Here is a 57671-nt window from a genome sequence, read left to right as displayed (position 1 = left end):
GACTATTATGCGCGCCTTCGAATTCAGCCTCTACAAGGCGCAAACCCATGCTAGTACTGGGATTAGAAACCTCTTGCGACGAAACCGGTGTCGCACTTTACGACAGTGAACGCGGGTTGTTGGCCGACGCGTTGTTCAGTCAGATCGATCTGCATCGTGCCTATGGCGGCGTGGTGCCGGAGCTGGCGTCGCGTGATCACGTCAAACGCATGCTGCCGTTGATTCGTCAGGTCTTGGCCGAGGCCGGCTGTGTGCCGACCGAGATCGACGCCATCGCTTATACCGCGGGTCCTGGCCTGGTCGGAGCCTTGCTGGTGGGGGCTTCGTGCGCCCAGGCGCTGGCTTTTGCCTGGGGCATTCCGGCCTTGGGTGTGCACCACATGGAAGGTCACTTGCTGGCGCCGATGCTGGAGTCGCAACCTCCGGAGTTCCCGTTCGTCGCTTTGTTGGTGTCGGGTGGTCATACGCAGCTGGTTCAGGTCGACGGGATCGGTCACTACACGCTCTTGGGCGAGACCCTCGACGATGCTGCCGGCGAAGCATTCGATAAAACCGCGAAGATGATGGGCCTGAATTATCCGGGCGGCCCGGAGATCGCGCGTCTGGCGGAGCAGGGCGTTGCAGGGCGTTTCACTTTTCCGCGCCCAATGTGTGATCGTCCAGGCTTGGCTTTCAGCTTCAGCGGGCTGAAAACCTTTGCGCTGAACACCTGGCAGCAGAGCGTCAGCGCCGGGGACGACAGCGAACAAGCCCGTTGCGACATCTCGCTGGCGTTCCAGCAGGCCGTGGTGGAGACTTTGACCATCAAGTGCAAGCGTGCCCTCAAACAGGCGGGTCTTAAGCGTCTGGTGATCGCAGGGGGCGTCAGCGCCAATAAAGCGCTGCGGGCTTCACTGGAGAAAATGCTCGGCGACATGAAGGGCGATGTATTTTATGCCCGTCCGGAGTTCTGCACCGATAATGGCGCGATGATTGCGTTTGCCGGCTGCCAGCGCTTGCAGGCCGGCCAGCATGAAAGCCTGGCAATCAGCGTGCAGGCGCGCTGGCCGATGGAGCAACTGTCGGCGCTGTGATGAGGGGTGCTCACGTGCGGTATTTAAAAATGCCGTTCGCGCCCGGCAAACAGGTCGCGTAGATTGCCGCGATGACGCCAGACGATCAGGCCCGTGAGTGCGCTCATGGGTAGCAGTGCCGCCGGTTCTTGCCAGGCAAGCAACGGCAGGGTCAGCGGTGTGGCAATCAGGGCTGCGAGTGAGCTGGTGCGGGTCAGGTAGAACGTCAGCGACCAGGCGCAGACCGCCAGCAGCGCGGCAGGCGGGTAGAGCCCCAGCAGCATGCCAGCGGCGGTGGCGACACCCTTGCCACCGCGAAAGCGGAAGTACAGCGGAAACAGGTGGCCGATAACGGCGCAGACGCCGATCCAGGCCTGTTCTTGCAGTGAAAGGCCTATAGCACCCGCGATCAATACGGGCAGCAGGCCTTTGTTCAGGTCGCCGAGCAAGGTCAGGATGGCGAGTTTCTTGCCGGCCAGACGCAACATATTGGTGGCACCGGCATTGCCCGAGCCACTCATTCGCGGATCGGGGTTACCGGTCAGGCGGCTGAGCAAAATGGCGAAGGACAGAGAGCCGAGCAGGTAGGCGAGGATCGCCAGTAACCAAAACATGCTAACTATTCCGGGCGAGGACGCCCTGATTCTAACGGCGCATTGCGCCCTTGTCGTGCAGTGGAGAGAAGTGCTTGGACAGAGTGTTTATCGAGGGCCTGGAAGTCGACACCGTGATTGGTGCCTACGACTGGGAACGAGGCATCCGACAGTGTCTTCGACTTGATCTGAGCTTCGCCTGGGACAATCGTCCGGCCGCCGCCGGTGATGACCTGACCCTGGCGCTCGACTACGCGAGCGTTTCGTCGCGCATTCAGGCGTTCGCCGAACAGGCGCAGTTCCAGCTGGTCGAGACCTTTGCCGAGCGTCTGGCGCAAGTGCTGATGAGCGAATTCAAGATCACCTGGATGCACCTCAAGCTGACCAAGCCAGGTGCCGTCCCGGCGGCCACGGGTGTGGGCGTGGAGATCGAGCGCGGATGTCGCTGACTCAGGTGTACCTCGGGCTCGGTAGCAATATCGAGCGCGAAGCCCATTTGCAAGCTGGCCTGGACGCCCTGGCGGGTTTCCTGGTGGATATGCGCTGCTCGGCGGTATTCGAAAGCCAGCCGGTGGGGATCAAGAGCGGGCCGTTTTTCAATTTTGTGGTTTCGGCTTTCACCGATCTGCCGCTGATGGAGCTGGATCGACGGTTGAAATTCATCGAAGCGGATAACGGCCGTTACGCGCCGGACCGCAAGGGCTTGCCGCTGGATATCGACGTGCTGCTGTTCGGCGACCTGGTGGGCAACTTCGATGGTTTGATCTTGCCGCGGGCAGAGATTCTGAAAAATGCCTTCGTGCTGTGGCCGTTGTCGCTGATTGCGCCGGACCGTGTGCATCCGGGCGTAGGCAAAAGCTTTGCGACTTTGTGGGATGAAGCGCAGATCGATCAGGTGCTGGCGCCAGTGGCGTTTGAATGGCGCGGCCAACAGCTGACCCCTTTGAATTTGTTGTGAGGCGGATGACGCCATCGCGAGCAGGCTCGCTCCCACAGGTTAACGCTAACCCTGTGGGAGCGAGCCTGCTCGCGAAGCTTTTCAAATAGACGCCGCCGCTTTATAAGCCTTCAGCGCCTTGAGCCGCTCGCGCTTGATCGCCTCGCCCAACTCCGGTCCCTTGAATCCCTTCTCCAGCAACGGCTGAACGGCAACACTTCGCGCTGCGGTTGCCGCGCCACGTAAATATTCCGCCTGTGGATAACTTCTCTGCTCCAGGCCTTTACGCCCCCGAGCGTCCATTTCACACGCTGCGATAAACTCCTCAAAGCGCTGAGGTCGACGATAGACGTCGAAACTCTGCAACAACTCCAGCAAGGTCGACGGTTTCAGCTCCAGCGCACGATGGCCATGGGTGTGATACTTGCCCACCAGTAGCGCCAGTTCCTGACAGTCCTTCGGTGCCTTGAAGCGCTCATTGACCGCTTTGATCAGCTTCAGGCCTTTGTGCTCGTGGGCGATGTGGCGGGGCCATTCTTCCTCGGGCGTCAATCCTTTGCCCAGGTCATGCAGCAAGCAGGCCCAGCGGTACGGTCAGCGGTTGTTTATGCAGTGCCGCTTGCTCCAGCACGCTCAGGGTATGCACGCCCGTGTCGATTTCCGGGTGATGGGCTTCGGGTTGCGGTACACCGAACAGCGCGTCGACTTCCGGCATCAGTACCTTGAGCGCGCCGCACTCGCGCAGCACCTCGATGAATACCTGAGGCTGGTCTTCCATCAGCGCGCGGGCGATTTCTTTCCAGCTGCGTTCGGGAGTCAATGCCTCCAATTCACCTGATTCGCTGAGTTGACGCATCAGCTCCAATGTCTCGGGGGCGACGGTAAAGCCCAGTTCCGCATAACGCGCGGCAAAGCGGGCAACGCGCAAAACACGGAGTGGATCTTCGGCGAACGCGGGGGAAACGTGACGAAGCAGACGTGCCTCTAGATCCTGCTGGCCATGGTAGGGGTCGGACAGGTTCTGCTGGTCGTCTTCGGCCATGGCGTTGATCGTCAGGTCGCGACGAATCAGATCTTCTTCGAGGGTGACGTCGGGGCTGGTGTGAAAGATGAAGCCGCCGTAGCCGCGCCCGTTTTTGCGTTCGGTGCGGGCGAGGGCGTATTCCTCACCGCTTTTGGGGTGAAGAAACACCGGGAAGTCCGCGCCCACCGGACGAAAGCCCTTGGCGAGCATTTCTTCGGTGGTGGCGCCTACAACGACCCAGTCGATATCGGTGACAGGCTTGCCCAGCAGGCGATCGCGTACCGCACCGCCGACTTTATAAATCTGCATAAAAAACCTCCGTTAGCCCGACAGAATAACCTTTGCGTCGAACTTCCGGAGGCAGAAAAGAGGATCAAAGATGAATGACTGCCAAGTCCAGCCGGCCGTAATCACCCTCGCCATGCTCGCTTCTGGGCGGAACATGGTGGGTTTTCATCACCTGATCCCCTTGCAGGGTTTCCAGGTGAATGTCGAAGCCCCAGAGGCGGTGCAGGTGCTTGAGTACTTCATCAGTGGAATCGCCCAGCGGTTTGCGGTCGTGTTGCTGGTGACGCAAGGTCAGGGAACGGTCGCCACGCCGGTCAATGCTGTAGATCTGGATGTTGGGTTCGCGATTGCCCAGGTTGTATTGCGCCGCCAGGGTTTCACGAATGGTTCGATAGCCGTCTTCGTCGTGTATCGCCGGAACCAGCAGATCGTCCTTCTGATCGTCATCGAGGATGCTGAACAGCTTGAGGTCGCGGATCACCTTGGGTGACAGGTACTGCAGGATGAAACTCTCGTCCTTGAAGCTGCTCATGGCGAATTTGATGCTGGACAGCCAGTCGGTACCGGCGATTTCCGGGAACCAACGGTAGTCTTCCTCAGTGGGCTGTTCGCATATCCGGCGGATATCGCGATACATGGCAAAACCCAGGGTGTAGGGGTTGATGCCATTGTAGTAGGGGCTGTCGAAGCCGGGCTGAAAGACCACGCTGGTATGTGAAGTCAGGAATTCCATCATGAAGCCATCGGTGACCAGGCCTTCGTCATACAAGTCGTTCATCAAGGTGTAGTGCCAGAACGTGGCCCAGCCTTCGTTCATTACCTGGGTCTGGCGCTGCGGATAAAAATACTGGGCGATCTTGCGCACAATCCGCACGATTTCGCGCTGCCAGGGCTCCAGCAGCGGGGCATGTTTTTCGATGAAATACAGGATGTTTTCCTGAGGTTCGGCGGGGAAGCGTGCGTTGTCCTTGTCGCTGTATTTGTCTGCGCCTTTTGGAATTGTCCGCCACAAATCGTTGATCTGCTTCTGCAAATGCTCTTCCCGATCCTTCTGCCGACGGCGTTCTTCTTCGGCGGAAATCGGATAAGGGCGTTTGTAACGGTCGACGCCGTAATTCATCAGCGCATGGCAGGAATCGAGCAAGTCTTCTACCGCGTCGATGCCGTGGCGTTCTTCGCACTGCATGATGTACTGCTTGGCGAACACCAGATAATCGATGATCGAGCTGGCGTCGGTCCAGGTACGGAACAGGTAGTTGCCTTTGAAGAAACTGTTATGGCCATAGCACGCGTGAGCCACCACCAGAGCCTGCATGCAGATGGTGTTTTCTTCCATCAGATAGGCAATGCAGGGGTCCGAGTTGATCACAATCTCGTAGGCCAGACCCATCTGGCCACGGCTGTAGGATTTTTCGGTGCTGAGGAAGTGTTTCCCATAGGACCAATGGTGATAACCCAAGGGCATGCCGACAGAAGCGTAGGCGTCCATCATCTGCTCGGCGGTGATCACTTCGATCTGGTTGGGGTACGTATCCAGCGCGTAGCGGGCCGCGAGACGACTGATTTCGCGGTCATAGGCCTGGATCAGCTCGAATGTCCATTCGGAGCCGGTGGAAATGGGTTGGCGCTTCTGCTCTTTGGCGGTCATGTCACTAACCTGCGCTGGAAGAGTTCACGGAAGACCGGATAGATATCCCCGGCCGAGACCAGTTGCTGCTGGGCAAAAGTGTCAGAGAAGGCTTCGGCGATGCGTTCGTACTCGAACCACAGGGCTTGGTGTTCGCGCGGGGTAATCTCAACATAAGTGTAGTACTGCACGAACGGCATGATCTGGTTGATCAGGATGTCGCGGCAGATCGGCGAATCGTCGTTCCAGTTGTCGCCGTCGGACGCCTGGGCGGCATAGATGTTCCATTCGTTGCTCGGATAACGCTCGGCCATGATCTCCTGCATCAGTTTCAGGGCACTGGAGACAATCGTGCCGCCGGTTTCCCGGGAGTAGAAAAACTCCTCCTCATCAACTTCACGGGCGCTGGTGTGGTGGCGGATGAACACGACGTCGATTTTGTCGTAGTTCCGCTTGAGGAACAGGTACAGCAGGATGAAGAAGCGTTTGGCGATATCCTTGGTCGCCTGGGTCATGGAGCCAGACACGTCCATCAGGCAGAACATTACTGCTTTGGAGCTGGGGTTCGGCTGCTTGATGAGCAGGTTGTACTTGAGGTCGAAGGTGTCGAGAAATGGCACTCGGTGAATGCGCGCGCTGAGCTTCTCGATTTCTGCTTCGAGCTCCTGGATATCGCCGAAGTTGTCCGGTTCTTCCCGTTTAAGTCGCAGCAGTTCCTCTTTGACTTCGCGCAATTTCGCCCGGCTGCTGCCGGACAAGGCAATGCGTCGGGCATGGGCCGAACGCAACGTGCGGATAATGTTGATCCGTGACGGGTTGCCCTCGTTGCTGATGCCGGCGCGTACGGTCTTGAAGGTGTCGGTGCCGGTCAGGTGGCGTTTGACCAGATTAGGCAGCTCAAGGTCCTCGAACATGAACTCGAGGAATTCCTCCTGGGTGATCTGGAAGACGAACTCGTCCATCCCTTCACCCGTGTTACCGGCCTTGCCGGGGCCTCTGCCGCCGCCACCTCCGGGCGGGCGGGCGATGTGCTCGCCGCTGATGAATTCCTTGTTGCCGGGGTGCACGATGGTTTGCTTGCCGCCACGACCGTGGTGAAGCACCGGCTCGTCGATGTCGCGGCCGGGAATGCTGATCTGCTCGCCGTGTTCCATATCGGTAATGGAGCGCCGGCTGACCGCCTCTTCGACAGCCTTTTTGATGTGATCACGGTAGCGCCGCAGAAACCGCTGGCGGTTTACCGTGCTCTTGTTCTTGCCATTGAGACGTCGGTCGATCACATAGCTCATGACTGCTCCTTAGAAGCTGTCCTGAAAGGGGCGAGCGTTAACGCAGCATAAGGCCAGTGCCGGAGGGTGTACACGCTCCCCCAAGCGCTTTGATGCTGCCTGAACCTCGCTACCGCATTTCGGACACCTCCAGAGGCCTGTGTAACAGAAAAAGCGTAAACAGGCCTCGGGCTAACGACAACCGGTCTGACCGGCAGCGGGTTACTGTGATTTTCTGACCCGCAAGTACCACTCGGACAGCAGTCGTACCTGTTTGTCGGTGTAGCCCCGCTCGACCATCCGTGTGACGAAGTCGTTGTGCTTCTGCTGGTCCTCTTTGCTGGCCTTGGCGTTGAAGCTGATGACCGGCAGCAAGTCCTCGGTGTTGGAGAACATTTTCTTCTCGATGACCACCCGCAGTTTTTCGTAGCTGAGCCAGGTTGGGTTCTTGCCGTTGTTGTTGGCTCGGGCGCGCAGTACGAAGTTGACGATTTCGTTGCGGAAATCCTTCGGATTGCTGATGCCGGCCGGTTTTTCGATTTTCTCCAGTTCTTCGTTCAGGGCTACGCGGTTGAGGATCTCGCCGGTTTCCGGATCGCGATATTCCTGATCCTGTATCCAGAAGTCGGCGTACAGCACGTAGCGATCGAAGATGTTCTGACCGTACTCGCTGTAAGACTCGAGGTAGGCAGTCTGGATCTCCTTGCCGATGAATTCGATATAACGCGGCGCCAGGTACTCTTTCAGGAAGCGCAGATAGCGTTCGCGGGTCTCGGCCTGGAACTGTTCCTGTTCAATCTGTTGTTCCAGCACGTAGAGCAGGTGCACCGGGTTGGCGGCGATTTCGTGCGGATCGAAGTTGAAGACCTTCGATAGAATCTTGAAGGCGAAGCGGGTCGACAGACCGTTCATGCCTTCGTCGACACCCGCTGCGTCGCGGTATTCCTGGATCGACTTGGCCTTCGGATCGGTGTCCTTGAGGTTTTCGCCGTCGTACACGCGCATCTTGGAGTAGATGTTGGAGTTTTCCGGCTCCTTGAGGCGCGAGAGCACGGTGAACTGAGCGAGCATTTTCAGGGTGTCGGGCGCGCAATGGGCCTTGGCCAGCGAGCTGTTGAACAGAAGCTTGTCATAGATCTTCACCTCGTCGCTGACGCGCAGGCAGTACGGCACTTTGACGATATAGATCCGGTCGATGAATGCTTCGTTGTTCTTGTTGTTCCGGAAGGTGTGCCATTCCGATTCGTTGGAGTGGGCCAGCAGGATCCCGGTAAACGGAATCGCCCCCAGGCCTTCGGTACTGTTGTAGTTGCCTTCCTGGGTGGCCGTCAGCAATGGGTGCAGCACCTTGATCGGTGCCTTGAACATTTCGACGAACTCCATCAGGCCCTGGTTGGCCCGGCACAGGGCCCCCGAGTAGCTATAAGCATCGGCGTCGTTCTGCGGGAACTCTTCCAGTTTGCGAATATCGACCTTGCCCACCAGTGCCGAGATGTCCTGGTTGTTTTCATCTCCCGGCTCGGTTTTCGCGACCGCAATCTGGTTGAGGATCGACGGATAGAGTTTCACCACGCGGAACTGGCTGATATCGCCGCCGAATTCGGCCAGGCGCTTGGTAGCCCATGGCGACATGATGGTGTTGAGATAGCGCCGGGGAATACCGAAGTCTTCTTCGAGGATCGCGCCATCTTCGGTGGCGTTGAACAGACCCAGGGGCGACTCGAAAACCGGCGAGCCCTTGATTGCGTAGAAGGGCACTTTCTCGATCAGTTGTTTGAGCTTTTCGGCCAGGGACGATTTACCGCCACCGACAGGGCCAAGCAGGTAGAGGATCTGTTTCTTTTCTTCCAGACCCTGAGCGGCATGGCGGAAATACGACACGATCTGGTCGATGCATTCTTCCATCCCGTGGAAGTCTTCAAAGGCCGGATAGCGGCGGATCACCTTGTTGGAAAAGATTCGCGACAGCCTCGAGTTGGTCGAGGTGTCGAGCAGCTCCGGTTCACCGATGGCCAGCAAAAGTCGCTCTGCTGCGGAAACGTAGGCGCTGCGGTCCTTTTTGCACAGCTCCAGGTACTCTTGCAGAGAGAGTTCTTCCTGGCGCGTGGACTCGAAGCGTTGTTGGAAGTGGCTAAAGATACTCATGACGTCACCTCGCTCGATACGTGGAGCCGACGCCGGATCAGTCAGTCGATGCTGGCAAGCAACTGAATATGCAGTTGCTGTTTACCCCCCAGAACACCTTCAGGGTATCAACCCTGAAAGCTACTCCCGATGACCCGCGCGCCGGTGTACCGGCTCTCCCCTGTTTTGGATGGCCTGCGCTTAAGGATAGTTCGGAATCTTGAAGGTAAAGGCGCAATAAGTAATTAGTTGTGGCAGACCGTTCGTCAGCCAGCGCGCGAGCCCACGGGGGCCGGGCCTTGCGCGCCTTGAAAAAAATTATTCGGAAGTGCCTTGCGCCGTTTCCGAAGGATAGGTCGTACGCCACAGCTCAAAACCGCCATCCATGCTGTAGACGTCGGAGAAGCCCTGACTGATCAGGTAAGCGGCCGCGCCCTGGCTGGAATTGCCGTGATAGCAGACCACTACCGTCGGCGCGTCCAGGTCAGCGCCCTGAATGAAAGCATGCAGAGAATGGTTGTCCAGATGCTTCGAACCGGCAATGTGCAGCGCGGCAAACGTTGCCGGGTCGCGGACATCGACCACCACCGCGCCTTGTTCGCGCAGGGCCTGGGCCTGTTCTGGGGGGATACGTTTGAATTCGCTCATGGCGGGCTCCTGTGGCTCGGCTGAAAGCGCAGTCTAGCGCGGGGCGCTGGCTGACGTTTGTTCGGGAATGGAGGTGGCGACAGCCGGCCCAGTATGGCCGTGGGCGTCGCATTTACATTGCAGGCGCTCGCCGGTGTCGACGTTCATCAGGGTCATGGCGCCACCCCAGACGCAACCGGTGTCGAGCGCAAACAGGCCCGGCTCGTTGCACTGGCCTTCGAGCGCCGCCCAGTGGCCGAAGATGATCTTCAGGCCTTTGGTCTTGCGCTCCTTGTGGGTGAACCACGGCGCATATCCCGGTGGTGCAGTGTCGATGCCTTCCTTGCCCTTGAGATCAAGCTTGCCGTCGCTGGTGCAAAAACGCATCCGGGTGAAATAGTTGGTGATGACTCGCAAGCGCGCCGCGCCTTTGAGGTCGTTGTCCCATTTCACCGGTTCATTGCCGTACATACCGTCAAGGTAAGGCGCGAAGCGGTTGTCGTCGCGCAGGGCTTCTTCGACTTCGGCGGCGCACTTCAAGGCTTTGCGCAGCGACCATTGAGGAGGGATGCCGGCATGGACCAGGGCGATATCGCGCTGTTCGTCGTAATGCATGAGCTTTTGTTGTCGAACCCACTCCAGTAGCTCCCCGCAATCGGGGGCTTCAAGAATCTCGCGCAGCGTGTCGGCCTTCTTCAGGCGTTCGATGTTTTGCCCGACGGCCAGCAAGTGCAGGTCATGGTTGCCGAGCACGCAGATCAGCGATTCGCGGATGTTATAGAGGAAGCGCAAGGTTTCCAGCGACTGTGGGCCACGGTTGATGAGGTCACCCACCAGCCACAGACGGTCCCGGGCAGGGTCGAAGGCGACTTGCTTGAGCAGGCATTGCAGCGGTTCAAGGCAACCTTGCAAGTCGCCGACAGCATACGTCGCCATCAGTGCAGGGCTCCGGGTACTGCCAGACGGAATGGTGCGATGATGGCATCGAAGTGTTTGCCGTCATTGGCGACCATTTCATAAGTGCCCTGCATCGTGCCGACCTTGGAGGTCATGACAGTGCCGCTGCTGTAGGTGTGGCTCTTGCCCACGTCGATCAACGGCTGTTGGCCGACGACGCCTGCACCGCGAACCTCCTCGACATGTCCGTCACCGTCGGTGATCACCCAGTGCCGTGAAAGCAGTTTGGCGGGCACCAGGCCATTGTTCTGCACGGTGATCGTGTAGGCGAAGGCAAAGCGATTTTGCTCGGGTTGCGATTGTTCTGCCAGATAGCGGGTGACGACGCTGACGTCGACCTGATAACGAGGATCGGACATGCAAAAGGCCTTAAAAACGAAGCGGGACGCGGGGCGTAACTGATGGATCTCAGTCTAGGCCAAGTATCGGGTAGTAGACCAGAGTGGCGTCCTACCCGATAGCGCTCATCGCCTGTCAGTCGGTGGCAGGCTTTTGTAGGACTTGTTCGCTGAGCTTGTCGGCCAGGCGCACGAAGGCAGCCAGATCGAGCTGTTCGGGGCGCAGGCTGCCATCGACGCCGGCGGCTTCGATTTCGGCGTTGCTCAGCAGCAGTTTGAGAGTGTTGCGCAATGTTTTGCGGCGCTGGTTGAAGGCTTCGCGCACGACGCGCTCCAGCAGTTTGTGATCTTTGGCTGGATGCGGGAGTACCGCGTGAGGCACCAGACGCACGATGGCCGAATCGACTTTCGGCGGCGGATTGAATGCGCCAGGGCCAACGTTGAACAGATGTTCGACCCGGCAGTGATACTGAACCATGATCGACAGGCGACCCCAGTCACCGCCACCAGGCCCCGCCGCCAGACGCTCGACCACTTCCTTTTGCAGCATGAAGTGCATGTCACGAATCAGGCTGGAGTTGTGCAGCAGATGAAAAATCAGCGGCGTAGAGATGTTGTACGGCAGGTTGCCGACCACTCGCAGGCTGTTCGGCGCGGCGTTCAGGCTGTTGAAGTCGAACTTCAGCGCGTCACCCTGATGCAGGTGGAAATTGCTCTTGCTGGCGAACTGCTGATTGAGGATCGGGATCAGGTCTTTGTCCAGCTCCACCACGTCCAGTTGGGCGCCGCTGTTGAGCAGGCCTTCGGTCAATGCCCCCTGGCCCGGGCCGATTTCCAGCAGACGGTCTTCGGGTTTGGCATGAATGGAACGCAGGATACGGTCGATAACGCCGGCATCGTGCAGGAAGTTCTGGCCGAAGCGCTTGCGCGCCCGGTGTTGGTAATGCTCGGTCATAAACGGGTCTCGGCCATCTGGTAGGCGGTTTCCAGGGCGACTTGCAGGCTGCCGGTGTCGATTTTGCCGCTACCGGCCAGGTCCAGGGCGGTGCCGTGGTCGACCGATGTGCGGATGATCGGCAAGCCGAGGGTCACGTTGACTGCCGCGCCGAAGCCTTTGTATTTCAGCACGGGCAGGCCCTGGTCGTGGTACATCGCCAGCACCGCGTCGCAGTGCTCCAGATATTTGGGGGTAAACAGAGTGTCGGCGGGCAGGGGGCCGCGAAGGTCCATGCCCTCGCCGCGCAGGCGCTCTAATGTAGGTTCGATGATGTCGATTTCTTCATGGCCCAGGTGACCGCCTTCACCGGCGTGCGGGTTAAGCCCGCAAACCAGGATACGTGGCTGGGCGATGCCGAATTTTTCTTGCAGGTCGGCGTACAGGATCCGCGTGACCCGCTCCAGGCGCTCCGGTGTGATTGCATCGGCAATCTCGCGAAGGGGCAGGTGAGTGGTGACCAATGCCACGCGCAAGCCGCGGGTGGCGAGCATCATTACCACTTGCGCGGTATGAGTCAGGTCAGCGAGAAACTCCGTGTGCCCGGAAAAGGCGATTCCGGATTCATTGATCACGCCCTTGTGCACAGGGGCAGTGATCATGCCGGCGAAATGCCCGTCCAGGCAGCCCTGGCCAGCACGCGTCAGGGTTTCCAGAACGAAAGCCGCATTGGCTTTGTCCAGATGCCCGGCGGTGACCTTGGCGTTAAGTGGCGTATCCCACACATACAGGCTGTTGGCCGGGGCCGGAATATCTGGCCAGCTGTCTGGCGTTACCGCCAGCAGATCGACAACCACGCCCAGTTGCGCGGCCCGCTCGATGAGCAGGTCGCGGCTGGTAATGGCAATCAGAGGGTGTGGCTGGGCTTGCGAGGCGAGCAGCAGGCACAGGTCAGGACCTATGCCGGCCGGTTCGCCGGGGGTCAACGCGAAACGCTTGGGTTTCACTGCGTTGCCTGGTCTGCGCCAGGGAGCTTGATTTCTACATACGCTTCGTCACGGATCTGACGCAGCCAGGTTTGCAGCTCTTCATCGTATTTGCGGTTACGCAGTACGGTCATCGCTTGCTGCTCACGGGCCTGGGTGGTGCTGTCGGTGGCGCGGCGGCCAAGGACTTCCAGAACGTGCCAGCCATATTGAGTCTGGAACGGCTTGGACAGCTGACCTTGTGGGGTCTTGGCCATCACTTCGCGGAATTCAGGCACCAGTGCATTCGGGTCGATCCAGTTCAGGTCGCCACCGTTGAGGGCGGAACCCGGGTCTTCCGAGAAGCTTTTCGCCAGCTCACCGAAATCTTCGCCCGCTTCGATACGGGAGTAGAGCGATTGAGCCAGTGCTTTGGTTTTTTCTTCGTCGCGGATCGGGCTTGGTTTGACCAGGATGTGACGCACGTGCACTTCGTCACGCACCTGGGCTTCGCCGCCACGCTTGTCGAGGATCTTCAGGATGATGAAGCCGCCCGGTGTACGCATTGGCTGGGTCACGTCACCCACTGCCATGGTGCCCAGCAGGCGATCGAACGGAGGTGGCAGTTGAGCGGCTTTACGCCAGCCCATGTCGCCGCCTTCCAGCGCGGTTTCGCTGGCGGATTTGGCGATTGCCAACTGACCGAAGTCAGCGCCTTGCTTGAGCTGCTGGTAAACCGCGTCGGCTTGTTTGGCTGCATTCTGAATCGCGTCGGAGTTAGCGCTTTCCGGCGTAGGAATCAGGATGTTGGCCAGACGGAACTCTTCGGACAACTGCATCTTGCCCAGGTCGGACGCCAGGAAGTTCTTGACTTCCTGCTCGGACACCTGGATGCGTTCGGCTACACGGCGCTGACGTACACGGCTGATGACCATTTCGCGGCGGATCTGGTCACGGGCGTCGTCATAAGACAGGCCGTCGCGAGCCAGGGCGGCGCGGAATTGTTCGATCGACATGTTATTGCGCTGGGCAATGGTGCCGACAGCCTGGTTCAGTTCTTCATCGGTAATGCGGATGCCGGAACGCTCGCCGATCTGCAGTTGCAGGTTTTCGACGATCAGACGCTCGAGCACCTGCTGATCCAGCACGCCCGCAGGCGGTACGGCAGCACCGCGTTTGGCGATGGTTTGCTGAACCTCGTGAACACGCTGGTCCAGTTGGCTCTGCATGACCACGTCGTTGTCGACGATGGCCACCACTTTATCGATGGACTGTACCGCAGCGTTGGCCGCGGTACCCAGGAACAGCGCGCCCAGCATCAGCGGGCGCAGACAATCAGAAAGCTTGGTCTTCACGTTCACGATAACCTTGGATGCCTTTGTCGAGGAAGCTCTCTACCTTGGCGCCGGTGAGGCCGCCGAGTCCCTTCAGAACAATTTGGAGGAAGATGCCGTGGTCGCCTTTTTCGTTTTCCGGGGCGTTCTGACTGAACTCGTCATAGCTGACCCAGTAACGGTTGATCAGGCGCAATTTCCAGCAGCAGTTGTCGTATTCGAAACCACCGAAAGCTTCCAGAGTACGGTTGCGGTTGTAGTCATACTGCCAGCGGCTGATAGCGTTCCACTGCGGCACAATCGGCCAGATCACCGAGAAGTCGTGCTGCTCGATCTTGTAGTAGTCTTTCACGTAGCCAGGAGTGCCCGGGGTACCATAGTCACCGCCGCCTACCGACCATTTGCCGGTGTTCTGGTCATAACGAACCTGGTCATTGCGATAGCGATAACCGGCGTTGATGACCTTGTTCGGGTTGTCTTCAGGCTGGTAGTGGAACATCGCGCTGCCCGAGCGTGGGCTGCGGCTGTCCGGGTCCCAGTTGTAGTCAGCGGTGGTGCGCCAATCGCGGTTCCAGCGGTATTCGTATTCCAGTGCATACGGCGAGACGTTGGCTTGAGCATCGTCACGGGTTTTCGCATCGATACCTGGCAGCTGGACTTCGCGGTCCTTGAAGTACAAGGCCTGGCCGACGCTGATGCGTTGACGTTCGAAGCCGTTGTCTTCGATCCAGCGGTTGGTCACGCCCAACGACAGCTTGTTCTCGTCGCCGACACGGTCAGCGCCGGAGAAGCGGTTATCGCGGAACAGCGAGGCGTAGTTGAAGGTGTATTCGCCGGTGTCGAATACCGGAATATCCGCTTGGTCTTCCTCAGGTACATAGAGGTAGAACAGGCGAGGTTCCAGGGTCTGGCGATAATTCTTGCCGAACCATTGCGTGTCGCGATCGAAGTACAGGCCGCTGTCGATGCTCGCAATCGGCACACCACGGTTCTGGTTACGGCTGTAGGTTCCGTTGAGTCGGTTCGCTTCTGCGCTTTGAGCAGCAATCTGGCTCTTGCCGGTACCATCCAGATCCAGATCGTACTGGGTGTATTGGTACTTCAGGGATGGTTTCAAGAAACCATAAGTCCAGTTCAACGGCAGACTGACACCCGGCTTGAGATTCAAACGGTCGCCGGTAGCGCGAGCCAGGCCGGTCACGTTGTTATCAAGTCGCGGTTCGACAGTGCCATCGTCGTTTACGAAGTTGCCATTTTTCAAATCACGATCGAAGCGGACGATTTCAGTTTCATAGTCGAAATCAAGACCGTTCGGGTGATAGGGCAGCGCGCCATTGAACGTGATCTGCGGCAAGCGATCATACGGCGTGATGTTCGAAACGGTCGCTAGCTGATAAGCCTGGGCATTCAAACGAGCGGTATAGCTGTCGCCACGATAGGTGACAACACCTTGCTGATTCACGAAATCGGAACTTTTTATACCAATCTGATCAGTCTGCAGATCCTGGAAGTAATACGGATCACTGATCTTGGTGTAATCGACCTGAGTCATTACGCGCGAGTCCAGACCACCCTTATGCTGCCAGTTGTACATGTAGCGGGTTTTTTCGTAGTCAGTCTGATTGCTACGCTCGGTTTCTTCGTCGTTGAGGTACGCGGCGCCAAACTGACCTTCGCTGGACTTGGTCAGGTAGCGGAATTCGCCTTCCATCAACAGGCCGCGTTTACCCATGTAGCGCGGGTACAACGTGGCATCGTAGTTTGGTGCCAGGTTGAAGTAATACGGGGTGACCAGCAGTAAGCCGGTATCGCTGCCGGTGCCGACGGTCGGCGGCAGGAAGCCGGACTGGCGACGGTCGTCGATCGGGAAATAAATGTACGGCGTGTACAGAACCGGAATGTCCTTGACCCGCAGCGTCACGTTGGTCGCGGTACCGAAACCGGTGGCCGGGTTCAAGGTGATGTTGTTGCCCTTGAGCTGCCAAGCGTTGCTGTTAGGTTCGCACGTGGTGTACGTACCATCCTTGAGACGGATGATCGCGTTCTCGGCACGTTTGGCGTACAGCGCGTTACCGCGGATACGCGATTTGTGCATCACGTATTCGGCGTTGTCGACCTTGGCTTCACCGGTGTCGAGCTGCACGTCGGCGTGGTCGCCGACGATCAGTGCGCCATTGTCGCGAATGCGCACGTTGCCGCTCAGTTCGCCACGGCTTTCGGCCTGGTACAGGTTCGCTTCGTCGGCTTCGGCCTGCATGCTGCCCTGACGCAAGACCACGTCACCGGCCAGGGTAGCGATCTGCTCATCCTGCTTATAGCGAGAGGCTTTGGCGCCAAGAAAGGTCGGAGCGTCACTTTTATTCGTCTTGTCATTCATGCCAGGACGAATCGGTTCGATATAGGAACCAGAGCAGTAAGGACCGGTTTCGGCCAATTGCGCTGCGGTGAGCTTCTCGCGCGGAACCCAGTCGAGGTGGCTGTAGTCTTCACTACGCGACTTCAGGCCGCGGCCCTTGGACTCGGTAACCAGTACGGGTTTGGCGCCGGTGTCTGCGGCGTCGGCCGGAGCTTCGCCAGTGGCGGAAACTGCGCTGCCGTCGTGGACGGGGCGTGGCGGCAATGCAGCAGCCGGTGCCTTTGGCGCACAGTCCCAGGCACCCGAAGCAGAGACTGAGCAGTCATACTGTTCTGCGGCGACCACGAACGAAGTGGCTAGAGGTTGCAGGGCCAGCAGACTGCCGGTGACCAACAACGGAAATTTTTTACGAAACGCGGGGGATTTCAATGCCATCTTATTAGTCCGGGCTTCCTGCGTGCCATCTGCCCGCGGTGTGGGCCGCACGCCTCTCGATGGTCTGAAAAAGATGCTGGATAATAAAGCATGACCCGCTTGACGGCTAGCGCCGTCGGAGACCCTTGCAATGCCTGACCAAGATGTACGCTTGCAACACCTGAAAGTTTGGCTCGATGAACAGTTGGCTATCCTCTTTGCAGAACAAGGTTGGGGCGCGGTGCCCCCGGCCACGTTGACTGCGGCCAGTAGCGACGCGAGTTTTCGGCGCTATTTCCGCTGGGAAGGCGCAGGCAGAAGTTTCGTCGTAATGGACGCGCCGCCGCCCCAGGAAAACTGCAAACCTTTCGTGGATATCGCTTTTCTGCTGGCGAAATCCGGAATAAACGTGCCGAAAATTTATGCCGAAGACCTTGAACGTGGTTTTCTTTTGCTCAATGACCTGGGCAACAAGACTTACCTGGACGTGATCGACAGCGAAAACGCCGACGATTTGTTCAAGGATGCCCTGCAAGCGCTGCTGGCTTTCCAGCAGTTGCCGATGGTGGCGCCGCTGCCAAGTTATGACGTGGCACTGCTGCGTCGTGAGCTGGAACTGTTCCCCGAGTGGTACGTGAAACGCGAACTGGGTATCGAATTCGACTCGACGCAGCAAACGCTTTGGCAGCAGGCCAGTGACTTGCTGATCGACAGCGCTCTGGCTCAGCCCAAAGTCCTGGTGCATCGCGACTACATGCCTCGCAACCTGATGCTCAGCGAGCCGAATCCCGGCGTGCTGGATTTCCAGGACGCGGTATACGGCCCGGTGACTTATGACGTGACCTGCCTGTTCAAGGATGCGTTCCTCAGCTGGCCTGAAGAGCGTGTGCGTGGCTGGCTGGAAGATTACTGGCAGCAAGCCGGTGCGCTCGACATCCCGGTGCAGCCTGACTTCGAAGATTTCCTGCGCGCCAGCGACCTGATGGGCGTGCAACGGCACCTGAAAGTCATCGGCATTTTCGCCCGCATCTGCCATCGCGATGGCAAGCCGCGCTACCTCGGCGATGTGCCGCGCTTCTTTGCTTATATAGATGCGGTCATCGCCCGTCGCCCTGAACTGGCGGAGCTGGGTGAATTGCTGGCCAGTCTGCGTGCTGGAGCGACGGCATGAAGGCAATGATTCTGGCGGCGGGTAAAGGCGAGCGCATGCGTCCGCTGACCCTGACCACGCCAAAACCGCTGGTTCGCGCCGGCGGAGTGCCCCTGATCGAATATCACCTGCGAGCGTTGGCGGCTGCAGGGTTTACCGAGATCGTGATCAACCATGCCTGGCTCGGTCAGCAGATCGAGGATTACCTGGGCGATGGCTCGCGGTATGGCGTGAGCATTCAGTATTCGGCGGAAGGTGAGCCGCTGGAGACCGGTGGCGGTATTTTCCGTGCGTTGCCGTTGTTGGGTGACGAGGCCTTTGTGGTGGTCAACGGTGACATCTGGACCGATTACGACTTCAGTGTGTTGCACCAGCCCATCGCCGGGCTTGCTCATTTGGTGTTGGCGGACAATCCGGTGCATCACCCGAGTGGAGATTTCACCCTGGTCGATGGCCATGTACAGGACGGTCGGCCGGATACTTCAACCCTGACCTACAGCGGCATCGCTGTGCTGCACCCGCAGCTGTTTGACGGTTGCTCGGCCGGTGCCTTCAAGCTTGCGCCGCTGCTGCGCAAAGCGATGGCTGACGGGCAAGTGACCGGCGAACACCTGAACGGGCATTGGGTGGATGTCGGCACCCACGAGCGCCTGGCTGAAGTAGAAACCCTGATAGAAGCGAGACGCTGACATGTTGTGGCCAGGGACTCTGATTGGAGCCGGAGCGGGCTTTGCCATAGCCAGCATTCCGGGGGCCATGCTCGGTGCTTTGTTGGGACAGGCGCTGGACCGGCGCTTGCACCTGCAGAGCTGGGCGCATTTATGGGAAAAATTTGGTGGTCGCTCGGTGCTGCGCAACGATGAGCTGCTGTTCGTGTTGCTGGGCCGATTGGCCAAGAGCGATGGGCGGGTAGTGGATGGGCACATTCAGCAGGCGCGGCAGGAAATGCGTGCTCTGGAGATGACCGAATCGGCGCAACGTCGCGCGATTGCGGCGTTCAATCGTGGTAAGTCGGGACATGACCGGTTGCGCGGTTATCTGCGACGCCTGAGTGCTCAACCCCATGCGGCGGAAGGTGTGTTACGTGCCTGTTGGCGGATGGTCTGGGCCGATGGCCGCGCCGGTAGCAGTGAGCGCGAGCTGATTGCCCAGTGGGGCAAATGGCTGGGCTGGACGCGGCAACAGGTGCAGGCCTTGGCGACTGACTATGAGCCGCAGAAACGCCCATCGGTCAGCAGCGCTGTAACTTACCAAGATGCCTTGCGGCTATTGGGCGTGTCGGCGACCAGTGAGCCGGCGCAAATCAAGCGCGCCTATCGACGCCTGCTCAGTCGTCATCACCCCGACAAGATTGCTGGCAGCGGTGCAACGGCTTTGCAGGTTCGCGAGGCTACGGACAAGACTCGTGAATTGCATACTGCCTACACGTTGATTCGTGAGCGGCGGGATTTTCGTTAGCAGGGCAGAGTTGTGTTGACAGTGCTATCGCCTTCGCGAGCAAGCCCGCTCCCACATTTGATCGGCGTTGCCTGCCTGAACGCGATCTAATGTGGGAGCGGGCTTGCTCGCGAAGGGCGCGCCGCCGATCTATCAGTCTGCCGCGTTCTGCGGATTCAACCAACCCCGCACCCGCCGAACCAACTGCTCTTGCTCGGCCTTGGCATTCCCCGGCAGCGCCTTGAGCGAAACCTGACTGAACCCCGACGTTTTCAAGCGCTTGCTGGCCTGCAAACGTTCCAGCGCCGCGTTACGATCCCCCGGCTTATCCATATAGAAGATATCTGCGGTAGGCAGCTTCAAGGTAGGTGTGAGCTCAGCCAGCCCCGGCATCGCTGTAACAGGCGTCTGAGCGGCGACCATCACCAACTTCTCGACTTGCGATGGCTGCTTCTCGCTCAGATAACGCGCGGCCCAGTAAGCGCCGGTACCATGGCCCAACACGACGATGCTGCGAGCGCTTTGCTGTTCGGCGTAGGCGATGGCTGCATCGATACGGGCGAAGATTCGCTCCGCGTCTGCTTTGGCCTGTTCTTCGGTGGTTTCGACGATAGCCTTGTCGGCCACATCCGCTTCGCCGCCGGCCGCCTGTTCGATGGGCGCCGGGGTCGTGGCTTCTTTGCTGCCGGCATCAGGCGCTTTGGGTGTTGGCGCCACTTCGACGATACGTGGCGCAATGGCATCGCTTTGCAGGTCCGGCAAGGTGATACTCAGGCTGCTCCACTCGACGTCCGGCAACTTGCGCCGCAATGGGCTGATCGCTTGCGGCCAGTCAACGGTTTCGCCGGCGCCCGGGATGATAATCACCGCGCCTTTGGGTTCGGTGGTATTGGCCGGTTTCCACAAGGCGAGAAAGTTGTCGGTGCCGGCTTGCAGTTGTTGCTGTTCCTGCGCAGGGATTTTTCGCTCAAGTGCTGCCGCTTCTTCCTGACTACGCTCAAGCAGAGGCTGACGTTCGACCGGTTTTTCTTCTGCGGGTTTTTCCGCAGCGGCAGGTGCCGGGTCGGCCGCCTCGACGGAAAACGCGCAAGGCAGGATCAACGACAGGCACAATGCTGGCAGTGCCAGGCGGTAGACAGGGGGCATCGGATATTCCAGGCCAGAAGTTAATCCGGCAGCCTAATGGGTTGGTCAGTATTTGTCAGTGTGTGAGACTTCGATGATGCATTTTCGCTGCCTGTGGGTTATCGGCTGTTTGTGGCTTCCCTTGATGGGCTGGGCGGCGCCCGCGCCACCAGCGCACGTCGTGCACCTGTCGCCAGCGCAACAGCAATGGCTGGCGCAGCATGGCGAGTTGCGGGTCGGGGTGGTGTTGCAAACACCTTATGCCCAATACGATCGCCGCTTGCAGCGCCTGTCCGGGGTTAATGTCGAGCTGATGAAGTGGCTGGCCAAAGCGCTCAAGATCGAGTTGAGCTGGCGCAATTATCCTGATCTTGCACAACTGGAAGCCGCGGCGCGTGAAGGCGACATCGATATCGCACCGGGGCTGACGCAAACCCCCGCAGGTTTGCGGTTCTGGCAATTTTCCGACCCTTACATGCGGGTGCCGCAACTGGTGGTCAGCGACCAGAAGAGCACCGGTGCAGTAGAGCTGGAAAAGCTCGACAGTCAGACCCGCGTCGCCGTGCGCATGCCCAGCGCCACCGCCGATTATTTGCGCAGTAACTATCCCCATCTGAACCTGCAAGGCGTGCCCCTGGAGCGCCAGGCGCTGCAATTGTTGTTGAGTCAGCAGGCCGGTTACGCGGTGGTCGATGAAGCGCAGTTCGGACGTCTGTCTGTCGAGCCTGAGTTCTCCGGGCTGGTCGTGGTGGGCGATATAGGCTTCCCGCAACTGCTGCGAGTGGCCACGCGTCGGGACTGGCCGGAGTTGGCCGGTATCGTCGAAAACGCGCTGCGGGCGATTCCGGCCAAGGACCTGGAGCAACTGCACAATCAATGGCTGCAACCCAAGTATCCGCGGCTGTCCGAGTCGCCGGGTTTCTGGCAAAACCTCAGCCTGCTCTTGGTGATGTTGTTGCTGAGCAGCATGGCCATTGTGTTTTGGCAACGTCGTCAGCAACACAGTCTGGAGCAACGCTTGCTGGCGGCGCGCGAAGACATTGCCCTGCGCGAGGCCAGCGAAGAGGCCTTGCGCCTCACGCAGTTTTCCATCGATCAGAGCACTGTCGGCATCCTCTGGGTCAACTGGGACAGCCATGTGCGTTACGCCAACCGGGCGGCCGAAACCATGCTCGGCTATCCGGCGGGCGGGATCATTGATCGGCCCTTGATCGACTTCGAACCCGGTTTGCACATGGACCGCTGGCTGAACCTGTGGAAACGCGCTCGGGCCAGTGAAGAAGGGCCGCAAAGTTTCGAAACTAATTGCGTGCGAGCGGATGGCAGTATTTTGCCGGCGGATGTTTCGTTGAGCTTCTTGCGTTTTCGCGAAGGCGAATACCTGGTGGTTTACCTCAATGATGTCACCGAGCGTCGTCGCGCCCTGGCTGCATTGCAGGAAAGCGAGGCGCGGCTGCAAGGGATCGCCGCCAACGTCCCCGGCCTGGTCTTTCGTCTGGAGCGCGCGCCGGTGACAGGGCAGATCGACTTTGCCTACATCAGCGAAGGCAGCGAGAGCCTGGTGGGGTATTCGCCGGCCACGTTGGCCCATCGGGACAAAGGCCTGCGCAGCCTGGTGCATCCGGATGACAAGGCCAGTTATCACCAGACTCAGGACCATGCACTGGACACCGACAGCGACTGGTCGTGGCAGGGACGGATTCTGACCCGTCAGGGCGAGCAGCGCTGGGCCGAGATCAAAGCCATCACTCGCCGCCTCGAAGACGGCGCCTATGTCTGGGACGGGATCGTCTGGGACATCACCGAGAGCAAGCGCATCGAACTGGAACTGGCCAGCTCTCGCGAGCAATTGCGTGAGTTGTCCGCCCACCTGGAGAGCGTGCGGGAAGAGGAAAAGGCCCGCATCGCCCGGGAAGTTCACGACGAGCTGGGTCAGATGTTGACCGTGCTGAAGCTGGAAACGTCCATGTGCGAATTGGCCTACGCCCAGCTTGATCCGGGCCTGCACGAGCGCTTGAACAGCATGAAGCGTTTGATCGCTCAGCTGTTTCAACTGGTGCGCGATGTGGCCACGGCGCTACGGCCGCCGATTCTGGATGCCGGGATTGCCTCGGCTATCGAATGGCAGGCGCGGCGGTTCGAAGCGCGCACGCAGATTCCGTGCCTGGTGCAGGTGCCGGATAACTTGCCGATGCTCAGCGATGCCAAGGCCATCGGGCTGTTCCGGATCCTTCAGGAAGCGTTGACCAATGTCATGCGCCACGCCCAGGCGCATACTGTTGAACTGACGCTGACCCTTGAGGGCAATGAACTCTGTCTGACTGTCAGCGATGATGGCGTAGGATTTGTCGCCGTCACTGGCAGGCCGACATCCTTCGGTGTGGTCGGCATGCGTGAGCGGGTGTTGATCATGGGCGGGCAGTTATCGCTTGAGAGTGAGCCGGGGGAGGGCACGACCCTGAGTGTGCGAGTGCCGCTGGATGAAGCCTGATGGTTTTAAGTTGTTTGGACTGGCGCCTTCGCGAGCAAGCCCGCTCCCACAGGGGAGAACGCATTCCAAATGTGGGAGCGGGCTTGCTCGCGAATGATCTTGGCTCTGACATAAGAAGAATGGAGAAGAACGTGATCCGTGTACTGGTAGCCGAAGACCACACCATCGTTCGCGAAGGCATCAAGCAATTGATCGGCCTGGCCAAGGACTTGCTGGTGGTAGGGGAGGCGAGCAATGGCGAGCAGTTGCTCGAGACCTTGCGCCATGTTCCCTGCGAAGTGGTGTTGCTGGATATCTCCATGCCAGGCGTCAACGGCCTGGAAGCGATCCCGCGGATTCGCGCGCTGAACAATCCCCCGGCGATTCTGGTGTTGTCGATGCACGACGAAGCGCAAATGGCCGCACGAGCGTTAAAGGTTGGCGCCGCAGGCTATGCGACCAAGGACAGCGATCCGGCATTGCTGCTGACGGCAATCCGCAAAGTCGCGGCGGGCGGGCGATACATCGACCCGGACCTGGCCGACCGGATGGTCTTCGAAGTCGGCCTGACGGATTCGCGCCCGTTGCACTCGTTGCTGTCGGAGCGTGAGTTCTCGGTATTCGAACGCCTGGCCCAAGGCGCCAACGTCAACGACATCGCCCAACAACTGGCCCTGAGCAGCAAAACCATCAGCACCCACAAGGCGCGGCTGATGCAGAAACTCAACATCACCTCCCTGGCCGAACTGGTGAAGTACGCGATGGAACACAAACTCCTCTGACACACCCAATCCCACTGATTCACTGCAATCCAATGTGGGAGCGGGCTTGCTCGCGAAGGCGGGCTACCTGTCGATACATGCGTTGAATGACACACCGCCTTCGCGAGCAAGCCCGCTCCCACAGGGAATCTCCTTTGAACATCCAATCGTGGGCATATCCAATAACGACACCCTTTACGCATAGCTTTTTGCCTGTTTTTGTGGCTTACAGCTCACCGCCTGTCGCGATCCCGAATCGACATATCCATCCCCGCCATCCTTGTAGGGCAATCCCTACCCCCAATCTTCCAACCGGCTGAGGCGATTCTCTCCTGCGCCCCGATTTGCGCCGCTCCCAGCGTCCACTAGGCTTAGTCCACAGCAGTCATCAATAACAAAGGTGTGGGTATGAGCCAGGTTGATTCAAGCGCAGGGGCCAGCGATATTCTGGTCAGCTTTCGTGGAGTGCAAAAGAGCTACGACGGCGAGAACCTGATCGTCAAAGACCTCAACCTGGATATTCGCAAAGGCGAATTCCTCACCTTGCTCGGGCCGTCCGGCTCCGGCAAGACCACCAGTCTGATGATGCTCGCCGGTTTCGAAACGCCGACCGCCGGCGAAATCCAACTGGCCGGGCGTTCCATCAACAACGTGCCGCCGCATAAACGCGACATTGGCATGGTGTTCCAGAACTACGCGTTGTTCCCGCACATGACGGTTGCCGAGAATCTGGCGTTCCCGCTGACCGTGCGCGGCTTGAACAAGAGCGATGTCAGTGACCGGGTCAAGCGTGTGTTGAGCATGGTTCAGCTCGACACCTTCGCCCAGCGGTATCCGGCGCAACTGTCCGGTGGCCAGCAGCAGCGTGTGGCCTTGGCCCGTGCGTTGGTGTTCGAACCGCAACTGGTGCTGATGGACGAACCTCTCGGCGCGCTGGACAAACAACTGCGTGAACACATGCAGATGGAAATCAAACACCTGCACCAGCGCCTCGGTGTGACCGTGGTCTACGTGACCCACGACCAGGGCGAAGCCCTGACCATGTCCGACCGGGTGGCGGTTTTCCATCAAGGTGAAATCCAGCAGATCGCGCCACCGCGCTCCCTCTATGAAGAGCCGAAAAACACCTTCGTCGCCAACTTCATCGGCGAGAACAACCGCCTCAACGGCCGCTTGCACAGCCATACCGGCGATCGTTGTGTGGTCGAGCTCGGTCGCGGCGAAAAAGTCGAAGCGCTCGCAGTCAATGTCGGCAAGACCGGCGAACCCGTCACGCTGTCGATTCGCCCGGAGCGCGTGAGCCTCAATGGTTCGAGCGAGTCCTGCGTCAACCGCTTCTCAGGGAGGGTGGCGGAATTCATCTATCTGGGCGACCACGTCCGGGTTCGCCTGGAAGTCTGCGGCAAGACCGACTTTTTTGTGAAACAACCGATTGCCGAGCTCGATCCCGCGCTCGCCGTCGGCGATGTGGTACCGCTTGGCTGGCAGGTCGAACACGTTCGCGCGCTCGACCCACTTTTAGAGGCGCATTGATCGCCCCCTGCTTCACCAACACCAACCCTGCACGTGGAGAGAACAATAAATGTTGAGATCCCTGAAATTCACCGCCCTGGTCGTAGGCATGATGGGTGCGGCACACGCGATGGCGGCGGGCCCGGACCTGACTGTGGTGTCCTTTGGCGGGGCGAACAAGGCGGCGCAGGCCAAAGCCTTTTACGCACCGTGGGAAGCGGCGGGCAACGGCAAGATCGTTGCTGGCGAATACAACGGTGAGATGGCCAAGGTCAAAGCCATGGTCGACACCAAGAGCGTGTCCTGGGACCTGGTGGAAGTTGAATCGCCAGAACTGTCCCGTGGTTGCGACGAAGACATGTTCGAGCAACTCGATCCTGCGCTGTTCGGCAAGACCGAAGACTACGTCAAAGGCGCTATCCAGCCGTGCGGCGTGGGCTTCTTCGTGTGGTCGACCGTGCTGGCCTACAACGCCGACAAACTGAAAACCGCTCCGACCAGCTGGGTGGATTTCTGGGACACCAAGAAATTCCCGGGCAAACGCGGCCTGCGTAAAGGCGCCAAGTACACCCTGGAATTCGCCTTGATGGCCGATGGTGTTGCACCGAAAGACGTCTACAAAGTGTTGGCCGGCAAAGATGGTCAGGACCGTGCGTTCAAGAAACTTGATGAGCTCAAGCCAAGCATTCAGTGGTGGGAAGCCGGCGCGCAACCGCCGCAATACCTCGCCTCCGGTGACGTGGTCATGAGCTCGGCCTACAACGGCCGGATCGCGGCGGTACAGAAAGAAAGCAACCTGAAAGTGGTGTGGAACGGCGGTATCTACGACTTCGACGCATGGGCGATTCCAAAAGGCCTGGATAAAACCCGTGCCGAAGCGGCGAAGAAATTCATCGCGTTCTCGGTGCAACCGCAGCAACAGAAGACCTATTCGGAAAACATCGCTTACGGCCCGGCCAACACCCAAGCCGTGCCATTGCTGTCCAAGGATGTTCTGAAGGATATGCCGACCACCCCGGAAAACATCGCCAACCAGGTGCAGATCGACGTCAGCTTCTGGGCTGACAACGGCGAGCAACTGGAGCAGCGCTTCAATTCCTGGGCTGCCAAGTAACCACGCTACACGGGACGACGGTTGACCGGATGATCGTTCCCACGCTCTGCGTGGGAATGCCGCCCGGGACGCTCCGCGTCCCTGTGACGCAGAGCGTCACTGGATGCGTTCCCACGCAGAGTGTGGGAACGATCAGCACCAAAAGTTCGAGGCGGCGTTTGCCACCTTTGCAATGATCAAAGATTTCCGGAGTACGCCATGGCTATCGCCGTTCCCGTGAACGCGGGCACTGACCCCACCTTGAAGCAGCGGCTCAAGCACGCCGAGCGGATCAACCGCTGGAAAGCACAAGCCTTGATCGCGCCGTTGGTGCTGTTTCTGTTGTTGGTGTTTTTGGTGCCGATCGTGGCGCTGCTCTACAAAAGCGTCGGTAACCCGGAAGTGGTCGGCGCCATGCCGCGCACCGTGGCTGCCATCGCCAGTTGGGATGGCCGAGGCCTGCCGGCAGAGCCTGTGTACAAGGCCGCCAGCGAAGACCTCGCCGAAGCCCGCAAGAATCAGACCTTGGGTGACTTGTCCAAGCGCTTGAACATGGAGTTGGCCGGCTACCGCAGCCTGCTGACCAAAACCGCACGCGCCTTGCCGTTCGCCACGGAGCCGGCTTCTTATAAAGAAGCGCTGGAAGCGCTGGACGAGCGTTGGGGCGACCCGGCCTATTGGCAGGTCGTGCGTCGCAACACCAGTAACATCACGCCTTATTACCTGCTGGCCGCCGTCGACCACCGTATCGACGACCTCGGCGAAGTGGCCCCGGCCACCCCCGATCAGGCGATCTACCTCGATATCTTTGCCCGGACCTTCTGGATGGGCCTGATCATCACCGTGATTTGCCTGGTGCTGGCCTATCCGCTGGCCTACTTGCTGGCGAACCTGCCATCGCGGCAAAGCAACCTGTTGATGATTCTGGTGCTGTTGCCGTTCTGGACCTCGATTCTGGTGAGAGTCGCCGCGTGGATCGTGTTGCTGCAATCGGGCGGCTTGATCAACAGCGGTCTGATGGCCATGGGCATCATCGATAAACCGCTGGAGCTGGTATTCAACCGCACCGGGGTTTACATCTCGATGGTGCACATCCTGCTGCCGTTCATGATTCTGCCGATCTACAGCGTGATGAAAGGCATCTCGCCGACTTACATGCGCGCAGCGATTTCCCTCGGCTGCCATCCGTTCGCCAGTTTCTGGCGGGTGTATTTCCCGCAGACCTATGCCGGTGTCGGCGCCGGTTGCCTGTTGGTGTTTATCCTCGCCATCGGCTACTACATCACCCCGGCGTTGCTGGGCAGCCCGAACGATCAGATGGTCAGTTATTTCGTCGCCTTCTACACCAACACCAGCATCAACTGGGGCATGGCGACCGCTCTCGGTGGGCTATTGCTGCTGGCGACTGTGGTGCTTTATCTGATTTACAGCTGGCTGGTGGGCGCCAGTCGCCTGCGCCTGAGCTAAGGGGAGAATGAAATGCTGAGTCCTTATATGTCGCCCATCGAACGGGTGTGGTTCTACAGCTTGCGCATTCTCTGCGGGCTGATCCTGTTGTTCCTGATCCTGCCGGTGCTGGTGATCATTCCGCTGTCGTTCAACTCGGGGAGTTTTCTGGTCTATCCGCTGCAAGGCTTCTCGCTGCACTGGTACCAGGACTTCTTTGCCTCGGCGGAATGGATGCGTTCGTTGAAGAACAGCATGATCGTGGCCCCGGCCGCGACGGTGCTGGCGATGATCTTCGGCACGCTGGCGGCAATCGGCCTGACCCGGGGTGATTTCCCGGGCAAACCGCTGGTGATGGCGCTGGTGATTTCGCCGATGGTGGTGCCGGTAGTGATCATTGGTGTGGCCAGTTACCTGACTTTTGCCCCGCTGGGGTTTGGCAATAGCTACATCTCGCTGATCGTCGTGCACGCCGTATTGGGTGTGCCGTTTGTGATCATCACGGTGTCGGCGACCTTGCAGGGGTTTAACCAGAACCTGGTACGGGCCGCTGCAAGTCTGGGGGCTTCGCCGTTGACCGCGTTTCGTCGAGTGACATTGCCGTTGATTGCGCCGGGCGTGATTTCCGGTGCGCTGTTTGCCTTCGCCACCTCGTTCGACGAAGTGGTGGTGACGCTGTTCCTTGCCGGTCCGGAACAAGCGACCTTGCCTCGGCAGATGTTCAGCGGCATCCGTGAAAACCTCAGCCCGACGATCGCCGCTGCCGCGACGCTGCTGATTGCGTTCTCGGTGATCCTGTTGCTGACGCTGGAGTGGCTGCGCGGGCGCAGCGAAAAACTGCGCACCGCGCAGGTCTGAAATTACACACAGCTCAAAATGTGGGAGCGGGCTTGCTCGCGAAGGCGGCGGAACATTCGACATACACGTCGGCTGACACTCCGCTTTCGCGAGCAAGCCCGCTCCCACATTTGATTTGTATCGATCCCGCCATGCATGTTCGGTCATTTATGATCTGAATAGCAGACAAACCCCAATCCCCAGCTACTATTGTGCCCAGCTCCCCTATCTATAAGAGGCTGCGCACATGAGTCTTTCCTCTTTCAAAATCGCTCACAAACTGATCACCGGCGCAGGTGCCATCGAGCAACTGGCGGCTGAGCTCACACGCCTGGATGTCGACAACCCGCTGATCGTTACCGACGCCGCTCTGGTCAAGTCCGGCACGGTAGAGCTGGCGCTGGCGCAGCTGGGCGAGCGCAGTTACGAGATTTTCGACCGGGTGTTGCCGGACCCGGAAATCGCCATCGTCGAAGATTGCATGCGGGTTTACCGTGAAGGCGGGCATGACGGACTGATCGGCCTCGGTGGCGGCAGTGCCATCGACATCGCCAAGAGTGTTGCAGCCTATGCCGGTTACCACGGCGCCCTGGAGGATTTGTTCGGCGTCGATCAGGTGCCGCGCAAAGGCCCGCCGCTGATTGCCATCCCGACCACTGCCGGCACCGGTTCGGAAGTGACCAACGTGGCCATCCTCTCCGACAAGGTCGCGCAGCTGAAGAAGGGCATAGTCAGCGATTACCTGTTGCCGGATGTGGCGCTGGTCAGCCCGCAAATGACCCTGACCTGCCCGCGCAGTGTCACCGCTGCCAGTGGCGTCGATGCGCTGGTGCATGCCATCGAGTCCTACCTGTCGCTTAATGCCTCGCCAATCACCGATGCCCTGGCCATTGGCGCGATCAAGCTGATTACCAAGGCGCTGCCCAAGGCCTACGCCAATCCATCTCATCTGCAGGCCCGCGAAGACATGGCCACCGCCAGCCTGATGGCCGGCATGGCGTTCGGCAATGCCGGGGTCGGCGCGGTGCATGCGTTGGCGTATCCGTTGGGTGGGCGTTTCAACATCGCCCATGGCGTCAGCAATGCCTTGCTGCTGCCGTATGTCATGACCTGGAACAAGATGGCTTGCGTGGAGCGTATGCAGGATATTGCCGAGGCCATGGGGGTGAAGACTGCTCATCTGAGCGCGAACGAAGCGGCGGACAAAGCCGTGGAGGCGATGACCGAGCTGTGTGCCGCGGTGGAAATCCCGTTGGGCCTGCGCAGTTTCGGGGTGCCCGAGGACGCGATCCCGGCCATGGCCGCGGAAGCCGCCGGCATCGAGCGCCTGATGCGCAACAATCCGCGCAAGCTGAGTGCTGTCGATATCGAGAAGATCTACCGAGCGGCCTATTAGTACCCAATCATCGCAGCACGGTGCGCGCGTCAAAGCATGAGGTATACAATGCGCGCCATCGTGATTCTGCTCAAAAAAGGTGCGTCATGCAGCCCTTCGTCATTGCTCCGTCGATTCTCTCCGCCGACTTCGCCCGCCTGGGCGAGGAAGTGGACAACGTCCTGGCCGCCGGCGCCGACTTCGTGCACTTCGATGTCATGGACAATCACTACGTGCCAAACCTGACCATCGGCCCGATGGTCTGCGCCGCGCTGCGCAAGTACGGCGTGACCGCGCCGATCGACGCGCACCTGATGGTCAGCCCGGTGGACCGCATCGTCGGTGACTTCATCGAAGCCGGTGCGACCTACATTACCTTCCACCCGGAAGCCACGCAGCACGTCGACCGTTCCCTGCAATTGATCCGCGAAGGCGGCTGCAAGGCGGGCCTGGTGTTCAACCCGGCGACCCCGCTGGATGTGCTCAAGTACGTGATGGACAAGGTCGACATGGTCCTCCTGATGAGCGTCAACCCGGGTTTCGGCGGGCAGAAGTTCATTCCCGGCACTCTCGACAAGTTGCGTGAAGCGCGGGCGCTGATTGATGCCTCCGGTCGTGATATCCGCCTGGAGATCGACGGAGGGGTCAACGTGAACAACATTCGCGAAATCGCTGCGGCTGGCGCCGACACCTTCGTCGCCGGTTCGGCGATCTTCAATGCGCCGAACTACCAGGAAGTGATTGAGAAAATGCGCTCCGAACTGGCGCTGGCTCGCCCATGAGTGGTTTTGAGCAGCTGTTCCCCGGGCGTCTGCCGCGGCTGGTGATGTTCGATCTGGATGGCACGCTGGTCGATTCGGTCCCTGATCTCGCGGCGGCCGTGGATAACATGCTGCTCAAACTCGGGCGTCAACCTGCCGGTATCGAACCGGTGCGGGAGTGGGTTGGCAACGGGGTGCACATGCTGGTGCGCCGGGCCTTGGCTAATCACATCGACGCCGAGGGCGTCGATGAGGTCGAGGCCGAGCATGCCCTGGAATTGTTCAACGGCTTTTATGAGGACGGTCACGATTTGACGGTGGTTTACCCCGGCGTGCGTGACACCCTCAAGTGGCTGAATAAACAAGGCATCGAAATGGCGCTGATCACCAACAAGCCGGAGCGCTTTGTCGCGCCGCTGCTGGATCAGATGAAGATCGGCCGTTACTTCAAATGGATCATCGGTGGCGACACCCTGCCGAATAAGAAACCTGACCCGGCCGCGCTGTTTTTCGTGATGAAAATGGCCAACATTCCGGCGTCGCAATCGTTGTTCGTCGGCGACTCGCGCAGCGATGTGCTGGCGGCGAAAGCGGCGGGGGTCAAGTGCGTGGCCCTCAGTTACGGCTATAACCATGGTCGACCGATTGCCGAAGAATTGCCGGCGCTGGTGATCGATGATCTGCGCAAACTAATTCCCGGTTGCCTGGATCCGGCCGCTGAGATAACGTTGCCCGACGCTGTTCAATCCCCTCCTGGAAACGCCATCGTGGTGGTCACTCGCAAACTCTGGATGAAAGTCATCAAGGCCCTGGCCCGCTGGCGTTGGCGCGCCTGACTTGTTCCTGGCCGGCATACCGGCGCGTTTGCACACCTGACCGTTAGACCCTCAAGCCACGAGGCACCTCATGATCCGCGAAGAATTCCTGCGTTTGGCCGCTGCCGGCTACAACCGCATCCCGCTTGCCTGCGAAACCCTGGCCGACTTCGACACGCCATTGTCGATCTACCTGAAACTGGCCGACGAGCCGAACTCCTACCTGCTGGAGTCGGTGCAGGGCGGCGAAAAATGGGGCCGTTATTCGATCATTGGCCTGCCGTGCCGCACCGTGCTGCGGGTTCACGATCACCACGTCAGCGTGACCCACGACGGCGTCGAGATCGAAAGCCACGACGTTGAAGACCCCTTGGCCTTCGTCGAAGCTTTCAAGGCGCGCTACAACGTGCCGACCATCGCCGGTCTGCCGCGCTTCAATGGCGGTCTGGTGGGCTACTTCGGTTATGACTGCGTGCGCTACGTGGAGAAGCGTCTGGGCAAATGCCCGAACCCGGATCCACTGGGTGTACCGGACATTCTGCTGATGGTCTCCGATGCAGTGGTGGTGTTCGACAACCTCGCGGGCAAAATGCACGCGATCGTCCTGGCCGACCCGTCGCAGGAAGATGCCTTCGAGCAAGGTCAGGCGCGTCTGCAAACGCTGCTGGAACAACTCCGTCAGCCAATCACTCCGCGCCGTGGCCTGGACTTCAGCAAACAACAATCGGCTGATCCGGTGTTCCGCTCGAGCTTCACCCAGGACGATTACGAAAAAGCCGTCGACACCATCAAGGAATACATCCTGGCCGGTGACTGCATGCAGGTTGTGCCGTCCCAGCGTATGTCGATCGACTTCAAGGCTGCGCCTATCGACCTGTACCGGGCGTTGCGCTGCTTCAACCCGACGCCTTACATGTACTTCTTCAACTTCGGCGACTTCCACGTCGTTGGCAGTTCGCCGGAAGTACTGGTGCGGGTCGAAGACAACCTGATCACCGTGCGCCCGATTGCCGGCACCCGTCCGCGAGGCGCCAACGAAGAGGCTGATCTGGCGCTGGAAAAAGACCTGCTGTCGGACGACAAGGAAATCGCCGAGCACTTGATGCTGATCGATCTGGGCCGCAACGACACCGGTCGCGTTTCGGAGATCGGTTCGGTGAAACTCACCGAGAAGATGGTGATCGAGCGTTATTCCAACGTGATGCACATCGTGTCCAACGTTACCGGCCAATTGAAGGCCGGGCTGACGGCGATGGACGCACTGCGGGCGATCCTGCCGGCGGGCACCTTGTCTGGTGCGCCGAAGATTCGCGCGATGGAAATCATCGACGAGCTGGAACCGGTCAAGCGTGGCGTCTACGGCGGCGCGGTCGGTTACTTCGCCTGGAACGGCAACATGGACACCGCGATTGCGATCCGCACCGCGGTGATCAAGAACGGCGAACTGCACGTACAGGCGGGTGGCGGCATCGTTGCTGACTCGGTGCCGGCGCTGGAATGGGAAGAAACCCTGAACAAGCGCCGCGCCATGTTCCGCGCCGTGGCCCTGGCCGAGCAGACGCCAGACACCTGAGTTCATGCAATACCTGTGGGAGCGAGCCTGCTCGCGATGGGGCCAGCACAGCTGACATTGATGTTGCCTGACTCATCGCTATCGCGAGCAGGCTCGCTCCCACATGGATCTCACCACCTGAAAAAACGCGGCGCCTATGAGGGCGCCGCGTTTTTTTATTGCCTGCGGTTTAGAAATCCAACGTCACCCCAACGTTGATGCCCTGCTGGGTAAAGTCATCATCCTTGCGGAAAGAGTAACCACCACGCAATGCCAGGTCGGCGGTCAACTTGTGGCTGACCCCCAGGCTCACACGGTTCAAGTGGCTCTGCGGCGTATAACCTTCGAGCGTGAAGTCATTTACCGGCAGGCTGTTGAGGGCGATGTTTACCTTCTGAACGTCATCTTCGTACTCGCGCTCGTGGGCATATTCGCCAAATACTTGGGTCTGACGGGTGAAGTTGTATTTGCCCTGCAAGCCGACACCCAGGCGTTTTGAGTCTCGGGTCTGATCATCAAAAGTCAGTGCCGTGGAGCGGTTGCTGTTTTCCGAGTAGCCGTCGACTTCCACTTTGGCGTAATCGGCGCTGATGAACGGTGACAGGTGCCATTCGCTGCCCGCTTGGGCAATGTCGTAGCCAAGGCGAGTGCTGAACGCCCAGAGATAGCCATCGGTATCACCCTTTTCCGCGCCTTCGCTGACACCCAGGTCGAATTTGCGTTCGAGATTGTCGTAATCCAGCTTGCCACCGGTCAATGCGGCATCGGCCCACCAGCGATTCTGCTGGAACTGGGCGAAGGCGGTCGCCAGATAGCTATTGAGTTTGTAGTCCGAATCGTTGCTGCCTGCTTCCAGGTTCTGGCGATAGAAGCCTGCTGCCACACCGACGCGCCAAGCTTCATTAAGGCGATAGCTGCCGCCGATATTCAGGTTGTAGCCGCTGCCGTCGGCGCTGGCTCCGCTGCTTTGGCTATCGACATCCAGATGCTGACCACCGCCGGCAACAATCGCGCGCCATTGGCCGACGGCTTGCCAGTTTTCCCAGTCGGATTGCCACTGACTACGCAGTTCGTCCTGGTGCGCGCGCAAGGTGGCGTGGGCCATTTCCGGCAGTAATGTCAGCTCCCACGGCGCAGCCAGTAGGGAGTAGGCGTAGTCGGAAATCAGTTTTTGCCCGGCTTCAGTCGGATGGACCCCATCGTTGTAAATCAGCTTGCTGGGATCCGGCGTGGCACTGTTGATCCCATACGTAGGGTTTTCGGTGCAGCTGTTGCCGCTGAAACAGGTCGCCGTCAGGTTCTGGCCTGTAGCAAAACCGAATCGCGCCGGGTCGGCGAAGGTTTCCTGCAGCAGCAACGGAATGTTCAGCGGGATGATTTCGGCTTCGATCCCCGCGAGACGGGTGACCAGTTGCCGGTTGAAGGCAGAGCTCAGTAGTGAGGTGGGTGTCTGCTGGGGCGTGCCATTGATGGCGGGCGTCAAACCCAGGTCGGGCAGCAGCCATACCACGATGTACCGGGCGCCGGCGGCCTGCAAAACCTGGACGCTGTTTGCCAGTCGATCCGCAGCGGCATTCGCCTGAGCACCACTTTGTACACGTCCCTGAAGAAAATCGTTACCACCCCCGGAAATGTAATACAGCGCATTCGGATCGGCGCTGAAGTTGTTTGTCGGCAGATAGCCCGAACGCGTGCGTTCACCCGTAGCGGATACGCTGGTGATCGAGGTGAGGATCTGGTCGGTGCGGTAACCTCCAACGGCCCAGTTATTGCCATCCGGCAGGCCCTGGGCCGCACGCGCCGCCGAAGTTGAAGCGGCCGTCTGGTCCGGTGAAAACCCGAGCCTTTCACCCAGCAGTTGGGTCGAGTTGGCGGAATAGATTTCGCCGCTGCCGTTCTGGTAAACCGGTCCGGTCCGGTTGGTGAAGCGCAGGGTCGAACCGGGAGGGCCGCCCGTGTCGGTAAACTGCCCGGCATCGTTGAGGCTATCGCCGAAGACGATGAAATTCGAATAAGGGTTGGGCGCCGCGATCGCCTGGGTGCAGGCCATAGCGAGCAAGCAGCCGGCAAGCGGTACAGCCAACGTCTGTCTGATCATGAGCAAGTCCGTTTGTTATTGTTGTAGTGAGCAAAACGATAGTGCCAAAAACTATAGAGCCTGTTGCCGTTCGGCGCGAACCCGTCGATTGTTTCACGCGCTTCGATCGCCCCATATTGCACGCTCTGCCCAGCTAAGTTACTGTGCCAAGACGTATAAATGAGACCTTCCCCGTGTTGATCGTCAGCAAACTTCTGGATCAAGTCATCAAGGCACACGCCCGTTGGCGTTGGCGCGCCTGAATCCTTCTGCCGGCCCGGCCGGATCTTTACCGCTTTGCCTTCTTTACCCGCAAGACAAACCGCTTTGCAGCGCGACTCCAGCGACTGACAAAGTGCAGGACGCTGCGGGTAAATCATTCGAAGGCTGTATTCAAAGTCAGTAAATTCAAGAGGTTCTTAACGCCATGTTGCTGATGATCGATAACTACGACTCTTTTACTTACAACGTTGTGCAATACCTTGGCGAGCTGGGCTCCGAGGTCAAAGTCGTGCGCAACGATGAACTCACCATTGCCGAAATCGAAGCCCTCAAGCCTGAGCGCATTGTCGTGTCGCCCGGTCCTTGCACCCCGACCGAAGCCGGTATTTCCATCGAAGCGATCAAGCACTTCGCCGGCAAGCTGCCGATTCTCGGCGTTTGCCTGGGTCACCAGTCCATCGGCCAAGCCTTTGGTGGCGATGTGGTCCGTGCCCGTCAAGTCATGCACGGTAAGACTAGCCCGGTATTCCACGAGGATAAGGGCGTATTCGAAGGCCTGAATCGCCCGCTGACGGTCACCCGCTATCACTCGCTGATCGTCAAGCGCGAAACCCTGCCCGATTGCCTGGAACTGACCGCCTGGACCCAGCTTGAAGACGGCTCGGTCGACGAGATCATGGGGCTGCGCCACAAGACGCTGAACATCGAAGGTGTGCAATTCCACCCTGAGTCTATCCTCACCGAACAGGGGCACGAGCTGTTCGCCAACTTCCTCAAACAAACCGGCGGCACGCGCTAAGGACTTTCCATGGATATCAAGACAGCCCTGAGCCGTATCGTCGGCCACCTCGACCTCAGTACCGATGAGATGCGCGATGTCATGCGCGAAATCATGACCGGGCAATGCACGGATGCGCAGATCGGCGCGTTCATGATGGCCATGCGCATGAAGAGCGAAAGCATCGATGAGATCGTCGGCGCCGTGACGGCGATGCGCGAGTTGGCGGACAAGGTTGAACTCAATACCCTCGACGGCGTGGTCGATGTGGTCGGCACCGGCGGCGACGGTGCGAACATTTTCAACGTCTCCACGGCTTCCTCGTTCGTGGTCGCCGCAGCCGGTTGCACCGTAGCCAAGCACGGTAACCGTGCGGTGTCGGGCAAAAGCGGCAGTGCCGACTTGCTGGAAGCCGCGGGTATCTACCTGAACCTGACGCCGGTTCAGGTGGCGCGTTGCATCGACCACGTCGGCATCGGTTTCATGTTTGCCCAGACCCACCACAGCGCCATGAAGCACGCCGCCGGCCCCCGCCGCGAGCTGGGCTTGCGCACGCTGTTCAACATGCTCGGCCCGCTTACGAATCCGGCCGGTGTGAAACATCAGGTGGTGGGTGTGTTCAGTCAGGCGTTGTGCCGGCCATTGGCCGAAGTCTTGCAACGTCTGGGCAGCAAGCACGTACTGGTGGTGCACTCGAAGGATGGCCTGGACGAGTTCAGTCTGGCGGCACCGACCTTTGTGGCGGAATTGAAGAACGACCAGATCACCGAGTATTGGGTCGAACCCGAAGACTTGGGGATGAAGAGCCAGAGTCTGCACGGTCTGGCGGTGGAAAGCCCGGCGGCCTCCCTTGAGCTGATTCGCGATGCTCTGGGCAAGCGCAAGACCGAGAACGGTCAGAAAGCCGCAGAGATGATTGTGCTTAATGCCGGCGCCGCGTTGTACGCCGCCGACCATGCCAGCAGTTTGAAAGAAGGCGTTGCCCTGGCGCACGATGCGCTGCACACAGGCCTCGCTCGGGAAAAACTTGAGGAATTGGGTGCATTTACCGCGGTATTCAAAGTGGAGAATGAGGGATGAGTTTACCGACGGTTCTGGAAAATATTCTGGCCCGCAAAGTTCAGGAAGTCGCCGAGCGTCGCGCTCGTGTGAGTCTCGCGGAGCTGGAAAATCTGACCAAGGCGGCCGATGCACCCCGTGGTTTCGCCAAGGCATTGATCGATCAGGCCAAGACGAAACAGCCAGCGGTCATTGCTGAAATCAAGAAGGCTTCGCCAAGTAAAGGCGTGATTCGCGAGAACTTCGTGCCTGCGGACATTGCCAGAAGTTACGAAAAGGGCGGGGCCACTTGCCTGTCGGTGCTCACCGACATCGATTACTTCCAGGGCGCCGATGCGTATCTGCAGCAGGCTCGGGCGGCGTGCAAGTTGCCGGTGATCCGCAAGGACTTCATGATCGATCCTTACCAGATCGTCGAATCCCGGGCTCTGGGCGCTGACTGCGTGCTGTTGATCGTCTCCGCACTGGACGACGTGAAGATGGCCGAGTTGGCTGCCGTGGCCAAAAGCGTCGGTCTTGATGTGCTGGTGGAAGTCCACGATGGCGACGAGCTGGAGCGGGCCTTGAAAACCCTCGACACGCCGCTGGTGGGTGTGAATAACCGCAACCTGCACACCTTCGACGTCAATCTGGAAACCACCCTCGACCTGTTGCCGCGCATCCCGCGTGATCGTCTGGTGATCACCGAGAGTGGCATTCTCAATCGGGCCGATGTCGAGCTGATGGAAATCAGCGATGTGTATGCGTTCCTGGTCGGCGAAGCGTTTATGCGTGCTGAAAGCCCGGGTACGGAATTGCAGCGCCTGTTCTTTCCCGAGCGTGGCATTCCAGTGAGCGGTTCTACGCTCGACTGATTGAAAATCGGGGCGCTCCCTTCGCGAGCAAGCCCGCTCCCACATTAGCCCGCGTTCAGCCAGACAACGCGGTTCAAATGTGGGAGCGGGCTTGCTCGCGAAGGCGGCATAAGATGCACCACAGACTGACCGTCCTATGGAATACCTTATGACCTCACCAACCCCTCTGACCATCGAAGCCGGCCTGCTCGCCGAACAGGATCTGCTGGCCCATGTGTGCACCGGTGAGTCGGAGTTCGGTCTGCTGTTCTGGCAACCCACTGACCGCGCGTTGGTCATGCCCCGTCGCTTGAATCGTTTGCCACTGTTCGACGCCGCGTGCGAAATATCTGCTGCCGCCGGCTGGCCGGTACTGCTGCGTGAAACCGGCGGTGAGCCGGTGCCGCAATCGGCATCGACCATCAACATCGCACTGGTTTATGCCCCACCGCGCAGCGAAGGCGATCTGAACCGCATCGAAACCGGCTACCGGCGTCTGTGCGATCCGATCTGTCAGTTACTGGATGAGCTGGGCGGCACTTCGTCGTTGGGCGAAATCGAGGGCGCGTTCTGCGACGGCCGTTTCAACGTTAACCTCGATGGTCGAAAGATGGTCGGCACCGCCCAGCGTTGGCGCCAGAGCAAGGGCGGTCAGCGTCCGGTCGGTCTGGTGCATGGGGCGATGTTGATCGATGACGAACGAGAGTCGATGGTCGCGGCGGTCAATCGCTTCAATGAAGCCTGTGGCCTGGAACAGCGGGTTCGCGCTGAAAGCCACATTGCCCTGCATGAAAAGTTTGCCGCTCCTGAGGCGCTGGAACGGCTCGATGCGCTGTACCGACAGTTGCTGGTTGAAATGCTCGGGGCTTAAGTTTAGGAACTTAAGTTTTCGAGCTTAAGTTTTCGAGCTTAGCGCGTACCGAAGACCACCATGGTCTTGCCTTTGACGTTGACCAGGTTGCGCTCTTCCAGATCCTTGAGCACACGGCCGACCATCTCACGGGAACAACCGACAATCCGGCCGATTTCCTGACGGGTCACCTTGATTTGCATGCCGTCCGGGTGGGTCATGGCGTCAGGCTGCTTGCACAGTTCCAGCAGGCAGCGCGCAACGCGACCGGTCACGTCGAAGAACGCCAGGTCGCCGACCTTACGCGTGGTATTGCGCAGGCGCTGTGCGATTTGTCCGCTGAGCACGTAAAGAATGTCTGGATCTTGTTGGGACAACTCGCGGAATTTTGCGTAGCTGATTTCCGCGACGTCACATTCGACCTTGGCGCGCACCCAAGCGCTGCGTTCCTGTTCCAGGCCGGCTTGCTCAAACAGACCCAGCTCGCCGAAAAAGTCGCCGGAATTGAGGTAGGCAATGATCATTTCACGGCCGTCGTCATCCTCAATCAGGATGGTTACCGAACCTTTGATGATGAAAAACAGCGTGTCCGAGCGGTCACCTGCACAAATGATGTTGCTCTTGGCGGCATAGCGACGGCGCTGGCAGTGCATCAGCAGTTTGTCGAGGTTCTTGATTTTGGGTGTGGGAGTAATGGCAACCATGGTTGTATCCCGAAAAGACTGCACGGTGTTTGTTTTTTATAGGAGCTGGCGAAGCCTGCGATCCTTTTTATTTGCTACAAAGCTGGCTATTCGCCATTGAATTGGCGTCAGCTTAACAGACGCATTCCTTCAAGATTCGAGAATTTACCTACGACGCAGATGGTTATGTCCTAGGAAGGCGAAGCGCTGCCAATCAAGGGCCCTGTGCTAAGCTGGCGACCCTTTTTTATACAGTGGAGTCTTGGCGATGAAGGCACGCATCCAATGGGCTGGCGAAGCCATGTTCCTCGGCGAATCCGGCAGCGGTCATGTCGTGGTCATGGACGGTCCGCCCGATGCCGGCGGTCGTAACCTGGGTGTCCGGCCGATGGAAATGCTTCTGCTGGGTGTTGGCGGTTGCAGCAATTTTGATGTGGTCAGCATCCTCAAGAAGTCCCGTCAGGCCGTCGAAAGCTGCGAAGCCTTCCTCGAAGCCGAGCGTGCGACCGAAGATCCGAAGGTTTTCACCAAGATCCACATGCACTTCGTGGTCAAGGGCCGCGGGCTGAAAGAAGCCCAGGTCAAGCGCGCCATTGAGCTGTCTGCAGAGAAGTATTGTTCGGCCTCGATCATGCTCGGCGCGGCTGGCGTGGCGATTACCCACGACTACGAAATCATCGAACTCGGTTGAATCGACATTCAACTATCATAAAAGCGGTGCAGACTCTGGCGATCCATCGCTGACGTCTGCACAGGTCGCTTTCCTGAACAGAAAAAACAAAATCGCCATCGCGAAGAGGTGTTAACCGTCCTACGCAGGTGCGTCGTTCGCATCTGACGGGCATGCTTGATCACGCGGCCAGCCCGCAATACATAGAGAGTTTTAACGGTGAAAAGCAAACTCAAGCTCCACGGGTTCAATAACCTGACAAAGACCTTGAGCTTCAATATCTATGACATCTGCTACGCGGAAACCCCGCAAGACCAACAGGCTTACGTCGAGTACATCAATAAAGAGTACAACGCCAAGCGCCTGACGCAGATCCTCACAGAAGTTGTCGATATCATTGGTGCCAACATCCTGAACATCGCCAGTCAGGACTATGAACCCCAGGGCGCCAGCGTCACGATTCTGATCTCTGAAGAGCCGGTGACCCCGACCGACAGTCAGATCGAAGAGTCTCCGGGGCCGTTACCCGAAATCATCCTGGCCCACCTCGACAAGAGCCACATCACGGTGCACACCTACCCGGAAATCCATCCGGTGGACGGTATCGCGACGTTCCGTGTGGACATCGACGTGTCGACCTGTGGCGTCATTTCACCGCTCAAAGCACTCAATTTCCTGATTCACCAGTTCGATTCAGACATCGTGACCGTGGATTACCGCGTGCGCGGCTTCACCCGTGATGTTGAAGGCAAGAAGCACTTCATCGACCACGAGATTAACTCGATCCAGAACTACTTGTCCGAAGACACCCGCGACGCGTACCAGATGACTGATGTGAACGTGTACCAGGAAAACCTGTTCCACACCAAAATGCTGTTGAAGCACTTCGAACTGGATAACTACCTGTTCGGCGACGCCACCAGCAACCTGTCCTCTGAGCAACGTGCCTTGGTGACTGAGCGTGTGAAACACGAAATGCTCGAAATCTTCTACGCGCGCAACATGCCAAACTAAGATCTTCGAGTACAAAAAAAGGCGACTACCTTGCGGTAATCGCCTTTTTTATTGCTGTCTGTCAGACAGACCGTGCTATGGCCTTCGCGAGCAATCCCGCTCCCACATGGAACTGTGTTCACAGAACTACTGTGGGAGCGGGCTTGCTCGCGAAGAGGCCCGATCTGAAGACGCTTCCGTCAGATCCGATAAGTACTCTTCGTCATCACCTTGGCCAACAAACTCATCCCGAACTTCACCGGCGCCGGAAAACGAAATCCACCCGCATCCAGCGCACTTTCAGCATGATGCTCTTCATCGATACGCATCTGCTCCAGGATCGCCCGGGATTTTTCGTCCTCGGCTGGCAGTTGCTCAAGGTGTTCGTTCAGGTGTTTGCAGACCTGATGCTCGGTGGCAGCAACGAAACCCAGGCTGACTTTGTCGCTGATCAACCCGGCAACCGCGCCAATCCCGAACGACATGCCGTAGAACAGCGGATTGAGGATGCTGGTATGGCTACCCAGCTGATGAATGCGTTGTTCGCACCAGACCAGATGGTCGATTTCTTCTTCGGCGGCGTGCTCCATGGCGGCGCGCACTTTCGGCAGTTTGGCGGTCAGGGCCTGACCTTGATACAGCGCCTGGGCGCAGACTTCACCGGTATGGTTGATGCGCATCAAGCCGGCGACGTGTCGGGTGTCCTCGTCGCTCATTTGCGCATCCGGCTGCACGATGGCCGGCGACGGACGGTAGGGCTGACCACTGAAAGGCAACAAAGTCCGCATCGCGGCATCGGCTTGCAGCAGAAGACGGTCAATCGGCGAGTAGTGACGTTGGGTAGTCATGCTGACCTCCGGGAAGAATCTCGGCGGCCAGTTTAACCCAATCGGCCGGGGGAGGGTTTGCGCCGAGTCATTTCCGGTGGGAGCGACACCAATCCTGTAGGAGCGAGGCTTGCCCGCGAAGCTTTTGGCGCACTTGAGGACGCCTTCGCGGGCAAGTCGGATCGCCGCACCGCTCGCTCCTACAGGGGTAGGATGGTGGATCAGCCCGGCGGCCAGTGCATCTGGCGCTGACCCAATACATGCATATGTATGTGATAGACGGTCTGCCCACCTAGTGGATTGCAATTCATGACCAGGCGGAAGCCCTCTTCGCAACCCAGTTCCAAGGCCAGACGCTGGGCAGTGAACAGAATATGCCCAGCCAATGCCTTGTCGTCCTCGGTCAGGTCGTTAAGCGTGCGCACCGCTTTTTTCGGGATCACCAGAAAATGCACCGGTGCCTGTGGCGCGATGTCGTGGAAGGCCAGTACCTGGTCGTCCTCGTAAATGATCTTCGCCGGGATTTCCCGGTTGATGATCTTGGTGAACAGAGTATCCACAGCTGTTTTCTCCGTTGTTTGGGCTGGCCTGAGTGTAACCATGGGTTATCTCAGAGCCCAGCCTTTTGCCTTGAGGATTGATCAGCGCGGGCAATAGGCTTTGTTGACCATGCCCGCGATTGTCCGGGTCAGCCAGCGTGAGCCGAGCCGCGGCAGGAACGCGAACCAGCGATTCAGGCGACCGGGGATAATAATGGCGCGATTTTTCGCCAGCGCGCGCACGGTATAGAGCGCGACTTCTTCTGGAGTCATCAGCAGTTTGCTCTCGACCAGTTTGTCGGTGTCCAGTTGCGCGGTGCGGAAAAACGCCGTGCGGGTCGGGCCGGGGCAGAGCACCGATACCTTGACCGCACATTTCTTCAGTTCGACGCGTAAACCTTCGGAAAAATGCAGTACGTAAGCCTTGCTGGCGTAGTAAGTGCTCATCCAGGGGCCGGGATGGAACGCCGCCATCGAGGCGACGTTCAGAATCTGCCCGCCGCCCTGCAGGGCCATGCTGTTGCCGATGGCATGGCACAAGCGAGTGAGGGCCAGGATGTTCACTTCGATCAAGTCCTGCTCGGTCATCCAGTCCTGGGCCAGGAACGGACCGCAGGTACCGATGCCGGCACAGTTGACCAGCAAATCGATTTGCCGATCGCCTTCCTCCAGCTCCAGCAAAAATCCGGACAGCCTCAGCGGCTCACCCAGATCACAGGCGCGAAACAGCACCTCCACACCAAAACGTTGAGTCAGTTCGATCGCAATGCTTTCCAGCTGATCACGCTGTCGGGCCACCAGAATCAGGCTGCGGCCGCGCCGGGCCAGCGCTTCGGCCATCGCCAGGCCGATGCCGCTGGAAGCGCCAGTGATCAGAGCGTAACGGGTCATGCAGTTCTCCATCGCAACAGCTCCGCGCCGGCGACGCAGGTGTCACGGGCGGGGAGCGCTGTTCATTCTTTCGCAGAGTCTACAGGGGCCTCGGCTGCTTCGGCTGCATCATCGGATGAATTTGGTGCTTGTTCGGCCTCTTCGGCCGGCTCGACTTCAACTTCGTCGGTGATCATCGAGCTGCTTTGATAGGTGCTCTCGGTGGCGCTTTCGTACTCATCGTGGATCGCGGTGAGGCCTCCAGTCAGCCCGCCCACAAACATGAGCGCGATAAACACCAGCCACAGCGAAGCCAGCACCCTGACCGCGTTGCTGTTGGGCGGTGGTGGTGCGCCATATCGGTTGGCCGTGTTGTTACCCGGCACGATCATTATTACAAACGGAAAAACGCTGCCCACGACCGGTACAAGGTTCAGCAGCCAGAGCCAGCCGGACCAGCCAATATCGTGCAGGCGCTGCACACTGAACTGGATGCTGATGAATGCGAGCACCACGACCAGGATAAAGGCCAGCAGACCCGCGAGGACCAAGCCAGCAGTGGAGTCCGTGCTAATGAGCGCGAAGCCGAAAATAGCCAGCACGGCACCAACGCCAAGCGTCACCAGCGTAAGCGCCATCGTCCAGGCCAGAAAGCGCAAGCGACCGATGCGGCCAACGAAACTGAATGCCTTGAGTGCAGAAAACTCCGGCAGTGCTTCGCCGACAGAGGCTCGGGGCGGTGCATAGGGAGAATCGGGATCTGCCGTGACAGGTTGGTTATTGGCAGGGGCGTGTTCGTGAACATCGGACAGGTTCAGCTCGATCGAGGGTTCTGTTTCGATTCGGGCATCGATGCCGGTTTTCGTCAGCGCCTGAAGGTAAGTCTGCGCGTCGGCGTGTGACAGGTCGCGCTTGAGCGCAACTGTCCGGCCACTGAATAGGCGCTCGATAGCCGCGACATCGCTTTTGAACAGCTCGGCGAGATTGAGCTTCGCGGTGGTGGCGTCAACACCTGGCTGCAGAGCGCCATCGAAGACGATCTTGAAACGGTTTTCGCTCATGGCCGAGGCATCCTTGTCGCGAGAGTTTGTTTGTAATAGACGGTGTTGCAAGTATGGAGTGTAGGGCCAGCCGGATTGGGCTGGCCAAGTTTTTCTGTCAGCGCGGCCAGCGCTTGGGCAACGCCGCCGCCAGTTCCAGCGCCTTGCGGTATTCGGCATCGAGACGTGCGACCAGTTGATCGACACCCGGCAGGTCATCGATTTCTCCGACACCCTGGCCTGCGGACCACACGGTTTTCCAGGCTTTGGCTTCGTCGCTCAATGGCTTGAGCTTGGAGCCGAAATTCACCTCGCCCTTGCCTTGTAGGGTTGCCATGTCGAAACCGGCGGCCTCCAGGCTCCGACGCATGAAACTTGCCGGTACTCCCGACACCGCTGGAGTATGGACGATGTCGGCGGCTCTGGAAGTCAGGAGCATCTCCTTATACGCGTCAGGCGCATGACTTTCAGTGGTGCCGATAAATCGCGTACCGAAGTAGGCCAAATCCGCGCCGAGCACTTGCGCGGCAAGAATTTCATGGCCATGGTTCAGGCAACCGGCCAGCAGCAGGGTCTTGTCGAAAAACTGGCGAATCTCGGCGATCAGCGAAAACGGGCTCCAGGTCCCGGCGTGACCACCGGCGCCCGCGGCCACGGCAATCAAACCGTCAACACCTGCTTCAGCGGCTTTTTCCGCGTGGCGACGGGTTGTCACGTCATGAAATACCAGGCCTCCGTAGCCATGCACGGCGTCGACCAATTCTTTCACGGCACCGAGGCTGGTGATCACGATTGGTACTTTGTGCTCGATGCAGATCGCCAGATCCGCCTGCAAACGCGGGTTGCTGTTGTGGACGATCAGGTTCACCGCGTAAGGCGCAGGGTTTTCCAGTATCGCCAGTCCTGCTTCGATTTCTTCCAGCCAGGCCTTGAAACCGCTGCTCTCACGCTGGTTCAGCGCGGGAAAGCTGCCCACCACGCCATTACGGCAGCAGGCGAGCACCAGCTCAGGGTTGGAGATCAGGAACATCGGCGCTGCCACCACGGGCAGACGCAAACGTTGTTCGAGCAAAGCGGGCAGCGACATTGGAAGTACCCCGGGTGAATTATGCTTGTTGGATTAAAACGGCCGAACGACGACCAGAATTACGATAGCCAGCAATATCAGAACCGGCACTTCATTGAACCAGCGATAAAAGACATGGCTGCGGGTGTTTTCGCCACGGGCAAAACGTTTTACCTGTGCACCGCACATGTGGTGATAGCCGATCAGGATTACCACAAGGGTCAATTTGGCATGCATCCATGCACCTTGAGTGAAGTAGGCGCTTGGGTTGAGGCTGATCAGCCAGATGCCGAACACCAGGGTGGCGATCATCGCCGGGCCCATGATGCCCCGGTACAGCTTGCGCTCCATGATACTGAAGCGTTCCTTGCTGACGGTGTCTTCGCTTTGAGCGTGATAGACGAACAGGCGCGGCAGGTAAAACAGGCCGGCAAACCAGCAGACCATGCTGACGATATGAAGCGCTTTGAGCCACAGATAAAGCATTTTTAGTTATTCCCAGGGTTCACGGTAGCCCGAATAGTAGAGGCTTGAGCCGCCACACGTCACCTTGACGGTTGTCGCAGGGCCGCGCGGCCCCTATTATCGACGGCTTTCCACTGGGTTCGTTGAGGGCAGGTTTATGGTCAAGGTCGGTATCGTCGGCGGCACGGGTTACACCGGTGTCGAACTGCTGCGTTTGTTGGCACAGCATCCGCAAGCTGAAGTGGTAGTGATCACTTCCCGATCCGAGGCCGGCCTGGCCGTAGCCGATATGTACCCGAACCTGCGAGGCCATTACGACGGCCTGGCTTTCAGCGTTCCCGACATCAAGACCCTCGGCGCTTGCGACGTGGTGTTCTTTGCCACGCCGCACGGTGTTGCGCATGCGCTGGCCGGTGAGTTGCTGGCTGCCGGGACCAAGGTCATCGACCTGTCGGCAGACTTCCGTCTGCAAGACGCCGATGAGTGGGCCAAATGGTACGGTCAGCCGCACGGCGCGCCGGAACTGTTGGAGGAGGCGGTCTACGGCTTGCCGGAAGTTAACCGCGAGCAAATCAAGCAAGCACGGCTGATTGCTGTGCCGGGTTGCTACCCGACCGCCACGCAATTGGGATTCCTGCCATTGCTTGAGGCCGGTCTGGCAGATACCACTCGTTTGATCGCAGACTGCAAATCCGGCGTCAGCGGTGCCGGTCGTGGCGCTTCTGTAGGTTCGTTGTACTCCGAGACGTCGGAAAGCATGAAGGCTTACGCCGTCAAAGGGCACCGTCATTTGCCGGAAATCCGCCAGGGTCTGCGTCGTGCAGCGGGCAAGGACGTGGGGCTGACCTTCGTTCCGCACCTGACGCCAATGATTCGCGGTATTCACTCGACGCTCTACGCGACTGTCGTGGATCGCTCGGTGGATCTGCAAGCGTTGTTCGAAAAGCGCTATGCCAACGAACCGTTCGTCGATGTAATGCCTGCTGGCAGCCATCCGGAAACCCGTAGCGTGCGCGGCGCCAACGTTTGCCGTATCGCCGTGCATCGTCCGCAGGATGGTGATCTGGTGGTGGTGTTGTCGGTGATCGACAATCTGGTCAAAGGCGCGTCGGGTCAGGCGGTGCAGAACCTGAATATCCTGTTCGGTCTGGACGAGCGTCTGGGCCTGTCCCATGCCGGCATGCTGCCATAAGGCTTTATCCCGCTCAGCAAAAAGGCCCGTCGAACGGGCCTTTTTGCATTTTGGTCTGACAATTGGGTTGATTGATATACCGTAACAATAGTTGACCGATTTTCTGGGAGAAGCGGATAATGCGCGTCATCACGCATTATGGCGGCGTAACGCCGGGAGATAGTCAGCATGAGCGTCGAATCCTTCACCCCCACGGCTTTGCAATTCACCCACGGTGCCGCGCACAAGGTGAAGAGCCTGGTCGATGAAGAGGGGAATGATCGCTTGAAGCTGCGCGTATTCGTTACGGGCGGCGGTTGTTCAGGGTTTCAGTACGGCTTCACCTTCGATGAAGAAGTGGCCGATGACGACACCATCGTCGAGCGCGAAGGCGTCAGCCTGGTGGTCGATCCAATGAGCTTCCAGTACCTGGCAGGTGCCGAAGTGGATTACCAGGAAGGTCTGGAAGGTTCGCGTTTCGTGATCAAGAACCCGAACGCTACCACCACGTGTGGCTGCGGCTCTTCGTTCTCGATCTGATCGCACCTCACCGCATTACCAGGCGCCGCAGGGTCTCAGGACTCTGCGGCGTTTTGCTGTCTGGGGTTCAGGCTCAGGCGGGGTAGATGGCGCCGAGTACGCGTAGGCCGCGGGCGCCGGTGACACTCGGACGGTTGGCCGCGATACCTTCCAGGCAGCAATGAGCCAGCCAGGCGAAGGCCATGGCTTCGACCCAGTCCGGGTCTACGCCGTAAGCAGCAGTGCTGTTGACTTTCGCATTCGACAGCAGGCTGGCCAGGCGCTTCATCAGCGTGGCGTTGTGCGCGCCGCCACCACAAACAAGCAGCTCCTGTGTATCCGATTGGGCGCTTTGCAATGACTCGACAATGGTCAGCGCAGTCAGCTCTAGCAGCGTGGCCTGTACGTCTTCGGCAGCGAAGGTCGGTAGCTGCGACAGATGCTGCATCAGCCATGGCAGATTGAACACTTCGCGGCCGGTGCTCTTCGGGCCTTGGGTCACGAAGAATGGATCACTGAGCAGCTCGCTCAACAGAACCGGTTCTACCTTGCCGCTGGCGGCCCATTGACCGTCACGATCAAAGTTGTCGCCGCGTTGCTGGTGAATCCAGGCATCCAGCAGGACATTCCCGGGGCCGCAGTCAAACCCTGCAACAGGCTTGCCGGGTTCGATCAGGCTGAGGTTGCTGAACCCGCCGACGTTCAATACCGCGCGATTGCCAGGCCGTTCTTCAAACAGGGCTTCGTGAAAGGCTGGAACCAGTGGGGCGCCTTGTCCGCCGGCGGCTACATCGCGGCTGCGGAAATCGCTGACCACGGTGATGCCGGTCAGCTCGGTGAGCAAGGCGGGGTTGCCGATTTGTACCGTAAACCCGCGCGCCGGCTCATGGCGAATGGTCTGGCCGTGGCTGCCAATCGCGCGAATGTCGTCGGGTTTCAGATTTTGTTGGTCGAGGAGGGTGTGAATGCCCTGTGCGGCCAGTTTCACCCAGTTCTGCTGGGCAATGGCGGAGCGGGCAATCTCGTCCGGGCCGCTGGCGCACAAGCCAAGCAGCTCGGCGCGCAGGGAATCAGGCATAGGGATGTAATGGGTGGCGATCAGCTTGATCGCCGGGGCTTGCTCGATCAACGCAATGTCCAAGCCATCAAGGCTGGTCCCGGACATCACACCTATATAGAGCGCCATGGCTTAACGTTTACTCGAAGCCAGCTGGGTAGTTTTCTCTTGATCCATGCGCGCCATCAGCGGTTGGCTTTGCGCGAGGAAGCGTGCGCGTTCGGCTTTGGAGATCGGATCGGCCATCGCCACCTTCTGACCCAGCGGGTCGACGTGCACGCCATTGACCTGGAACTCGTAGTGCAAGTGCGGGCCGGTGGACAGGCCGGTGGTGCCGATGTAACCGATCACCTGACCTTGCTTGACGCTGCCGCCAGTCTTGACGCCTTTGGCGAAGCCCTGCATATGACCGTACAGCGTACGGTAGGTATTGCCGTGCTGGATGATCACGGTGTTGCCGTAACCGCCGCGACGACCCGCCAACAATACTTTGCCGTCACCGGCAGCCTTGATCGGCGTACCGCGTGGTGCCGCGTAATCGACACCCTTGTGGGCGCGGATCTTGTTCAGGATCGGGTGCTTGCGGCCCATGGAGAATTTCGAGCTGATGCGGGCGAAGTCTACCGGAGTACGGATAAACGCCTTGCGCATGCTGTTACCGTCGGCCGTGTAGTAGCTGCTGTTGCCTTGTTTGTTGGTGTAGCGCACCGCGGTGTAAGTCTTGCCGCGGTTGGTGAAGCGTGCGGAGAGGATCGGGCCGTTGCCGATTGCTTTGCCGTTGACGACCTTCTGTTCATAGATCACATCGAACTCGTCACCTTGGCGAATATCCTGGGCGAAGTCGACGTCATAGCCAAACACGCTAGCCATATCCATGGTCAGGCTGTGGGATAAACCGGCCCGGGCGGCAGATTGCGACAGCGAACTGTTGATCACGCCATGAACGTAGGCGGAGCGAACAGTGGGCTTGGCGGTAATGCGGTTGAACGTATAACCCTTGTCATTCTTGGTCAGGCTGATGCTTTCCATGTCGCTGACCTTGCTGTGCAAGTTGGTCAGCTGGCCATCCGGGTCCAGTTCGAACTCAAGCTTCTGGCCATGTTTGAGCTGGCTGAACTGCTTGGCCTGCTTGTCGCTGGCCAGCACTTCATGCACCGAAGTGACCGGAAGGCCGACTTTCTCGAACAAAGTCGAGAGAGTGTCGCCTTTGCTAACAATCACTTCCTTATGGCCTGGCGCCTTCTTCTCTTCTACGACTGGCGCGGGAGCAGGGGCGGGGGCGGGGGCGGCCTGGGCGGTTTCCTGAGTGTCTTCGGCGTTGTTTTCGATCTGCGCGAAGGGGGAGGCTGCCGGCTCATTTGTGGCTTGGACGGCTTCGGCGGCGTCTTGATCTTGTGTCAGTTGTTCTGCAGGGCTTTCCAGTTCAAGACTCAGGGTCGTCTTTTTGGCTTCAACATCACTGGAAGGGAATACCAGAAGCGCCAGGCTGAGAAGGGCGGCGATGCCACTTGCTGCAAGCAGGTGGGTCTTCGGGTAAAGCGGAGGCGCTTTAGACGGTTCTGTGGTCATAGGTAATTTTGACTTTGAAAAGATGAATTGGAAAAGATGAATGACATGATGAAGACGAAATAACTGTATAAAATATAACCAAATCATCTCTGAAGCAAGTCTGCGAACGCTCCGTCCGTGGATTGGCGTCCGTGCGCCGGGCAAAACTTGTATTTGGTGCGCGATCTTGTATGGTTGTTCCCCTTTGAATCTGAGCCTTGCGGGTCTGTTATGAAGTCGGTTGAAGAGCAGCTAGCGCTGATCAAACGTGGTGCAGAAGAACTGTTGGTCGAGTCCGAGCTGATCGAGAAACTCAAGCGTGGCCAGCCGCTGCGTATTAAGGCAGGCTTCGATCCGACCGCGCCGGATTTGCACCTGGGTCACACCGTGCTTATTAATAAGCTGCGCCAGTTCCAGGAACTGGGTCACCAGGTGATCTTCCTTATAGGTGACTTCACCGGGATGATCGGTGATCCAAGCGGCAAGAGTGCGACACGTCCTCCGCTCACCCGTGAGCAGGTTCTCGAGAATGCCGAGACCTACAAAACTCAGGTATTCAAGATTCTTGATCCGGCCAAGACTGAAGTGGCGTTCAACTCCACCTGGATGGATCAGATGGGGCCAGCCGACTTCATTCGCCTGACTTCGCAATACACCGTGGCTCGCATGCTCGAGCGCGACGATTTCGATAAGCGTTACACGACCAATCAGCCAATTGCTATTCACGAGTTCCTCTATCCGCTGGTTCAGGGTTATGACTCGGTCGCGTTGCGCGCGGATGTCGAGCTGGGTGGTACCGATCAGAAGTTCAACCTGCTGATGGGGCGCGAGCTGCAGCGTAGTTATGGGCAGGAGGCTCAATGCATTCTGACCATGCCGTTACTCGAAGGTCTGGATGGTGTGAAGAAGATGTCCAAGTCGTTGGGCAACTACGTCGGTATCCAGGAAGCGCCGGGTGTCATGTATGGCAAGCTGGTCTCTATTCCGGATGTGCTGATGTGGCGTTACTTCGAATTGCTCAGTTTCCGCTCCATGGAAGAGATCAATGCTTTCCGGGCTGGCGTCGAGGCAGGTGCGAATCCGCGTGACATCAAGATCAAGCTGGCCGAAGAGATCGTTGCGCGCTTTCATGGTGAAGAGGCTGCGGCCAATGCTCATCGTGCGGCGGGCAATCGTATGAAAGACGGTGAACTGCCGGATGATCTGCCAGAGATCGAGTTGACCGCTGCCGAGGATATGCCGATTGCTGCTGTCCTTAATAAGGCGGGCCTGGTGAAGAACTCCGCTGTGGCGCGCGATCTTCTCGGTTCTGGTGGTGTGCGTATAGATGGTGAGGTTGTCGATCGCACCTTTATATACGTACTGGGCGCGACCCATGTTTGCCAGGCCGGGAAGAAGGCATTTGCGCGTATTACGCTCAAATCCGAATAAAGCTGAAATCAGGGGTTGACGGCAGATTCTGGAAGTCTATAATTCGCCCCACTTCCGGCGCAGTCGAAACGGAAAACTCCTTGGTAAACAAAGAGTTACGCAGTTTTCGACAGCGGTTACGCTTCAGTTCATCGAAGCCAGAAGGAGTTGGTAAGGCAGTGTGTTTTCGCTTTATTGACGGTTCGATCATCTCGGTCGAAAGCGGAGAAAAAGAGGTGTTGACAGCAGCGAGTAACGCTGTAGAATTCGCCTCCCGCTAACGAGAGATCGGAAGCGCAAGTGGTTGAAGTTACAAAGGAAACTTTGAAAACTTCTGAAAATAACCGCTTGACAGCAACAGAGGCTGCTGTAGAATGCGCGCCTCGGTTGAGACGAAAGATCTTAACCAACCGCTCTTTAACAACTGAATCAAGCAATTCGTGTGGGTGCTTGTGGAGTCAGACTGATAGTCAACAAGATTATCAGCATCACAAGTTACTCCGCGAGAAATCAAAGATGTAACCAACGATTGCTGAGCCAAGTTTAGGGTTTCTTAAAAACCCAAAGATGTTTGAACTGAAGAGTTTGATCATGGCTCAGATTGAACGCTGGCGGCAGGCCTAACACATGCAAGTCGAGCGGCAGCACGGGTACTTGTACCTGGTGGCGAGCGGCGGACGGGTGAGTAATGCCTAGGAATCTGCCTGGTAGTGGGGGATAACGCTCGGAAACGGACGCTAATACCGCATACGTCCTACGGGAGAAAGCAGGGGACCTTCGGGCCTTGCGCTATCAGATGAGCCTAGGTCGGATTAGCTAGTTGGTGAGGTAATGGCTCACCAAGGCGACGATCCGTAACTGGTCTGAGAGGATGATCAGTCACACTGGAACTGAGACACGGTCCAGACTCCTACGGGAGGCAGCAGTGGGGAATATTGGACAATGGGCGAAAGCCTGATCCAGCCATGCCGCGTGTGTGAAGAAGGTCTTCGGATTGTAAAGCACTTTAAGTTGGGAGGAAGGGCAGTTACCTAATACGTATCTGTTTTGACGTTACCGACAGAATAAGCACCGGCTAACTCTGTGCCAGCAGCCGCGGTAATACAGAGGGTGCAAGCGTTAATCGGAATTACTGGGCGTAAAGCGCGCGTAGGTGGTTCGTTAAGTTGGATGTGAAATCCCCGGGCTCAACCTGGGAACTGCATTCAAAACTGACGAGCTAGAGTATGGTAGAGGGTGGTGGAATTTCCTGTGTAGCGGTGAAATGCGTAGATATAGGAAGGAACACCAGTGGCGAAGGCGACCACCTGGACTGATACTGACACTGAGGTGCGAAAGCGTGGGGAGCAAACAGGATTAGATACCCTGGTAGTCCACGCCGTAAACGATGTCAACTAGCCGTTGGGAGCCTTGAGCTCTTAGTGGCGCAGCTAACGCATTAAGTTGACCGCCTGGGGAGTACGGCCGCAAGGTTAAAACTCAAATGAATTGACGGGGGCCCGCACAAGCGGTGGAGCATGTGGTTTAATTCGAAGCAACGCGAAGAACCTTACCAGGCCTTGACATCCAATGAACTTTCCAGAGATGGATTGGTGCCTTCGGGAGCATTGAGACAGGTGCTGCATGGCTGTCGTCAGCTCGTGTCGTGAGATGTTGGGTTAAGTCCCGTAACGAGCGCAACCCTTGTCCTTAGTTACCAGCACGTAATGGTGGGCACTCTAAGGAGACTGCCGGTGACAAACCGGAGGAAGGTGGGGATGACGTCAAGTCATCATGGCCCTTACGGCCTGGGCTACACACGTGCTACAATGGTCGGTACAGAGGGTTGCCAAGCCGCGAGGTGGAGCTAATCCCAGAAAACCGATCGTAGTCCGGATCGCAGTCTGCAACTCGACTGCGTGAAGTCGGAATCGCTAGTAATCGCGAATCAGAATGTCGCGGTGAATACGTTCCCGGGCCTTGTACACACCGCCCGTCACACCATGGGAGTGGGTTGCACCAGAAGTAGCTAGTCTAACCTTCGGGAGGACGGTTACCACGGTGTGATTCATGACTGGGGTGAAGTCGTAACAAGGTAGCCGTAGGGGAACCTGCGGCTGGATCACCTCCTTAATCGACGACATCAGCTGCTCCATAAGTTCCCACACGAATTGCTTGATTCATTGAAGAAGACGATAGAAGCAGCTTTAAGCTCCAAGCTGATAGCTCAACGCTAACAGTTACGCGCTCGAAATTGGGTCTGTAGCTCAGTTGGTTAGAGCGCACCCCTGATAAGGGTGAGGTCGGCAGTTCGAATCTGCCCAGACCCACCAATTTTGTATGGGGCCATAGCTCAGCTGGGAGAGCGCCTGCCTTGCACGCAGGAGGTCAACGGTTCGATCCCGTTTGGCTCCACCATTAACTGCTTCGAAACGTTTGAGAGTTTAGAAATGAATATTCCGCTGTGAATATTGATTTCTAGTCTTTTGATTAGATCGTTCTTTAAAAATTTGGGTATGTGATAGAAAGATAGACTGATGGCCACTTTCACTGGTGGTGATCAGGCTAAGGTAAAATTTGTGAGTTTAATCGCGAATTTTCGGCGAATGTCGTCTTCACAGTATAACCAGATTGCTTGGGGTTATATGGTCAAGTGAAGAAGCGCATACGGTGGATGCCTTGGCAGTCAGAGGCGATGAAAGACGTGGTAGCCTGCGAAAAGCTTCGGGGAGTCGGCAAACAGACTTTGATCCGGAGATGTCTGAATGGGGGAACCCACCTAACATAAGTTAGGTATCTTAAGCTGAATACATAGGCTTAAGAAGCGAACCAGGGGAACTGAAACATCTAAGTACCCTGAGGAAAAGAAATCAACCGAGATTCCCTTAGTAGTGGCGAGCGAACGGGGACTAGCCCTTAAGTGGCTTTGAGATTAGCGGAACGCTCTGGAAAGTGCGGCCATAGTGGGTGATAGCCCTGTACGCGAAAATCTCTTGGTCATGAAATCGAGTAGGACGGAGCACGAGAAACTTTGTCTGAATATGGGGGGACCATCCTCCAAGGCTAAATACTACTGACTGACCGATAGTGAACTAGTACCGTGAGGGAAAGGCGAAAAGAACCCCGGAGAGGGGAGTGAAATAGATCCTGAAACCGTATGCGTACAAGCAGTGGGAGCCCACTTTGTTGGGTGACTGCGTACCTTTTGTATAATGGGTCAGCGACTTATTTTCAGTGGCGAGCTTAACCGAATAGGGGAGGCGTAGCGAAAGCGAGTCTTAATAGGGCGTCTAGTCGCTGGGAATAGACCCGAAACCGGGCGATCTATCCATGGGCAGGTTGAAGGTTGGGTAACACTAACTGGAGGACCGAACCGACTACCGTTGAAAAGTTAGCGGATGACCTGTGGATCGGAGTGAAAGGCTAATCAAGCTCGGAGATAGCTGGTTCTCCTCGAAAGCTATTTAGGTAGCGCCTCATGTATCACTGTAGGGGGTAGAGCACTGTTTCGGCTAGGGGGTCATCCCGACTTACCAAACCGATGCAAACTCCGAATACCTACAAGTGCCGAGCATGGGAGACACACGGCGGGTGCTAACGTCCGTCGTGAAAAGGGAAACAACCCAGACCGTCAGCTAAGGTCCCAAAGTTATGGTTAAGTGGGAAACGATGTGGGAAGGCTTAGACAGCTAGGAGGTTGGCTTAGAAGCAGCCACCCTTTAAAGAAAGCGTAATAGCTCACTAGTCGAGTCGGCCTGCGCGGAAGATGTAACGGGGCTCAAACCATACACCGAAGCTACGGGTATCACTTAGGTGATGCGGTAGAGGAGCGTTCTGTAAGCCTGTGAAGGTGAGTTGAGAAGCTTGCTGGAGGTATCAGAAGTGCGAATGCTGACATGAGTAACGACAATGGGTGTGAAAAACACCCACGCCGAAAGACCAAGGTTTCCTGCGCAACGTTAATCGACGCAGGGTTAGTCGGTCCCTAAGGCGAGGCTGAAAAGCGTAGTCGATGGAAAACAGGTTAATATTCCTGTACTTCTGGTTATTGCGATGGAGGGACGGAGAAGGCTAGGCCAGCTTGGCGTTGGTTGTCCAAGTTTAAGGTGGTAGGCTGAGATCTTAGGTAAATCCGGGATCTTAAGGCCGAGAGCTGATGACGAGTGTTCTTTTAGAACACGAAGTGGTTGATGCCATGCTTCCAAGAAAAGCTTCTAAGCTTCAGGTAACCAGGAACCGTACCCCAAACCGACACAGGTGGTTGGGTAGAGAATACCAAGGCGCTTGAGAGAACTCGGGTGAAGGAACTAGGCAAAATGGCACCGTAACTTCGGGAGAAGGTGCGCCGGTGAGGGTGAAGCATTTACTGCGTAAGCCCACGCCGGTCGAAGATACCAGGCCGCTGCGACTGTTTATTAAAAACACAGCACTCTGCAAACACGAAAGTGGACGTATAGGGTGTGACGCCTGCCCGGTGCCGGAAGGTTAATTGATGGGGTTAGCTAACGCGAAGCTCTTGATCGAAGCCCCGGTAAACGGCGGCCGTAACTATAACGGTCCTAAGGTAGCGAAATTCCTTGTCGGGTAAGTTCCGACCTGCACGAATGGCGTAACGATGGCGGCGCTGTCTCCACCCGAGACTCAGTGAAATTGAAATCGCTGTGAAGATGCAGTGTATCCGCGGCTAGACGGAAAGACCCCGTGAACCTTTACTATAGCTTTGCACTGGACTTTGAATTTGCTTGTGTAGGATAGGTGGGAGGCTTTGAAGCGTGGACGCCAGTTCGCGTGGAGCCAACCTTGAAATACCACCCTGGCAACTTTGAGGTTCTAACTCAGGTCCGTTATCCGGATCGAGGACAGTGTATGGTGGGTAGTTTGACTGGGGCGGTCTCCTCCTAAAGAGTAACGGAGGAGTACGAAGGTGCGCTCAGACCGGTCGGAAATCGGTCGTAGAGTATAAAGGCAAAAGCGCGCTTGACTGCGAGACAGACACGTCGAGCAGGTACGAAAGTAGGTCTTAGTGATCCGGTGGTTCTGTATGGAAGGGCCATCGCTCAACGGATAAAAGGTACTCCGGGGATAACAGGCTGATACCGCCCAAGAGTTCATATCGACGGCGGTGTTTGGCACCTCGATGTCGGCTCATCACATCCTGGGGCTGAAGCCGGTCCCAAGGGTATGGCTGTTCGCCATTTAAAGTGGTACGCGAGCTGGGTTTAGAACGTCGTGAGACAGTTCGGTCCCTATCTGCCGTGGACGTTTGAGATTTGAGAGGGGCTGCTCCTAGTACGAGAGGACCGGAGTGGACGAACCTCTGGTGTTCCGGTTGTCACGCCAGTGGCATTGCCGGGTAGCTATGTTCGGAATAGATAACCGCTGAAAGCATCTAAGCGGGAAACTAGCCTCAAGATGAGATCTCACTGGGACCTTGAGTCCCCTGAAGGGCCGTCGAAGACTACGACGTTGATAGGTTGGGTGTGTAAGCGCTGTGAGGCGTTGAGCTAACCAATACTAATTGCCCGTGAGGCTTGACCATATAACACCCAAGCAATTTGCTGACCTGAAAAGGCACCAGATTGCGGTGTGTGAAGACGAAACGAACCGAAAGTTCGAGATACTCACAAAACACCAAACTATCGCATACCCATTCGCTGGAGCGTGAGCCGCAAGGCAAACGAGCTGGCTACCGAATTTCTTGACGACCATAGAGCATTGGAACCACCTGATCCCATCCCGAACTCAGCAGTGAAACGATGCATCGCCGATGGTAGTGTGGGGTTTCCCCATGTGAGAGTAGGTCATCGTCAAGATTAAATTCCGAAACCCCTATCTGCGTATGC

The 57671-nt window shown here is 58.1% G+C and carries 48 protein-coding genes, 2 tRNA genes, 3 rRNA genes and 1 pseudogene; 30 read left to right on the top strand and 24 right to left on the bottom strand.

Annotated features, from left to right (window positions below; genetic code table 11):
* The first annotated feature begins 47 nt into the window (after positions 1-47).
* Positions 48-1073, top strand: coding sequence for a tRNA (adenosine(37)-N6)-threonylcarbamoyltransferase complex transferase subunit TsaD (gene tsaD / locus AB7M29_RS00270; RefSeq protein WP_454246115.1), 1026 nt, complete (start codon positions 48-50; stop codon positions 1071-1073).
* A gap of 23 nt (positions 1074-1096) precedes the next feature.
* Here the strand turns inward: tsaD and plsY are convergent, their stop codons facing one another.
* A complete protein-coding gene (plsY, locus tag AB7M29_RS00265) occupies positions 1097-1666 on the bottom strand; it encodes a glycerol-3-phosphate 1-O-acyltransferase PlsY (protein WP_052967151.1) in 570 nt (189 codons plus the stop codon).
* A 74-nt stretch (positions 1667-1740) separates the two neighbouring features.
* On the opposite strand from plsY, the gene folB reads away from it, so the two are divergent.
* On the top strand, positions 1741-2094 hold the full coding sequence (gene folB / locus AB7M29_RS00260) for a dihydroneopterin aldolase (protein WP_052967152.1): 354 nt from the start codon (positions 1741-1743) through the stop codon (positions 2092-2094).
* Complete coding sequence (gene folK / locus AB7M29_RS00255; RefSeq protein WP_217857360.1) at positions 2085-2603, top strand: 2-amino-4-hydroxy-6-hydroxymethyldihydropteridine diphosphokinase; 519 nt, start codon at positions 2085-2087, stop codon at positions 2601-2603. Before folB ends, folK begins: the two co-directional genes overlap by 10 nt.
* 81 nt (positions 2604-2684) lie before the next feature.
* On the opposite strand, the pseudogene AB7M29_RS00250 reads toward folK, so the two are convergent.
* From AB7M29_RS00250 to AB7M29_RS00200, 11 genes and pseudogenes are all read right to left on the bottom strand, one after another.
* A pseudogene (locus tag AB7M29_RS00250) lies at positions 2685-3915 on the bottom strand (multifunctional CCA addition/repair protein).
* 64 nt (positions 3916-3979) lie between these two features.
* A complete protein-coding gene (locus tag AB7M29_RS00245; protein ID WP_123355697.1) occupies positions 3980-5542 on the bottom strand; it encodes a SpoVR family protein in 1563 nt (520 codons plus the stop codon).
* The gene (locus tag AB7M29_RS00240; RefSeq protein WP_123355699.1) at positions 5539-6810 is read right to left on the bottom strand and encodes a YeaH/YhbH family protein; all 1272 of its coding nucleotides are present in this window, start codon (positions 6808-6810) and stop codon (positions 5539-5541) included. The genes AB7M29_RS00245 and AB7M29_RS00240 overlap by 4 nt, the downstream gene beginning before the upstream one ends.
* Positions 6811-7011: 201 nt before the next feature.
* Positions 7012-8934, bottom strand: a complete 1923-nt coding sequence (locus tag AB7M29_RS00235) for a PrkA family serine protein kinase (protein WP_007904259.1) — start codon at positions 8932-8934, stop codon at positions 7012-7014.
* A 297-nt stretch (positions 8935-9231) separates the two neighbouring features.
* Positions 9232-9561, bottom strand: coding sequence for a thiosulfate sulfurtransferase GlpE (gene glpE / locus AB7M29_RS00230; protein WP_030130002.1), 330 nt, complete (start codon positions 9559-9561; stop codon positions 9232-9234).
* A gap of 33 nt (positions 9562-9594) precedes the next feature.
* The gene (locus AB7M29_RS00225) at positions 9595-10476 is read right to left on the bottom strand and encodes a symmetrical bis(5'-nucleosyl)-tetraphosphatase (RefSeq protein WP_454246114.1); all 882 of its coding nucleotides are present in this window, start codon (positions 10474-10476) and stop codon (positions 9595-9597) included.
* A complete protein-coding gene (gene apaG / locus AB7M29_RS00220) occupies positions 10476-10856 on the bottom strand; it encodes a Co2+/Mg2+ efflux protein ApaG (RefSeq protein WP_217857357.1) in 381 nt (126 codons plus the stop codon). The genes AB7M29_RS00225 and apaG overlap by 1 nt, the downstream gene beginning before the upstream one ends.
* A 115-nt stretch (positions 10857-10971) precedes the next feature.
* Positions 10972-11790 (bottom strand): 16S rRNA (adenine(1518)-N(6)/adenine(1519)-N(6))-dimethyltransferase RsmA, encoded by an 819-nt coding sequence (rsmA, locus tag AB7M29_RS00215; protein WP_217857356.1) that lies wholly within the window; start codon positions 11788-11790, stop codon positions 10972-10974.
* Entirely contained in the window at positions 11787-12776 is a 990-nt protein-coding gene (pdxA, locus tag AB7M29_RS00210; RefSeq protein WP_217857355.1) for a 4-hydroxythreonine-4-phosphate dehydrogenase PdxA, read from the bottom strand. The genes rsmA and pdxA overlap by 4 nt, the downstream gene beginning before the upstream one ends.
* Positions 12773-14089: a peptidylprolyl isomerase SurA gene (gene surA, locus AB7M29_RS00205; RefSeq protein WP_217857354.1), complete on the bottom strand. Its 1317-nt coding sequence runs from the start codon at positions 14087-14089 to the stop codon at positions 12773-12775. Before surA ends, pdxA begins: the two co-directional genes overlap by 4 nt.
* Positions 14070-16859, bottom strand: coding sequence for an LPS-assembly protein LptD (locus tag AB7M29_RS00200; protein WP_454246113.1), 2790 nt, complete (start codon positions 16857-16859; stop codon positions 14070-14072). Before AB7M29_RS00200 ends, surA begins: the two co-directional genes overlap by 20 nt.
* Positions 16860-16989: 130 nt before the next feature.
* Here AB7M29_RS00200 and AB7M29_RS00195 point away from each other — a divergent pair, with 130 nt between their 5' ends.
* From AB7M29_RS00195 to AB7M29_RS00185, 3 genes are read left to right on the top strand one after another with little or no spacing between them, the layout of a single operon-like run.
* On the top strand, positions 16990-18009 hold the full coding sequence (locus AB7M29_RS00195) for an aminoglycoside phosphotransferase family protein (protein ID WP_217857352.1): 1020 nt from the start codon (positions 16990-16992) through the stop codon (positions 18007-18009).
* The gene (gene murU, locus AB7M29_RS00190) at positions 18006-18677 is read left to right on the top strand and encodes an N-acetylmuramate alpha-1-phosphate uridylyltransferase MurU (RefSeq protein WP_454246112.1); all 672 of its coding nucleotides are present in this window, start codon (positions 18006-18008) and stop codon (positions 18675-18677) included. Before AB7M29_RS00195 ends, murU begins: the two co-directional genes overlap by 4 nt.
* Position 18678: 1 nt before the next feature.
* The gene (locus AB7M29_RS00185) at positions 18679-19446 is read left to right on the top strand and encodes a TerB family tellurite resistance protein (RefSeq protein WP_217857350.1); all 768 of its coding nucleotides are present in this window, start codon (positions 18679-18681) and stop codon (positions 19444-19446) included.
* Positions 19447-19578: 132 nt separating this feature from the next.
* Here the strand turns inward: AB7M29_RS00185 and AB7M29_RS00180 are convergent, their stop codons facing one another.
* Positions 19579-20571 carry an alpha/beta hydrolase family protein gene (locus tag AB7M29_RS00180; RefSeq protein ID WP_454246111.1) on the bottom strand — a complete coding sequence of 331 codons (993 nt, stop codon included), beginning with the start codon at positions 20569-20571 and terminating at the stop codon, positions 19579-19581.
* Positions 20572-20644: 73 nt separating this feature from the next.
* Between AB7M29_RS00180 and AB7M29_RS00175 the strand changes: the two genes are divergently transcribed.
* The 10 genes from AB7M29_RS00175 (at position 20645) to trpE (ending at position 33193) form a co-directional block, all read left to right on the top strand.
* Entirely contained in the window at positions 20645-23041 is a 2397-nt protein-coding gene (locus AB7M29_RS00175) for a PAS domain-containing sensor histidine kinase (RefSeq protein WP_454246110.1), read from the top strand.
* A gap of 131 nt (positions 23042-23172) precedes the next feature.
* Positions 23173-23802 carry a response regulator gene (locus tag AB7M29_RS00170; RefSeq protein WP_003210977.1) on the top strand — a complete coding sequence of 210 codons (630 nt, stop codon included), beginning with the start codon at positions 23173-23175 and terminating at the stop codon, positions 23800-23802.
* Between the two features lie 387 nt (positions 23803-24189).
* Positions 24190-25314 (top strand): ABC transporter ATP-binding protein, encoded by a 1125-nt coding sequence (locus tag AB7M29_RS00165; RefSeq protein ID WP_030130015.1) that lies wholly within the window; start codon positions 24190-24192, stop codon positions 25312-25314.
* 49 nt (positions 25315-25363) lie between these two features.
* Complete coding sequence (locus tag AB7M29_RS00160; protein WP_052967170.1) at positions 25364-26407, top strand: ABC transporter substrate-binding protein; 1044 nt, start codon at positions 25364-25366, stop codon at positions 26405-26407.
* A 198-nt stretch (positions 26408-26605) separates the two neighbouring features.
* The gene (locus tag AB7M29_RS00155; RefSeq protein ID WP_052967171.1) at positions 26606-27853 is read left to right on the top strand and encodes an ABC transporter permease; all 1248 of its coding nucleotides are present in this window, start codon (positions 26606-26608) and stop codon (positions 27851-27853) included.
* Between the two features lie 12 nt (positions 27854-27865).
* On the top strand, positions 27866-28690 hold the full coding sequence (locus AB7M29_RS00150; RefSeq protein ID WP_095052684.1) for an ABC transporter permease: 825 nt from the start codon (positions 27866-27868) through the stop codon (positions 28688-28690).
* Positions 28691-28916: 226 nt separating this feature from the next.
* Positions 28917-30065 carry an iron-containing alcohol dehydrogenase gene (locus AB7M29_RS00145; protein WP_217857346.1) on the top strand — a complete coding sequence of 383 codons (1149 nt, stop codon included), beginning with the start codon at positions 28917-28919 and terminating at the stop codon, positions 30063-30065.
* Between the two features lie 86 nt (positions 30066-30151).
* On the top strand, positions 30152-30826 hold the full coding sequence (gene rpe, locus AB7M29_RS00140; protein ID WP_052967174.1) for a ribulose-phosphate 3-epimerase: 675 nt from the start codon (positions 30152-30154) through the stop codon (positions 30824-30826).
* Complete coding sequence (locus tag AB7M29_RS00135) at positions 30823-31641, top strand: phosphoglycolate phosphatase (RefSeq protein WP_038981273.1); 819 nt, start codon at positions 30823-30825, stop codon at positions 31639-31641. The genes rpe and AB7M29_RS00135 overlap by 4 nt, the downstream gene beginning before the upstream one ends.
* A gap of 70 nt (positions 31642-31711) precedes the next feature.
* Positions 31712-33193, top strand: a complete 1482-nt coding sequence (gene trpE, locus AB7M29_RS00130) for an anthranilate synthase component I (protein ID WP_217857345.1) — start codon at positions 31712-31714, stop codon at positions 33191-33193.
* Positions 33194-33362: 169 nt separating this feature from the next.
* Here trpE and estP read toward each other — a convergent pair whose 3' ends face one another.
* Both estP and AB7M29_RS00120 read right to left on the bottom strand, forming a co-directional pair.
* The gene (gene estP, locus AB7M29_RS00125; protein ID WP_454246109.1) at positions 33363-35270 is read right to left on the bottom strand and encodes an esterase EstP; all 1908 of its coding nucleotides are present in this window, start codon (positions 35268-35270) and stop codon (positions 33363-33365) included.
* Positions 35267-35629: a hypothetical protein gene (locus tag AB7M29_RS00120; protein ID WP_052967177.1), complete on the bottom strand. Its 363-nt coding sequence runs from the start codon at positions 35627-35629 to the stop codon at positions 35267-35269. Before AB7M29_RS00120 ends, estP begins: the two co-directional genes overlap by 4 nt.
* 47 nt (positions 35630-35676) lie before the next feature.
* Between AB7M29_RS00120 and AB7M29_RS00115 the strand changes: the two genes are divergently transcribed.
* From AB7M29_RS00115 to AB7M29_RS00100, 4 genes are all read left to right on the top strand, one after another.
* Positions 35677-36270, top strand: coding sequence for an aminodeoxychorismate/anthranilate synthase component II (locus AB7M29_RS00115; RefSeq protein ID WP_019650349.1), 594 nt, complete (start codon positions 35677-35679; stop codon positions 36268-36270).
* 9 nt (positions 36271-36279) lie between these two features.
* On the top strand, positions 36280-37329 hold the full coding sequence (gene trpD, locus AB7M29_RS00110; RefSeq protein WP_052967178.1) for an anthranilate phosphoribosyltransferase: 1050 nt from the start codon (positions 36280-36282) through the stop codon (positions 37327-37329).
* A complete protein-coding gene (gene trpC / locus AB7M29_RS00105) occupies positions 37326-38162 on the top strand; it encodes an indole-3-glycerol phosphate synthase TrpC (RefSeq protein ID WP_217857342.1) in 837 nt (278 codons plus the stop codon). Before trpD ends, trpC begins: the two co-directional genes overlap by 4 nt.
* A 148-nt stretch (positions 38163-38310) precedes the next feature.
* Positions 38311-39012, top strand: coding sequence for a lipoate--protein ligase family protein (locus AB7M29_RS00100; protein WP_454246108.1), 702 nt, complete (start codon positions 38311-38313; stop codon positions 39010-39012).
* 38 nt (positions 39013-39050) lie between these two features.
* Here AB7M29_RS00100 and crp read toward each other — a convergent pair whose 3' ends face one another.
* Positions 39051-39695, bottom strand: coding sequence for a cAMP-activated global transcriptional regulator CRP (gene crp / locus AB7M29_RS00095; RefSeq protein ID WP_052967181.1), 645 nt, complete (start codon positions 39693-39695; stop codon positions 39051-39053).
* Between the two features lie 247 nt (positions 39696-39942).
* Between crp and AB7M29_RS00090 the strand changes: the two genes are divergently transcribed.
* Both AB7M29_RS00090 and speD read left to right on the top strand, forming a co-directional pair.
* The gene (locus AB7M29_RS00090; RefSeq protein ID WP_007941657.1) at positions 39943-40365 is read left to right on the top strand and encodes an OsmC family protein; all 423 of its coding nucleotides are present in this window, start codon (positions 39943-39945) and stop codon (positions 40363-40365) included.
* Positions 40366-40563: 198 nt separating this feature from the next.
* Positions 40564-41358: an adenosylmethionine decarboxylase gene (speD, locus tag AB7M29_RS00085; RefSeq protein WP_052967182.1), complete on the top strand. Its 795-nt coding sequence runs from the start codon at positions 40564-40566 to the stop codon at positions 41356-41358.
* 179 nt (positions 41359-41537) lie between these two features.
* Here speD and coq7 read toward each other — a convergent pair whose 3' ends face one another.
* The 6 genes from coq7 to hemJ all read right to left on the bottom strand — a co-directional run bounded on the left by coq7 (position 41538) and on the right by hemJ (position 46165).
* Positions 41538-42185 (bottom strand): 2-polyprenyl-3-methyl-6-methoxy-1,4-benzoquinone monooxygenase, encoded by a 648-nt coding sequence (gene coq7, locus AB7M29_RS00080; protein WP_008008345.1) that lies wholly within the window; start codon positions 42183-42185, stop codon positions 41538-41540.
* Between the two features lie 200 nt (positions 42186-42385).
* Positions 42386-42724 (bottom strand): histidine triad nucleotide-binding protein, encoded by a 339-nt coding sequence (locus tag AB7M29_RS00075; protein ID WP_217857340.1) that lies wholly within the window; start codon positions 42722-42724, stop codon positions 42386-42388.
* A gap of 81 nt (positions 42725-42805) precedes the next feature.
* A complete protein-coding gene (locus tag AB7M29_RS00070; RefSeq protein WP_454246107.1) occupies positions 42806-43594 on the bottom strand; it encodes an SDR family NAD(P)-dependent oxidoreductase in 789 nt (262 codons plus the stop codon).
* A 62-nt stretch (positions 43595-43656) separates the two neighbouring features.
* Positions 43657-44634: a DUF805 domain-containing protein gene (locus AB7M29_RS00065; RefSeq protein ID WP_454246106.1), complete on the bottom strand. Its 978-nt coding sequence runs from the start codon at positions 44632-44634 to the stop codon at positions 43657-43659.
* Between the two features lie 97 nt (positions 44635-44731).
* A complete protein-coding gene (locus AB7M29_RS00060; protein WP_454246105.1) occupies positions 44732-45700 on the bottom strand; it encodes an NAD(P)H-dependent flavin oxidoreductase in 969 nt (322 codons plus the stop codon).
* A gap of 33 nt (positions 45701-45733) precedes the next feature.
* Positions 45734-46165: a protoporphyrinogen oxidase HemJ gene (hemJ, locus tag AB7M29_RS00055; RefSeq protein ID WP_007906869.1), complete on the bottom strand. Its 432-nt coding sequence runs from the start codon at positions 46163-46165 to the stop codon at positions 45734-45736.
* Between the two features lie 136 nt (positions 46166-46301).
* Here hemJ and argC point away from each other — a divergent pair, with 136 nt between their 5' ends.
* Positions 46302-47336 carry an N-acetyl-gamma-glutamyl-phosphate reductase gene (gene argC / locus AB7M29_RS00050; RefSeq protein WP_007941665.1) on the top strand — a complete coding sequence of 345 codons (1035 nt, stop codon included), beginning with the start codon at positions 46302-46304 and terminating at the stop codon, positions 47334-47336.
* Between the two features lie 168 nt (positions 47337-47504).
* Positions 47505-47855, top strand: a complete 351-nt coding sequence (gene erpA, locus AB7M29_RS00045) for an iron-sulfur cluster insertion protein ErpA (protein ID WP_007906865.1) — start codon at positions 47505-47507, stop codon at positions 47853-47855.
* 73 nt (positions 47856-47928) lie between these two features.
* Here erpA and AB7M29_RS00040 read toward each other — a convergent pair whose 3' ends face one another.
* Together AB7M29_RS00040 and AB7M29_RS00035 are read right to left on the bottom strand one after the other, a co-directional pair.
* Positions 47929-49020, bottom strand: a complete 1092-nt coding sequence (locus AB7M29_RS00040) for an anhydro-N-acetylmuramic acid kinase (RefSeq protein ID WP_454246104.1) — start codon at positions 49018-49020, stop codon at positions 47929-47931.
* Between the two features lie 3 nt (positions 49021-49023).
* A complete protein-coding gene (locus tag AB7M29_RS00035; RefSeq protein WP_454246103.1) occupies positions 49024-50460 on the bottom strand; it encodes a peptidoglycan DD-metalloendopeptidase family protein in 1437 nt (478 codons plus the stop codon).
* Between the two features lie 210 nt (positions 50461-50670).
* On the opposite strand from AB7M29_RS00035, the gene tyrS reads away from it, so the two are divergent.
* From tyrS to rrf, 6 genes are all read left to right on the top strand, one after another.
* Complete coding sequence (tyrS, locus tag AB7M29_RS00030) at positions 50671-51870, top strand: tyrosine--tRNA ligase (RefSeq protein ID WP_454246102.1); 1200 nt, start codon at positions 50671-50673, stop codon at positions 51868-51870.
* Positions 51871-52422: 552 nt separating this feature from the next.
* Positions 52423-53961, top strand: a 16S ribosomal RNA gene (locus tag AB7M29_RS00025).
* 123 nt (positions 53962-54084) lie between these two features.
* Positions 54085-54161 (top strand) — tRNA-Ile (locus AB7M29_RS00020).
* 9 nt (positions 54162-54170) lie between these two features.
* Positions 54171-54246: transfer RNA gene (locus tag AB7M29_RS00015), tRNA-Ala, on the top strand.
* Between the two features lie 229 nt (positions 54247-54475).
* Positions 54476-57367, top strand: a 23S ribosomal RNA gene (locus AB7M29_RS00010).
* A gap of 158 nt (positions 57368-57525) precedes the next feature.
* Positions 57526-57641, top strand: a 5S ribosomal RNA gene (gene rrf / locus AB7M29_RS00005).
* Together the 16S, 23S and 5S rRNA genes with 2 tRNA genes alongside form the textbook arrangement of a ribosomal RNA operon.
* Positions 57642-57671 lie beyond the last annotated feature (30 nt).

It is taken from the genome of Pseudomonas sp. F-14 TE3623 (assembly GCF_053629015.1).
Note: the sequence above shows the minus strand (reverse complement) of the source record. Positions and strands in the feature narration are given on the sequence as shown.

Bases quoted from the DNA above. Each gene is read 5' to 3' on its own strand.
- AB7M29_RS00060 (WP_454246105.1), bottom strand. From the start codon at position 45,700: ATGTCGCTGCCCGCTTTGCTCGAACAACGTTTGCGTCTGCCCGTGGTG.
- AB7M29_RS00185 (WP_217857350.1), top strand. From the start codon at position 18,679: ATGTTGTGGCCAGGGACTCTGATTGGAGCCGGAGCGGGCTTTGCCATA.
- AB7M29_RS00070 (WP_454246107.1), bottom strand. From the start codon at position 43,594: ATGACCCGTTACGCTCTGATCACTGGCGCTTCCAGCGGCATCGGCCTG.
- AB7M29_RS00135 (WP_038981273.1), top strand. From the start codon at position 30,823: ATGAGTGGTTTTGAGCAGCTGTTCCCCGGGCGTCTGCCGCGGCTGGTG.
- AB7M29_RS00035 (WP_454246103.1), bottom strand. From the start codon at position 50,460: ATGACCACAGAACCGTCTAAAGCGCCTCCGCTTTACCCGAAGACCCAC.
- rpe (WP_052967174.1), top strand. From the start codon at position 30,152: ATGCAGCCCTTCGTCATTGCTCCGTCGATTCTCTCCGCCGACTTCGCC.
- erpA (WP_007906865.1), top strand. From the start codon at position 47,505: ATGAGCGTCGAATCCTTCACCCCCACGGCTTTGCAATTCACCCACGGT.
- folK (WP_217857360.1), top strand. From the start codon at position 2,085: ATGTCGCTGACTCAGGTGTACCTCGGGCTCGGTAGCAATATCGAGCGC.
- AB7M29_RS00100 (WP_454246108.1), top strand. From the start codon at position 38,311: ATGACCTCACCAACCCCTCTGACCATCGAAGCCGGCCTGCTCGCCGAA.
- AB7M29_RS00150 (WP_095052684.1), top strand. From the start codon at position 27,866: ATGCTGAGTCCTTATATGTCGCCCATCGAACGGGTGTGGTTCTACAGC.
- AB7M29_RS00065 (WP_454246106.1), bottom strand. From the start codon at position 44,634: ATGAGCGAAAACCGTTTCAAGATCGTCTTCGATGGCGCTCTGCAGCCA.
- AB7M29_RS00225 (WP_454246114.1), bottom strand. From the start codon at position 10,476: ATGGCGACGTATGCTGTCGGCGACTTGCAAGGTTGCCTTGAACCGCTG.
- trpD (WP_052967178.1), top strand. From the start codon at position 36,280: ATGGATATCAAGACAGCCCTGAGCCGTATCGTCGGCCACCTCGACCTC.
- AB7M29_RS00155 (WP_052967171.1), top strand. From the start codon at position 26,606: ATGGCTATCGCCGTTCCCGTGAACGCGGGCACTGACCCCACCTTGAAG.
- AB7M29_RS00200 (WP_454246113.1), bottom strand. From the start codon at position 16,859: ATGGCATTGAAATCCCCCGCGTTTCGTAAAAAATTTCCGTTGTTGGTC.
- murU (WP_454246112.1), top strand. From the start codon at position 18,006: ATGAAGGCAATGATTCTGGCGGCGGGTAAAGGCGAGCGCATGCGTCCG.
- trpE (WP_217857345.1), top strand. From the start codon at position 31,712: ATGATCCGCGAAGAATTCCTGCGTTTGGCCGCTGCCGGCTACAACCGC.
- AB7M29_RS00240 (WP_123355699.1), bottom strand. From the start codon at position 6,810: ATGAGCTATGTGATCGACCGACGTCTCAATGGCAAGAACAAGAGCACG.
- AB7M29_RS00115 (WP_019650349.1), top strand. From the start codon at position 35,677: ATGTTGCTGATGATCGATAACTACGACTCTTTTACTTACAACGTTGTG.
- AB7M29_RS00235 (WP_007904259.1), bottom strand. From the start codon at position 8,934: ATGAGTATCTTTAGCCACTTCCAACAACGCTTCGAGTCCACGCGCCAG.
- hemJ (WP_007906869.1), bottom strand. From the start codon at position 46,165: ATGCTTTATCTGTGGCTCAAAGCGCTTCATATCGTCAGCATGGTCTGC.
- crp (WP_052967181.1), bottom strand. From the start codon at position 39,695: ATGGTTGCCATTACTCCCACACCCAAAATCAAGAACCTCGACAAACTG.
- plsY (WP_052967151.1), bottom strand. From the start codon at position 1,666: ATGTTTTGGTTACTGGCGATCCTCGCCTACCTGCTCGGCTCTCTGTCC.
- coq7 (WP_008008345.1), bottom strand. From the start codon at position 42,185: ATGACTACCCAACGTCACTACTCGCCGATTGACCGTCTTCTGCTGCAA.
- trpC (WP_217857342.1), top strand. From the start codon at position 37,326: ATGAGTTTACCGACGGTTCTGGAAAATATTCTGGCCCGCAAAGTTCAG.
- rsmA (WP_217857356.1), bottom strand. From the start codon at position 11,790: ATGACCGAGCATTACCAACACCGGGCGCGCAAGCGCTTCGGCCAGAAC.
- tsaD (WP_454246115.1), top strand. From the start codon at position 48: ATGCTAGTACTGGGATTAGAAACCTCTTGCGACGAAACCGGTGTCGCA.
- glpE (WP_030130002.1), bottom strand. From the start codon at position 9,561: ATGAGCGAATTCAAACGTATCCCCCCAGAACAGGCCCAGGCCCTGCGC.
- AB7M29_RS00090 (WP_007941657.1), top strand. From the start codon at position 39,943: ATGAAGGCACGCATCCAATGGGCTGGCGAAGCCATGTTCCTCGGCGAA.
- AB7M29_RS00195 (WP_217857352.1), top strand. From the start codon at position 16,990: ATGCCTGACCAAGATGTACGCTTGCAACACCTGAAAGTTTGGCTCGAT.
- apaG (WP_217857357.1), bottom strand. From the start codon at position 10,856: ATGTCCGATCCTCGTTATCAGGTCGACGTCAGCGTCGTCACCCGCTAT.
- AB7M29_RS00040 (WP_454246104.1), bottom strand. From the start codon at position 49,020: ATGGCGCTCTATATAGGTGTGATGTCCGGGACCAGCCTTGATGGCTTG.
- AB7M29_RS00160 (WP_052967170.1), top strand. From the start codon at position 25,364: ATGTTGAGATCCCTGAAATTCACCGCCCTGGTCGTAGGCATGATGGGT.
- tyrS (WP_454246102.1), top strand. From the start codon at position 50,671: ATGAAGTCGGTTGAAGAGCAGCTAGCGCTGATCAAACGTGGTGCAGAA.
- AB7M29_RS00180 (WP_454246111.1), bottom strand. From the start codon at position 20,571: ATGCCCCCTGTCTACCGCCTGGCACTGCCAGCATTGTGCCTGTCGTTG.
- AB7M29_RS00165 (WP_030130015.1), top strand. From the start codon at position 24,190: ATGAGCCAGGTTGATTCAAGCGCAGGGGCCAGCGATATTCTGGTCAGC.
- AB7M29_RS00145 (WP_217857346.1), top strand. From the start codon at position 28,917: ATGAGTCTTTCCTCTTTCAAAATCGCTCACAAACTGATCACCGGCGCA.
- estP (WP_454246109.1), bottom strand. From the start codon at position 35,270: ATGATCAGACAGACGTTGGCTGTACCGCTTGCCGGCTGCTTGCTCGCT.
- argC (WP_007941665.1), top strand. From the start codon at position 46,302: ATGGTCAAGGTCGGTATCGTCGGCGGCACGGGTTACACCGGTGTCGAA.
- AB7M29_RS00245 (WP_123355697.1), bottom strand. From the start codon at position 5,542: ATGACCGCCAAAGAGCAGAAGCGCCAACCCATTTCCACCGGCTCCGAA.
- AB7M29_RS00175 (WP_454246110.1), top strand. From the start codon at position 20,645: ATGATGCATTTTCGCTGCCTGTGGGTTATCGGCTGTTTGTGGCTTCCC.
- AB7M29_RS00120 (WP_052967177.1), bottom strand. From the start codon at position 35,629: ATGATTTACCCGCAGCGTCCTGCACTTTGTCAGTCGCTGGAGTCGCGC.